This window comes from Pseudomonas sp. MSSRFD41 (assembly GCF_014230245.1).
Taxonomy (GTDB): Bacteria; Pseudomonadota; Gammaproteobacteria; order Pseudomonadales; family Pseudomonadaceae; genus Aquipseudomonas; species Aquipseudomonas piscis.
Window position 1 is genome coordinate 170,374 of the sequence record NZ_JACKZK010000012.1, and the last position, 42,803, is coordinate 213,176.

General features: G+C 62.6%; 42 protein-coding genes and 4 pseudogenes (1 of these 46 running past the window's edge). 30 read left to right on the forward strand and 16 right to left on the reverse strand.

Translation table 11 applies throughout. The annotated features are described in order from the left end of the window. Positions 1–420: the final stretch of a carbohydrate kinase family protein gene (locus H7A76_RS19095; protein WP_185699970.1), read on the forward strand. 519 nt of this gene lie to the left of the window's left edge; only the last 420 of its 939 coding nucleotides appear in the window; its start codon lies off the left edge, out of view; its stop codon occupies positions 418–420. Between the two features lie 152 nt (positions 421–572). On the opposite strand, the gene H7A76_RS19100 is transcribed toward H7A76_RS19095, so the two are convergent. Continuing rightward, entirely contained in the window at positions 573–1,874 is a 1,302-nt protein-coding gene (locus tag H7A76_RS19100; protein ID WP_185699928.1) for an OprD family porin, read from the reverse strand. 75 nt (positions 1,875–1,949) lie between these two features. Between H7A76_RS19100 and H7A76_RS19105 the strand changes: the two genes are divergently transcribed. From H7A76_RS19105 to H7A76_RS19190, 18 genes are all read left to right on the forward strand, one after another. Then, a complete protein-coding gene (locus H7A76_RS19105) occupies positions 1,950–2,249 on the forward strand; it encodes a hypothetical protein (protein WP_185699929.1) in 300 nt (99 codons plus the stop codon). A 276-nt stretch (positions 2,250–2,525) separates the two neighbouring features. Further along, positions 2,526–3,878 carry a UDP-glucose/GDP-mannose dehydrogenase family protein gene (locus H7A76_RS19110; RefSeq protein ID WP_185699930.1) on the forward strand — a complete coding sequence of 451 codons (1,353 nt, stop codon included), beginning with the start codon at positions 2,526–2,528 and terminating at the stop codon, positions 3,876–3,878. After that, positions 3,875–4,891 carry an NAD-dependent epimerase gene (locus tag H7A76_RS19115; RefSeq protein WP_185699931.1) on the forward strand — a complete coding sequence of 339 codons (1,017 nt, stop codon included), beginning with the start codon at positions 3,875–3,877 and terminating at the stop codon, positions 4,889–4,891. The genes H7A76_RS19110 and H7A76_RS19115 overlap by 4 nt, the downstream gene beginning before the upstream one ends. Positions 4,892–4,941: 50 nt before the next feature. After that, on the forward strand, positions 4,942–5,688 hold the full coding sequence (locus H7A76_RS19120) for a sugar transferase (protein WP_185699971.1): 747 nt from the start codon (positions 4,942–4,944) through the stop codon (positions 5,686–5,688). Position 5,689: 1 nt separating this feature from the next. Then, the gene (locus H7A76_RS19125; RefSeq protein ID WP_185699932.1) at positions 5,690–6,334 is read left to right on the forward strand and encodes a CpsD/CapB family tyrosine-protein kinase; all 645 of its coding nucleotides are present in this window, start codon (positions 5,690–5,692) and stop codon (positions 6,332–6,334) included. A 22-nt stretch (positions 6,335–6,356) separates the two neighbouring features. Then, positions 6,357–7,385, forward strand: coding sequence for a polysaccharide biosynthesis/export family protein (locus H7A76_RS19130; protein ID WP_185699933.1), 1,029 nt, complete (start codon positions 6,357–6,359; stop codon positions 7,383–7,385). A gap of 10 nt (positions 7,386–7,395) precedes the next feature. Further along, positions 7,396–8,988, forward strand: coding sequence for a GumC family protein (locus H7A76_RS19135; RefSeq protein ID WP_185699934.1), 1,593 nt, complete (start codon positions 7,396–7,398; stop codon positions 8,986–8,988). Between the two features lie 11 nt (positions 8,989–8,999). Further along, positions 9,000–10,100: a glycosyltransferase family 4 protein gene (locus tag H7A76_RS19140; RefSeq protein ID WP_185699972.1), complete on the forward strand. Its 1,101-nt coding sequence runs from the start codon at positions 9,000–9,002 to the stop codon at positions 10,098–10,100. Then, positions 10,097–11,446 carry an O-antigen ligase family protein gene (locus tag H7A76_RS19145; RefSeq protein WP_185699935.1) on the forward strand — a complete coding sequence of 450 codons (1,350 nt, stop codon included), beginning with the start codon at positions 10,097–10,099 and terminating at the stop codon, positions 11,444–11,446. The genes H7A76_RS19140 and H7A76_RS19145 overlap by 4 nt, the downstream gene beginning before the upstream one ends. Before the next feature lie 107 nt (positions 11,447–11,553). Then, positions 11,554–12,519: a glycosyltransferase family 2 protein gene (locus tag H7A76_RS19150; RefSeq protein ID WP_185699936.1), complete on the forward strand. Its 966-nt coding sequence runs from the start codon at positions 11,554–11,556 to the stop codon at positions 12,517–12,519. Next, positions 12,512–13,648 carry a glycosyltransferase family 2 protein gene (locus H7A76_RS19155; RefSeq protein ID WP_185699937.1) on the forward strand — a complete coding sequence of 379 codons (1,137 nt, stop codon included), beginning with the start codon at positions 12,512–12,514 and terminating at the stop codon, positions 13,646–13,648. The genes H7A76_RS19150 and H7A76_RS19155 overlap by 8 nt, the downstream gene beginning before the upstream one ends. Before the next feature lies 1 nt (position 13,649). Continuing rightward, positions 13,650–14,648 carry a polysaccharide deacetylase family protein gene (locus tag H7A76_RS19160; protein WP_185699938.1) on the forward strand — a complete coding sequence of 333 codons (999 nt, stop codon included), beginning with the start codon at positions 13,650–13,652 and terminating at the stop codon, positions 14,646–14,648. Next, positions 14,645–15,952: a lipopolysaccharide biosynthesis protein gene (locus H7A76_RS19165; RefSeq protein ID WP_185699939.1), complete on the forward strand. Its 1,308-nt coding sequence runs from the start codon at positions 14,645–14,647 to the stop codon at positions 15,950–15,952. Before H7A76_RS19160 ends, H7A76_RS19165 begins: the two co-directional genes overlap by 4 nt. Continuing rightward, positions 15,952–17,874 (forward strand): hypothetical protein, encoded by a 1,923-nt coding sequence (locus tag H7A76_RS19170; protein ID WP_185699940.1) that lies wholly within the window; start codon positions 15,952–15,954, stop codon positions 17,872–17,874. Before H7A76_RS19165 ends, H7A76_RS19170 begins: the two co-directional genes overlap by 1 nt. Further along, positions 17,871–18,572: an N-acetyltransferase gene (locus H7A76_RS19175; protein WP_185699941.1), complete on the forward strand. Its 702-nt coding sequence runs from the start codon at positions 17,871–17,873 to the stop codon at positions 18,570–18,572. Before H7A76_RS19170 ends, H7A76_RS19175 begins: the two co-directional genes overlap by 4 nt. Next, positions 18,569–19,696: a GNAT family N-acetyltransferase gene (locus H7A76_RS19180; RefSeq protein WP_185699942.1), complete on the forward strand. Its 1,128-nt coding sequence runs from the start codon at positions 18,569–18,571 to the stop codon at positions 19,694–19,696. The genes H7A76_RS19175 and H7A76_RS19180 overlap by 4 nt, the downstream gene beginning before the upstream one ends. Continuing rightward, complete coding sequence (locus H7A76_RS19185) at positions 19,693–20,466, forward strand: carbohydrate deacetylase (RefSeq protein ID WP_185699943.1); 774 nt, start codon at positions 19,693–19,695, stop codon at positions 20,464–20,466. The genes H7A76_RS19180 and H7A76_RS19185 overlap by 4 nt, the downstream gene beginning before the upstream one ends. Before the next feature lie 94 nt (positions 20,467–20,560). Then, on the forward strand, positions 20,561–20,935 hold the full coding sequence (locus tag H7A76_RS19190) for a hypothetical protein (RefSeq protein ID WP_185699944.1): 375 nt from the start codon (positions 20,561–20,563) through the stop codon (positions 20,933–20,935). A 28-nt stretch (positions 20,936–20,963) separates the two neighbouring features. Here H7A76_RS19190 and H7A76_RS19195 read toward each other — a convergent pair whose 3' ends face one another. Then, positions 20,964–21,230 carry a DUF1652 domain-containing protein gene (locus H7A76_RS19195; protein ID WP_185699945.1) on the reverse strand — a complete coding sequence of 89 codons (267 nt, stop codon included), beginning with the start codon at positions 21,228–21,230 and terminating at the stop codon, positions 20,964–20,966. A gap of 223 nt (positions 21,231–21,453) precedes the next feature. Between H7A76_RS19195 and H7A76_RS19200 the strand changes: the two genes are divergently transcribed. Next, entirely contained in the window at positions 21,454–21,759 is a 306-nt protein-coding gene (locus H7A76_RS19200) for an NIPSNAP family protein (RefSeq protein WP_185699946.1), read from the forward strand. Positions 21,760–21,801: 42 nt separating this feature from the next. Here H7A76_RS19200 and ilvA read toward each other — a convergent pair. Next, positions 21,802–22,815, reverse strand: a pseudogene (gene ilvA / locus H7A76_RS19205) (threonine ammonia-lyase, biosynthetic); the annotation flags it as partial. A gap of 275 nt (positions 22,816–23,090) precedes the next feature. On the opposite strand from ilvA, the gene H7A76_RS19210 reads away from it, so the two are divergent. Together H7A76_RS19210 and map are read left to right on the forward strand one after the other, a co-directional pair. Continuing rightward, positions 23,091–23,291, forward strand: coding sequence for a ParD-like family protein (locus tag H7A76_RS19210; protein WP_011061386.1), 201 nt, complete (start codon positions 23,091–23,093; stop codon positions 23,289–23,291). Further along, complete coding sequence (map, locus tag H7A76_RS19215; RefSeq protein ID WP_185699947.1) at positions 23,288–24,052, forward strand: type I methionyl aminopeptidase; 765 nt, start codon at positions 23,288–23,290, stop codon at positions 24,050–24,052. Before H7A76_RS19210 ends, map begins: the two co-directional genes overlap by 4 nt. 3 nt (positions 24,053–24,055) lie before the next feature. Here the strand turns inward: map and H7A76_RS19220 are convergent, their stop codons facing one another. Continuing rightward, the gene (locus H7A76_RS19220; protein WP_185699948.1) at positions 24,056–24,997 is read right to left on the reverse strand and encodes a magnesium transporter CorA family protein; all 942 of its coding nucleotides are present in this window, start codon (positions 24,995–24,997) and stop codon (positions 24,056–24,058) included. A gap of 7 nt (positions 24,998–25,004) precedes the next feature. Continuing rightward, the gene (locus H7A76_RS19225) at positions 25,005–26,591 is read right to left on the reverse strand and encodes a RimK family protein (RefSeq protein WP_260498019.1); all 1,587 of its coding nucleotides are present in this window, start codon (positions 26,589–26,591) and stop codon (positions 25,005–25,007) included. Positions 26,592–26,685: 94 nt separating this feature from the next. On the opposite strand from H7A76_RS19225, the gene rimI reads away from it, so the two are divergent. After that, entirely contained in the window at positions 26,686–27,798 is a 1,113-nt protein-coding gene (rimI, locus tag H7A76_RS19230; RefSeq protein WP_185699949.1) for a ribosomal protein S18-alanine N-acetyltransferase, read from the forward strand. Positions 27,799–27,801: 3 nt separating this feature from the next. Here the strand turns inward: rimI and H7A76_RS19235 are convergent, their stop codons facing one another. The 3 genes from H7A76_RS19235 to lpxO all read right to left on the reverse strand — a co-directional run bounded on the left by H7A76_RS19235 (position 27,802) and on the right by lpxO (position 30,491). Beyond that, positions 27,802–28,953, reverse strand: coding sequence for a PQQ-dependent sugar dehydrogenase (locus H7A76_RS19235; protein ID WP_185699950.1), 1,152 nt, complete (start codon positions 28,951–28,953; stop codon positions 27,802–27,804). 77 nt (positions 28,954–29,030) lie between these two features. Next, on the reverse strand, positions 29,031–29,396 hold the full coding sequence (locus H7A76_RS19240; protein WP_185699951.1) for a hypothetical protein: 366 nt from the start codon (positions 29,394–29,396) through the stop codon (positions 29,031–29,033). 195 nt (positions 29,397–29,591) lie between these two features. Next, positions 29,592–30,491 carry a lipid A hydroxylase LpxO gene (lpxO, locus tag H7A76_RS19245; protein ID WP_185699952.1) on the reverse strand — a complete coding sequence of 300 codons (900 nt, stop codon included), beginning with the start codon at positions 30,489–30,491 and terminating at the stop codon, positions 29,592–29,594. Between the two features lie 359 nt (positions 30,492–30,850). Here lpxO and H7A76_RS19250 point away from each other — a divergent pair, with 359 nt between their 5' ends. Beyond that, on the forward strand, positions 30,851–31,558 hold the full coding sequence (locus H7A76_RS19250) for an alpha/beta fold hydrolase (protein WP_185699953.1): 708 nt from the start codon (positions 30,851–30,853) through the stop codon (positions 31,556–31,558). A gap of 380 nt (positions 31,559–31,938) precedes the next feature. Here the strand turns inward: H7A76_RS19250 and H7A76_RS19255 are convergent, their stop codons facing one another. Continuing rightward, the gene (locus H7A76_RS19255; RefSeq protein WP_185699954.1) at positions 31,939–32,229 is read right to left on the reverse strand and encodes a hypothetical protein; all 291 of its coding nucleotides are present in this window, start codon (positions 32,227–32,229) and stop codon (positions 31,939–31,941) included. Between the two features lie 157 nt (positions 32,230–32,386). After that, positions 32,387–33,223: a helix-turn-helix domain-containing protein gene (locus H7A76_RS19260; RefSeq protein WP_221775294.1), complete on the reverse strand. Its 837-nt coding sequence runs from the start codon at positions 33,221–33,223 to the stop codon at positions 32,387–32,389. A 118-nt stretch (positions 33,224–33,341) separates the two neighbouring features. On the opposite strand from H7A76_RS19260, the gene H7A76_RS19265 reads away from it, so the two are divergent. Next, a complete protein-coding gene (locus tag H7A76_RS19265) occupies positions 33,342–33,908 on the forward strand; it encodes a GNAT family N-acetyltransferase (RefSeq protein ID WP_185699955.1) in 567 nt (188 codons plus the stop codon). A gap of 24 nt (positions 33,909–33,932) precedes the next feature. Here H7A76_RS19265 and H7A76_RS19270 read toward each other — a convergent pair whose 3' ends face one another. Beyond that, entirely contained in the window at positions 33,933–34,556 is a 624-nt protein-coding gene (locus H7A76_RS19270; RefSeq protein ID WP_185699956.1) for a hypothetical protein, read from the reverse strand. Positions 34,557–34,726: 170 nt separating this feature from the next. Between H7A76_RS19270 and H7A76_RS19275 the strand changes: the two genes are divergently transcribed. Continuing rightward, positions 34,727–35,038 carry a hypothetical protein gene (locus H7A76_RS19275; protein ID WP_185699957.1) on the forward strand — a complete coding sequence of 104 codons (312 nt, stop codon included), beginning with the start codon at positions 34,727–34,729 and terminating at the stop codon, positions 35,036–35,038. Positions 35,039–35,127: 89 nt separating this feature from the next. Here H7A76_RS19275 and H7A76_RS19280 read toward each other — a convergent pair whose 3' ends face one another. After that, positions 35,128–35,394 carry a GNAT family N-acetyltransferase gene (locus tag H7A76_RS19280; protein ID WP_185699976.1) on the reverse strand — a complete coding sequence of 89 codons (267 nt, stop codon included), beginning with the start codon at positions 35,392–35,394 and terminating at the stop codon, positions 35,128–35,130. 75 nt (positions 35,395–35,469) lie between these two features. Between H7A76_RS19280 and H7A76_RS19285 the strand changes: the two genes are divergently transcribed. Both H7A76_RS19285 and H7A76_RS19290 read left to right on the forward strand, forming a co-directional pair. Further along, entirely contained in the window at positions 35,470–36,198 is a 729-nt protein-coding gene (locus H7A76_RS19285) for an XRE family transcriptional regulator (protein WP_185699958.1), read from the forward strand. A 381-nt stretch (positions 36,199–36,579) separates the two neighbouring features. Continuing rightward, entirely contained in the window at positions 36,580–37,212 is a 633-nt protein-coding gene (locus H7A76_RS19290) for a polysaccharide lyase family 7 protein (RefSeq protein WP_185699959.1), read from the forward strand. A 248-nt stretch (positions 37,213–37,460) separates the two neighbouring features. Here the strand turns inward: H7A76_RS19290 and H7A76_RS19295 are convergent, their stop codons facing one another. The 3 genes from H7A76_RS19295 to H7A76_RS19305 form a co-directional block, all read right to left on the reverse strand. Then, a complete protein-coding gene (locus tag H7A76_RS19295) occupies positions 37,461–37,772 on the reverse strand; it encodes a hypothetical protein (RefSeq protein WP_185699960.1) in 312 nt (103 codons plus the stop codon). An 851-nt stretch (positions 37,773–38,623) separates the two neighbouring features. Continuing rightward, complete coding sequence (locus H7A76_RS19300) at positions 38,624–39,853, reverse strand: benzoate/H(+) symporter BenE family transporter (protein WP_185699961.1); 1,230 nt, start codon at positions 39,851–39,853, stop codon at positions 38,624–38,626. Between the two features lie 217 nt (positions 39,854–40,070). After that, entirely contained in the window at positions 40,071–40,676 is a 606-nt protein-coding gene (locus H7A76_RS19305; protein ID WP_185699962.1) for a glutathione S-transferase family protein, read from the reverse strand. 334 nt (positions 40,677–41,010) lie between these two features. Here H7A76_RS19305 and H7A76_RS19310 point away from each other — a divergent pair. Further along, a pseudogene (locus H7A76_RS19310) lies at positions 41,011–41,289 on the forward strand (winged helix-turn-helix transcriptional regulator); the annotation flags it as partial. 123 nt (positions 41,290–41,412) lie between these two features. On the opposite strand, the pseudogene H7A76_RS32835 reads toward H7A76_RS19310, so the two are convergent. Further along, a pseudogene (locus H7A76_RS32835) lies at positions 41,413–41,598 on the reverse strand (tautomerase family protein); the annotation flags it as partial. Positions 41,599–41,692: 94 nt separating this feature from the next. On the opposite strand from H7A76_RS32835, the pseudogene H7A76_RS32405 reads away from it, so the two are divergent. Then, positions 41,693–42,226 (forward strand): annotated as a pseudogene (locus tag H7A76_RS32405) (tyrosine-type recombinase/integrase); the annotation flags it as partial. Positions 42,227–42,803: the final 577 nt, after the last annotated feature.

Sequence of the window (42,803 nt, forward strand, 5' to 3'; positions counted from 1 at the left end):
CGCCAGCGCATCGATGAACTGGCCGCACAGGCCGACCTGATCAAGGTCAGCGACGAAGACCTCGAGCAGCTGTACCCCGGGCAGGCGCCCGAAGTGCTGATCCGTGGTTGGCTGCAAGGCAGCGCCAAGCTGGTGTTCCTGACCCGTGGCAGCCAGGGCGCGACGGTCTTCAGCCAACAGCATGGCCACTGGTCGGTCGCGACGCCCAAGGTCCAGGTGGCCGATACCGTGGGCGCCGGCGATACCTTCCAGGCAGCGTTGATCGCCTGGCTGACCGAGCAAGGGCTGGACTCGCCCCAGGGTCTTGCGCAGCTGGAGCGCGAGCAGATCGACGCCCTGCTGCGCTTCGCCGTCAACGCCGCGGCCCTGACCTGCACCCGTACCGGGCCGGACTTGCCGTACCGGCACCAGTTGGACTGAACCGCTCCCTGAAGCTGCTGCCACGGGCTGCCTGGCAGATGCTGCTCCTGCCCGCAGTAGATCGAGGCAAGGCCCTGCCGGCCTTCGCGCAGCCTCGCCACGGGCTCGACAGCGGCTACAAGGCGCGGGCTCCCGGGGCCCGCGGCAGAGGATCAGAAGATCGAGAAGTTATAGCTGACGATCAGGCGGGTTTCGTCCATGTCGCGGGCAATCTTCTGGTAGTTGCTGCGATAAGTGGCGTTGCGCAGGCGCAGGCTGACGTCCTTGAAGGTGCCGCTTTGCACCACGTACTTGAGCTCGCTGTCGCGTTCCCATTCACGGCCTTCGCGCAGGCTGCCCGGGACCTTGATGTTGTCGCCGCTGACATAGCGGGTCAGGAAGCTCAGGCCATTGATGCCCACCGCCTTGAAGTCGTAGTCGTAGCGCAGTTGCCAGGAGCGCTCCTGGATCGCGGCGAAGTCGTTGACCTGGACGTAGTTCACCAGGTACGGGTTGCTGCCATCCAGGTACGGCATCGAGTTATCGCCATACATGCGCTGCCAGCCGGCGCTGAACACATGCCCGCCCAGGCCGTAGCCGAGCATGGTGCTCAGGGCCCGATGGTCGATGCTGCCGGCACGGGCGCTGCCGCTGTCGTCACTCTTGATCAGGCGCAGGTCACCCTTGAGCACCCCGGGCCCCAGGGGCTGGTTGGCCACCAGGCCGATGAAGTGCTGGCGATAGATATCCTCGAGCTCGGCGTAATGGTACTGGCCGCTGAGGCGGTCGCTGAACTTGTAGTCCAGGCCGTAGGTGTCGAAGTGATCGGCCGTGGTGTTGCAGGCATAGCGCTTGTTCTTGCAATGCACGCGAATGTCCTGGGAATCGGTGGAATCCCGGGCGGTGTAGCGGTTCAGGCGGGCTGCGGTGAAGGTCAGGTCCCTGACCTCCCTGGAGGTCAATACCGCGCCATTGAACAGGGTGGGCAGCAGGCGCCCGTCGTTGTACTTGAGCAGCGGCAGGTCCGGCAATTGCGCGCCGTATTTGAACACGGTCTGGGACATGCGCACCTTGGCGGTCAGGCCAAGCTTGGCGTACTGGTCGGCCGAGCCCCGAGGGTCATGCCCGCTGGATGGCAGCAGGCCGCTATTGCTGCGATCCGGGCTGGAGTCGAGCTTGATCCCGAGCATGCCCAGGGCATCCAGGCCAAAGCCCACGGTGCCTTCGGTGTAGCCCGATTGCAGGTTGAGAATGAAGCCCTGGGCCGACTCCTCGCGCTTGGATGCGCCCTGCGCGGTCTTGGTGTGGCCATCACGGAAGTCCCGGTTGAAGTAGACCGTGCGCGACTCGAGCTTGGCGCTACTGTCCTCGAGAAAACCGGCGGCGTGCGCCTGCAGGGTAAAACCCGAGCACAGGACGGCAGCTCCGAGGCCCAGGAGCGGGCACGGATTGAGTAGAGGGAAAGGGGGACGCATGAACAGGCTCCAGCAAAAAATCGGTGACGCGAGGTAAAGAAAGACCCAGGGAAAATCCATTCAGCGAATTAAGCCATGCTGACTGAATTGATTGAATCAATGAGAACCCGCAATGATGGCAGATCGCCCAGCCATGCCCTACCCGACTTTAGTCTGACTACCCAGTCTGCCTCCGCCCATTCGCCTGCCCCATGGCGACGCTCCTGGGTCATTCACTTTCAGAAAACTGATCATTTTCGACATTTTTTACCAGGCAACAGCAGCGCCAAAAAAGCTGTCCAAACGCTCAACAATCGCTCCTCGGCCAAGCGGGTTTTAGCAGTAAATGGCCAAAAAGCATCATTTTTGTTTGACAAAACAATACCGTTCGTCTGATTTATTTATCTTTTTGTAAAAAAGAACAAGTATTTGACGTTTTCTATTACGACCATAATCAATGCATTTATCTCCTTGTTTTAAAAGGGTTTAACTATTTTTTCACAAACAAAAAAAACGCTGCGTCATTAATGCAACGCCCAAAAACGTCAATTAAATGTCTTCACCATGTGGTAGTGTCAAAAAAAGCGCGCAATGAAGGCTATAGGCCATACGCTTTTTTCAGAAGGTGAGGCATTCCCTCGCCATACACTCATCATGGACGAGGTCGTTCCCTTGGAAGTCAGCGTTTTTGGTACTGGCTACGTCGGTCTGGTACAAGCCGTCGCCCTGGCTGATGTCGGGCATAACGTGGTCTGTGTCGATATAGACAGCCACAAGATCGCCCAACTGCAACGTTCCATTCCTCCGATTCACGAACCGGGCCTCGCCACTCTGATCGAAGAGAATCAGAAGGCTGGCCGACTGCATTTCACCACCCGCCCCGGCGATGCCGTGAACCATGGGCAAGTGATCTTCATCGCGGTCGGCACCCCCTCCAACGAAGACGGCTCCGCCGACCTGGACCATGTCCTGGCGGTGGCGCGCGAGATCGCCAGCCTGATGTCCAGCGACAAGACCCTGGTGGTCAAGTCCACGGTCCCGGTGGGCACCGCCGACCTGGTGGTCGAAACCGTCGCCGAGCAACTGGCGGACCTGGGCAAGTCCCATTTGCAAGTGCATGTGGTGTCCAACCCCGAGTTCCTCAAGGAAGGCTCGGCGGTAGCCGACTGCATGCGCCCGGACCGGATCATCATCGGTTGCGCCCACGATCTGCCGCGCCACCAGTTGAGCGAGCTGTACGCCCCCTTCAACCACAACCACGACCGCCTGATGTTCATGGACAACCGCAGTGCCGAATTGGTCAAGTACGCGGCCAACGCGATGCTCGCCACTCGCATCAGCTTCATGAACGAAATGGCCAACCTGGCCGAACGCCTCGGGGTCGACATCAACGCCGTGCGCAAGGGCATCGGCGCCGATCCGCGCATCGGCTACCACTTCATCTACCCCGGAGCCGGTTTTGGCGGCTCGTGTTTCCCCAAGGACCTGCGCGCCTTGATCCACACCGCCCAGAGCCATGGCCTGGAACCGCACATGCTCAAGACCGTGCGCGACGTCAACGAAGAGCAGCGTCATGTCCTGTTCCGCAAGCTCAAGGCGCACCTGGGGGACAACCTGCGGGGCAAGGTCATCGCCTTGTGGGGCCTGGCGTTCAAGCCCAATACCGATGACATGCGCGAAGCCACCAGCCGCTACCTGATGGAAGCCTTGTGGCAAGCCGGGGCCAAGGTCCATGCCTTCGATCCCGAGGCCATGACCGAATGCCGGCGCCTGTATGGCTATCGCGATGACCTTCAGCTATGCGCGACCCGCGACGACACCCTGCAGGGTGCCGACGCGCTGGTGATCTGCACCGAATGGAAAGCCTTTCGCGTGGTGGACTTCAAACTGCTGCGCGAGACCCTCAAGGACCGCCTGATCGTCGACGGGCGCAACCTCTACAACCCGCAACAGGCAGCGGATGCCGGGCTGCACTACCTGAGCATCGGCCTGCCCTATCGCGTACCCGGGGCACTTTGCGCATGAATATCCTGATCACCGGGGCCGCCGGTTTCATCGGCGCCCATACCGCACTGCGTTTGCTCAAGGATGGGCACCAGGTCACCGGGCTGGATAATTTCAACGACTACTATGACCCCCGGCTCAAGCACGATCGAGTGCGCTGGGTGGAACGCCAGGTGGGGCACTTTCCCCTGCAACGCCTGGACCTGGCCGACAGCCCGGGCCTGGACCGGCTGTTCGCCGAAGTTCGCCCAGAGGTGGTGATCAACCTCGCCGCCCAGGCCGGGGTGCGTTATTCCCTGGAAAATCCCAAGGCCTACCTGGACAGCAACCTCGGCGGGTTCCTCAACCTGCTGGAGATGTGCCGGCGCTACCCGGTGCAGCACCTGATCTACGCCTCTTCCAGCTCAGTGTACGGCGCCAACCAGCAAACGCCCTACAAGGTCAGCGACAACGTCGATCATCCACTGTCGCTGTACGCGGCCAGCAAAAAGGCCAATGAGCTGATGGCCCACAGCTACGCCCACCTGTTCGGCGTGCCGGCCACCGGCCTGCGCTTCTTCACTGTCTATGGTCCCTGGGGCCGGCCGGACATGTCGCCGATCCTGTTCGCCGACGCCATCAGCCAGGGGCGCCCGCTGAAGCTGTTCAACTACGGCATGCACCAGCGTGACTTCACCTATATCGACGACATCGTCGAGTCCCTGGTACGCCTGCTGGGCAAGCCACCGGCACGTGACCCGCTATGGGACCGCGAGCAGCCGGACCCGTCCACCAGCATGGCGCCCTGGCGCCTGTTCAATATCGGCGGCCAGCGCCCGGTGCAGCTCAAGGAATACGTGACGACCCTGGAGAAACTGCTCGGTCGCACGGCCCGGGTGGAGTACCTGCCCTTGCAGCCCGGCGACGTGCTCAACACCTACGCGGACGTCAGCGCCCTGGAGAACCTCACCGGCTTCGGGCCCCAGGTTCCCCTGGAGGATGGACTGAAGAACTTCGTCCAGTGGTACCAGGACTACTACCGCGGCAGCAATTGAACAGCGCCCCCTTTTTCCGAACCTTTGCAATGGAAGTATTCCCGGTGGATATGGAAAGACCTGTCTCGTCGCCCGCCAGCGCCGCCCCCTCGCCCATAGACCGGCGCAACGACCCGTTCCGGCGCAAGGTCCAGGCCGCCATCGACCTGCAACACCATGGCTGGCTCAGCGGCCGCCAAGGTGGACGGCCCTGGACCCTGTCGCGCACCAAGCGCCTGACCTCGGCCCTGCTGGCCGCGCTGCTGCTGGTGCTGTTGTCGCCGTTGCTGCTGGCGGTGGCCCTGTTGATCAAGCTCACCAGTCCCGGCCCGGTGTTCTTCGTGCAGTTGCGCACCGGCTTTCGTGGCCGGCGTTTCGGCATGTACAAGTTCCGCACCATGGTGGTCAACGCCGAGGCCCTCAAGGACTCGGTGCGCCACTTGAACAAGCACGGCCCGGATTCGGTGGACTTCAAGATCGACCGCGACCCACGGATCACCGGGATCGGCGGTTTCCTGCGTCGTACCAGCCTCGACGAACTGCCGAACCTGATCAACGTGGTGCTCGGCCAGATGCGCATCGTCGGCCCGCGCCCCACTTCGTTCCACGCCCAGACCTACAAGGAACACCACCTGGGGCGCTTGAGCATCTACCCGGGGATCACCGGCCTGTGGCAGGTATCCGGGCGCAGCGACGTGGACTTCGACGGTCGGGTAACCCTCGACATGACCTACATCTTCCAGCAGAGCCCCTGGCTCGACCTGAAGATCCTGATGAAAACCCCTTTCAAGGTCCTCAATGGCCACGGAGCAAGTTGAAATGGCGGCAGCAACCCTTGCCAGTCTGAAGATCCAGCGTCCCAGTGAAAGCAACCTGGCGGTGACCGTGCTCGACCAGGAACTGCGAGTGATCCTGCTCACCGCGGCCAACCACGGCAGCGGCGTGACCAGCAGCAGCCTGAGCATGGCCAGCGAACTGGCGCGCACCAGCCGCGGCCGGGTGCTACTGGTCGATACCAGCCTTTCGGATGACAGCCTGACCCGGCGCCTGGGCCTGGAACAACGCCCGGGCTTCCTCGACCTGGCCCTGGCCGAAACCCCGCCGGCATTCGGCGAATGCATCCAGTCCAGCGCGGAGCTGGATTTCGACCTGCTGCCCCTGGGCCGACGCCAGCAATACAGCGAGCGGCTGACCGCCGACCAGTTGCGCGAACTGCTGCATGCCCTGGCCGGCCAGTACCGCTTCGTGATCGTCGATGGCGATCCGGTGTACAGCAGCGGCGACATCCTCACCTTGAGTACCCAGGTCGATGGCGTGGTGCTGGTGGTGCGCAGCGAGGAAACCCGCTGGGAAGTGGCCCAGGCCGCCGCGCAACGCTTGATCCAGGCCGAGGCGAAGCTGATCGGCAGCGTGTTCAACGCCCGCAAGTACTACATGCCCAAGTGGGTTTACGACCGCCTCTGACCGGCACAAGGACCGTGTAACCATGAACAAGCCAAGACTTTCCCTGCTGAGCCTGTCGCTGCTGCTGGCTCTCGCTGGCTGTGCCGGGCGTGATTCACAGCAGGCACTGCAACAAATGCCGGTGCAGATCCTCAGCGCCCCGGCCGACCAGGCCCAGCTCACCGAGGTCATGCCCATCGAACAGGTGCTGCGGCCCCAGGACGTGCTGGACGTGATCTTCCATATCGGCACCACCAGCCAGCAGCGCTACCGGGTACAACCGGGCGACCAGGTGGACATCAGCTTCCTCTCCGCCCCGGAGCTGGGCGGCAACAAGCTGGTGCTGCCCGACGGCAGCATCGACATGCCCTATATCGGCAACATCCAGGTCGCCGGGTTGTCCGCCGAGCAGGCGCGCCAGGCCCTGCAAGCGCAGTACGCCAAGGTACTGAAGAAACCGCAGATCACTTTCTCGATCTCCCACGCCATGGCCCAGCTGGACAACCTGCGCACCAGCCTGACCAACCCGGCCACCGGCCTGAGCCGCGAGATCGTGGTCGGCTCCGATGGCCGCGCCAGCTTCCCGCTGCTGGGCAGCCTGTCGCTGCAGGGCAAGAGCCTGAGCGAGCTGCAGAGCCTGATCAACCAGCGCTACGCCAAGGAGGTGGGGCAAGTCAGCGTCGACGTGCTGCTCAAGACCACCGCCGCCAACGAGGTGTTCGTCATGGGCGAGGTCGGCCAGCCGGGCGCCTACCCGGTACGCCGGCCGATCTCGGTGCTCGAGGCCCTGACCCTGGCCAAGGGCGCAGGCCCCACCGCACGCCTGGACTCGGTGGTGATCATGCGGCGCAAGGGCAACCAGGTGGAGGCCCGGGTCTACGATGCCGACGCCGCGCTGGACGGCAAGGCGCTGCAGTTCGCCTACCTGCAGCCGGACGACATGCTCTACGTGCCCAAGACCCGCCTGGCCAAGGCCGGTGCACTGAGCAAGCAGCTGGCCGACGTGATCATGTTCCAGGGTGTCGGCTTCAGCTTCGGCTATCGCGTCGACAACAAAGAATCCAAACAATGAGCTTGTCCCGATGACCAAGATCGAAAACTACCTGCACGAGTTCCTCCTCGTGTTCTTCGTCAATCGACGCCTGATCAAGCGGGTATTCCTGGGCTTCGCCCTGCTGGCGCTGCTGATGCCGCTGGTGCTCAAGCAAAGCTTCGAGATCACCGCGGAAGTCATCGTGCAGTCGAAAAAACTGTCGCAGACCGACGCCAATACCGTGCTCACCCCGGACAACGACAAATTCATCCCGCCATCGCTGGCGGACATGGAGACCGAGAGCAACATCCTGCGCTCGCCGACCCTGATCCGCGACACCATCGGCCAGTTGCGCGACGAAGGCCTGTTCGGCGGCAACGAAGGGTTGCTCGCCAGGCTGCTGTTCAACCCCCTGCGCGATGGCGTGATCAATCCCCTGCGCAACCATGTGATCAACCCGGTGCGCGGCTTCTTCGGCCTGGCGGTGGACCCGGTGCGCGATACCAGCCTGGACGCCTTGACCAACCAGGCGGTCAAGGACCTGAAGATCGGCACCCTGCCCGGCTCCAACGTGATCTCCATCGTCTACAGCAGCCCGTCCGCCGCCGAAGGCACGCGCTTCGTCGAGCGCCTCTTGGCCAACTACCTGAAGAACCGCCAGGACCTGCAATCCAACGAACTGCCCGAAGCCTTCTATGAGCAGAAGAAGGCCCAGTACCAGTCGCGCCTGGATGATCTGGAAGGCAAGCGCCAGGCACTGCTGGAAGCGGCCCACGCCTCCGACCCCAAGGAGGAGATCACCTTTCGCCTGAACGCCATCAACACCGAGGAGCAGTCGCTCAACGGCTATCGCGACCAGGCCCTGGAGAACCAGCGTCGCCTCGACTACTTGCAGAAGAGCCTCGCCGCCGCGCGCAAGGCCGGCTTGACCGACTACACCTTCCCCTTCGCCTTCGCCAACACCGTGGACAACGTGGCCTACGAGGACCGCGAGATCAAGCAACTGGGCGAGCAGCTGACCAACCTGGTGGGCCAGTACGGCGTCACCGCCGACACCTACCGGGCCGACAGCGTACCGATGCAGCAACAGCGCGAGCAGATCGTGCGGGCCCGGGCGCAGTTCCTCAAGGTGGTGGACAATCGCGTTCGCGAACGCAGCAGCGAGTTGCAGATCACCCAATCGGTGATCGCCCAGAAGACCACCCGCATCAACGACTACAAGGCCCGTGTGCGCGACCTGCAGGAGGTGCTGAGCAAGCTGCGCCAGCTGGATACCGAGATCGACGCCCTGCACAAGGCGTTCTTCACCTATACCCAGCGCTATGAAGAAAGCCGCGGCGAACGCCTGATCAGCGGCGAACTGTCCAACGCCCGGGTGCTCAGCCAGCCCTACGAGCCTAGCGAAGCGGCCTTTCCCAAGCCGATGCTGATCATTCCCCTGGGCCTGCTCACCGGCCTGCTGCTGGCCATCGCCCTGGGTTATGTCTACGAATTCTTCGACCATCGCTTCAAGCACCCGGCCCAGGTCAACGACCACCTCGGCCTGCCGGTGCTGATGGTGCTCAACGCGATCGAGCCCCCCCAGGTCAACCCCTATCCGCGCTGGACCTGGCGCTGGGCCTGGCATTGGGCCAAGCAGTGAGCAACCTGAACATGGCCGCGCAGCCCATCGTGCACCTGATCCACAGCGGCGGTTTCTACGGTGCCGAACGCATGTTGCTGGATCACTGCCTGGCCACCCCCGGGCAGCACCGGGTGGTGTTCCTCGACGCCCCGCCAGCGCTGTTGCAGCGTTTCACCGAAGCCGGCGTGACCTGCCACAACTGCCACGACCTCAAGGCCTTGCTGGCGCACCTGCGCCAGCAGCCCGGGCTGCTCAACGCGCACAACTTCAAGGCCCAGGTGTTCGCCTGGATCTGTGCCCGGCGCCTGCGCTTGCCATTGGTCCTGACCCAGCATGGCTTCACGCCCAGGAGCCTGAAACAAAAGCTCTATACCTGGACCAGCCTGCGCCTGTGCCGCAGCCGCCAGGTAAGCCGCGTGGCCTGCGTCGCCCAGAGCATCGCCCGCCTGCACCTGGCGGCCGGGGTGGCGCCAGGCAAGCTGCAAGTGATTGCCAACGGCCTGCCGCAACCGCTGCCGGCCCGACCGGCGAGCCACGAGGGGCCGCCCTTGTGTGAAGCCCCGGTGCGTCGTGACGACATGCAGCCCCTGGTGGGTTTCGTCGGCCGCCTGAGCGAGGAAAAGGGCCCGGATCTGTTCCTCGACGCCCTGGTCGCCCTGTGCCGGCAACGCCCACAGCTCAAGGCGGTGCTGCTGGGCGACGGTGAGCAGAACCAGGTCCTGCGCCAGCGCATCGACGCCGAAGGCCTGTCGCTGCGCATCCTGTTGCCGGGTTACCAGCAAGACATGCAACCCTGGCTGCGACGCCTCAATGTCCTGGTGATCAGCTCGCGCACCGAGGGCACGCCGATGATCCTGCTCGAAGCCATGCAAGCCGGCACTCCGGTCGTGGCATTCGCCGTGGGCGGCATTCCCGATGTCCTGCAGCACCGGCACAACGGTCTTTTGGCCAAGCCACTGGACAGTGCCGAGCTGGCCCGGTGCATCGGCGAGCTGCTGGACGATCCGGCCCTGGCGGACACCCTGGCCGAAGCCGCACGCGTCACCCAGCGCGAGCACTACCACTTGCCGACCCTGGCCCGTAGCTGGGACGAACTGTACCGCCAGGCCAGGGAGGCCAACCCAGCATGATCGCCGCCCCTGTTCTCGGCCTGTTCCTGGGCCTGGCCGCCCTGGCCCTGCTGGCCAGCCCCTGGCCATTCCTGGCGCCCCTGGTGGTGGTCGGCCTGGCGGGCCTGGCCGTGCTGTATCGGCGCCCGGGCTGGGGCCTGCTGGGCATCTGCGCCCTGGTGCCGTTCGAAGGCTTGTTCAAGGACAGCGCGTTTTCCGGAGCCAAGCTGCTGGGCGCCTCGCTGATCCTGATCATGCTGTTCAAGTTGCTGTTGCGGCAGGTTCCCGATACCCGCCTGGGCAGCAACCTGTGGCGGGCCCTGGGGCCCTTCCTGCTGTTTCTGCTGCTGAGCTTCATGTACAGCGAGAACCTGGCCGTATCCCTGGACAGCCTGCGAGAACTGGCGGTGGGCCTGGTCCTGTTCTTCGTCACCCTGCTCATCGCCCGGGACACCAACCTGCTGATGCTCTGCCGCTTGCTGGCGGTGAGCGTGGCCATCACTTGCGTGATCGCGCTGGTCTCGGCCAAGTACCAGGTCGGTGGCCGGGCCATCGGCCTGCTGCAGGACGCCAACTATTTTGCCCTGCTGATCGCCATGGCCGTGCCGCTAGCGATCCTCCTGGCCCTGCGCGCGCCCTGCTGGCCGCTACGGCTGTTCTGGATCGTCATTGGCCTGACCCTGATGGCCGGCATGACCAAGACCGACTCGCGCTCCGGATTGCTGGTAGTGCTGTTCACCGTCGCCATCGGTGCCTGGCACTACCGCGACCGACTCAAGGGCCTGCGCCCCAAGCACTTGGGGTTCGCCATGTTCGCCGTGGCGATCGTCGTGCCCCTGGGCATCGCCGCCCTGCCGGCGGACTACGTGGCGCGGATCAAATCCCTGGGCATGCTCAAGTCCGGTGCCCATTCCGAGGACACCTCCCTGGGCCGGCGCACCTCGTACCTGGTGGTGGGCGGGCAGATGATCCGCGACAACCCGCTGCTGGGTTCGGGCCTGGGCACCTTCCCCGTGCACTATGCGCAGACCGGCTTCGCCAGCGGCTTCTCGGAAAACCTCAACGAGCCGGACCTGTACCGCCGCGCCCACAACACCTACCTGGAACTGTTCAGCGAGCTGGGAATACCCGCGGGCCTGAGCTTCGTCGCGCTGATGCTCATGGGCCTGCGCAACTTCGAGCGCGCGCGCCAGGCCTTCCTCGCCCGGGGCGTCCGGGAACAGGCCGACCTCGCCACCCACCTGGGCCTGAGCCTGCTCGCGCTGGCGGTGTTCCTGCTGTTTCTCAGTGCGCCGAACCACAAGTACCTGTGGATCTTCCTCGCCCTGTCCAGCGTGCTGCGCCGCCAAGCCGAGGACGACCAATGAGCCGCTACCGCGGGCCAGAACGCCGCAGGCCCCCGGGCAACGGCGTTCGCCAGGCTCGCCGGCAAGGCGAGCCTGACTTCAACCCCATCCGGCCAAGGGAGGCAAAGATGCACAGGATCAGCGTGATCGTGCCCATGTACAACGAGGCCCGACACATAGGCCGGACCCTGGCCAGCGTGCTGCGCGCGGCCCGGGTGGCGGGTGTCGACTGCGAACTGATCGTGGTCGACAACGGCTCCATCGACCAGGGCCCGCAACAGGCTCGCGAAATGGGCGCCCGGGTACTGCTGTGCCCGGGCCTGAGCATCGGCGCCCTGCGCAATCGTGGGGCCGCGGTCGCCAGTGGCGATTGCCTGGCATTCCTCGATGCCGACATCGAGGTGCCCGAGGATTGGCTGCAACTCTGGCAACTGGCCCAGGGGCAACGGACCGCCGAAGTCTTCGCCCTGGATTGCGCCGCGCCCAGCAGCGCGCCGTGGTTCGCCCGAGCCTGGCAACGGCGTAGCCTGGCCGCCGGGACCCAGGCCCGCCTGCTGCACTGGATGCCCACCCCCAACCTGTGCCTGGAGCGGGCCTGGTTCGAGCGCGTCGGCGGCTTCGACGAGCAACTGCGCACCGGTGAAGACAAGGACTTCGGCCTGCGCCTGCACGCCGCCGGCGCCCGGCAATTGAGCCTGCCCCAGCCCCAGGTGCTGCATTGGGGCTTCGAGGGCAGCTGGCGCGAATGGGCCGCCAAGGAACGCTGGCGCCAGGGCAGCCATGTGCAATTGCTCAAGGCCGGCGGAGCGAGCCCGCGCCTGCTGCGCTTCCCCCTGCTGTGCCTGGCCTGCGCGCTGCTCAGCCTGCTGGCGCTGGGCGCCCTGCTCCTGGGGCGGCCCGACAGCGCCCTGTCGTACCTGGCTGTGGGCGCGCTGGCGCCGCTGGCCCTGGCACTGCGCCAGGGCCTGCGCCAGCGCGATCCGCTGTTCGTCCTGCAGCTCTGGGTGCTGCACTGGGCACGCCTGCACCTGGGGGCCCTGGCCCTGGTGCAGGGTCTGTTCAACCGTTTTGTCGTGAGGCCCGACCGTGGCTAAGACTCTTTTCTGGCTCTGCCTGCTGCTGCCCATCTACGCCTGGATCGGCTACCCGCTGCTGCTGGCCCTGCTCAGCCGCTTCGTGCGGCCAAGGCCGGCGCTGCCCGGCCAGCCACTGTCGGTCAGCGTGATCATCGCCGCCCACAACGAAGGCCCGCACATCGAGCACAAGCTGCGCACCCTGCTGCTCCAGGACTACCCGGCTCCCGACTTGCAGATCATCCTCGCCAGCGACGGCTCCAGCGACGATACCGTAGCCATCGCCCTGGCCGTGCGCGACCCGCGGATCGTGGTCCTGGACTTGCCCCGGGTGGGCAAGGCCGGAGCCTTGAACGCTGCCGTGGAGTTGGCCCGCAACGATATCCTGGTGTTCACCGACGCCGACAACCAATGGTCCGCCGATACCTTGGGCAAGCTCCTGGCCCCCCTGGCCGACCCGCAGGTCGGCGCGTGCGGCGGGCACATGATCATCCCCCGGCCCGGGCACAACCTGAGCCTGGGCGACAGCCTGTACCGCCACTATGAAGCCTGGATACGCCAGGCGGAAAACCGCACCGGCTGCATGGTGTCCGCCGACGGCGCCTTGCTGGCGCTACGCCGGGAGCTGTTCCAGAGCATTCCGGCGGAGGTCAACGATGACTTCTTCATCAGCACCTGCGCCCCGGTGGCGGGCAAGCGCATCGTCTATGTGGAACAAGCCCAGGTCCTGGACCAGGGCGTGGACGAGGCCGGCAAGCAATACCGCCGGCGCCTGCGGGTCACGGTGGGCGGCCTGCAGAGCCTGGCCCAGCGTCGGCAACTGATGAATCCCTGGCGCCATGGTGCCTATGCCATCGCCCTGATCAGCCACAAACTGATTCGCCGCCTGGCGCCGATCTTGCTGCTGCCGCTGCTGCTGGCCAACCTGCTGCTGTGGAACGCCGGGCCCTTCTACAGCCTGTGCCTCATCGCCCAGTTGCTGGGCTACGGCGCTGGCGTGATGGGTCTTCTGGACCGCCACGGCCGCTTGCCCAAGGTGTTTCGCCTGGCCGGTTTCGTCCTGGTGACCCTGGCCGGCATGAGCATGGGCCTCTGGCAATTTCTCCGCGGGCAGCGCTACGCCCTGTGGAACCCACAACAGAATCGCTGACATGACCTTCAAACTAGTCCTCAAGCGCCTGCTGGGCAGCGCCTACCTGCACAGCGCCGGGCGCTCGCGCCTGGGCGAGGCCGGGGCGGTCCTGATGCTGCACCGGGTGCTGGCCGACTCCAACGCCGCGGCCAAGCCCCATCGCGCGCCCCTGTGCGTCGGCCAGGCCCAGTTCGAACAGTTGCTGCGCTGGCTGCGCCGGCATTTCGACTGCGTACCGCTGCAACAGCTGCTGGAGTTGCCTGGTGGCGACCGGCCGCGTGTGGCGCTGACCTTCGACGACGGTTGGCGCGACAACGCCGAAGTGGCCTTTGCGCTGCTGGAACGCTACGAAGTGCCGGCGAGCATCTTCCTGTCCACCGACTTCATCGGCAGCCAGCAGGGCTTCTGGTGGGAGGCGATCGGCGAAACCCTGTGGCAACAGGCCGACGCCGCTGCTGGCCGGCCATTGCTGGAGCGCCTGCGCGAGCTGCAACTGACGCCACCGCTGGAGCTGCTGCAGCCCGGCGCCAGCGATGCCCGCAGCCGCCTGCTCGGCAGCTATTTGCAACGCCTCAAGCGACTGCCCGCGACCACCCTGCAGCAACTGGCCGACACCTGCCCCGCGGGCGCCGCGCCGCACGCCATGGACTGGCCCCAGGTCAAGCGCCTGGAGCGCTCGGGGCTGGTGTCCTTCGGCCCCCACGGCGCCAGCCACGGCATCCTCACCCAGCTCGAGGACGCGGCCCTGCGCACCGACCTGCAACGCTCCCATGACACCCTGCACAAACGCTGCCAGGCGCCGCTGCCAGTCTATTGCTACCCCAATGGCGACCACGATCCCCGGGTGCGGGCCGCCGTATCCGCGCTGGGCTATCGCTACGCCCTGGGCACCCGGTCCGGCCTGATCGAGGCCAGTGGCAACGCCTGGCTGGCCCTGCCACGCATCGACGTCAGCCATGCCAGCGCCGCCCACCCCGGGCTCCTGGCCTGGCGCCTGTGGCAAGGCGCCCGGGCATGAAGCGCGGCGGCTATCTCTGGCACCTGGCCCTGAGCATGGGCACCCGCCTGGCGATGATCGGCCTGCGCCTGCTGCGCAACGTGCTGCTGGCACGCCTCCTGGGCCCGGCGGACCGCGGCCTGTTCGCCCTGCTCAGCACCCTGCCGGACCTGATCGCTGCGCTCACCAGCGGCGGTCTCAACACCGCGGTGGGCTATGAGGCGGCACGCCAGCGGCCCATGGGCCTGTTGCTGACCCAGGTACTGGTGTATGGCTGCCTGCTGGCCAGCCTGCTGACCCTGGCCGGCCTGGCGCTGGTCAATACCCTGGGCAGCCAGTGGGAACTGAGCCTGCAACTGGGCGACCTGGCCTGGCTGTTGTTGCTGGCGGTGCCGCTCACCGTGCTCAAGAGCGGGTTGCTGACCCTGCACAACGCCGACGGCCGGGTCGAAGCCTTCAATGCCTTGCGGCTGCTGGAATCCCTGGTGCCGCTGCTGCTGTTCGTCGGCCTGTGGTGGATCTGGCGCGAGCAACCGCTGGCCGCGGCGCTGGGCGGTTGGCTGGGCGGTACGCTGCTGGTGGTCGTGGTGGGCTGGTGCTGGCTGCGGCGCTGGCACGATGTGCGCCTGCGCTGGCAGACCGGGCAGCAACGCGAGCTGTTGCGCTACAGCGCCCAGAGTCATCCCGGGGTGCTGGCCCAGCAATTGATGCTGCGCTCGGACTACCTGTTCATCGGCGCCCTGCTCGATCCGGCGGCCCTGGGCTGGTATGCCATGGCCAGTGCCGCTGCCGAGCTGCTGTTGATCATTCCCGAGGCGGTGACCACCCCGCTGATGAAACGCCTGTTGCAACAAGGCAGCGGCATCGAGCAACTGACCGCCCTGGCCCTGCGCCTGACCGCCACGGTCATGCTGCTGGCCTGCCTGGGCATGGCGTTGATCGGCCAATGGTTGATCGTGACCTTGTTCGGTGCCGCCTATGCCCCGGCCTACAGCGCCCTCTTGGCATTGCTGCCGGGCCTGTTCGGCCTGTGCTACGCCAGCATCCTGCGCCTGGACCTGCTGGGCAAGCAGCGCCCAGGCAGCCTGTCGCTGCTGATGGGCGGCGGCGCCCTGCTGAACCTGGCGCTCAACGCGCTGCTGATTCCACGGCTGGGCATCGTCGGTGCCGGCCTGGCCTCGTCCATCGCCTACCTGGCGGTGAGCCTGGTGATGCTCGGGCTGTACTGCCGCCTGAGCGGCGTGGCCTGGTATCGCACCCTGATTCTGCTGCCCGCGGACGTGACTTACGTACACCAGCTACTGCGCCCCAAGGAAAAGGCCTGATGAAATCCCATGCCCTGATCGTCCTGCTGCTCGCGGCGCCCTCCCTGCAGGCGGCCCCCATGCAATGGGGCGATATCCGCGATGGCAGCCTGTACCTGCAGGCCAACGTCGCCGATACCCTGCACCTGCGCTGGAGCCCGGCCTGGCAAAGCGACGCCAACCAGGAACAGCTGTACCTGGTCGGCCCCGACGGCCAGCTGCGCCAGCAGGTGGATATCCCGGCCGACCAGGCCTACGGCCAGGACAGCATCCTGCTGCCCGCCGCCAGCGGCGACTACCGGCTGCAAGTGCCCGGCTACAGCTTCCGCAACTTCAGGATCGGCCATGACAGCGCCACCCAGGCCCAGTTCGAGCCCACCAAGGTGCATTTCAGCGCCGACGTACCCGACGGCACCGAGCTGTACTTTCGCGTTGCCGCCGGTGAACGAGCGGTGCTCGCAGGCAAGTACCACGGTGGCGTGAGTGTGTTGCAAGCGGTACGCCTGAGCGACGGGGCCAAGGTCCGACTGGGACTCGAGACCCACGATCAATACCCGCAATTCGACCAGGCCGAACTGCCGGTGGCCGAGCGCGACGAAGTCTGGCGCCTGTCCATGGGCGGCTCCGGCAAGGTCGGCTTCTGGCTCGACGGTACCGCCAACCTGTTCGCCCAGGACCTGCGCCAACTGCACCCCTTGCAATGGACCCCGGGGCACGTGGAACTGAACCTGCACCCACAACTGGCCGGCCCCAGCCCGCGCCTGGGCGTGGCCCTGCCCTACGCGCAACCGCCGCAGTCGACCTTCGAACTGCTGCGAGCCCTGGGCCCCCGGGCCGCCAACTTCTACAGCTTCGTCGACGTGATCAAGGCCGAGCCCGAGCGGGAAATCGCCTTTCGCAGGCTCTACCGCGAGACCTTTGGCGTCGACCGCGATATCACCCTGCTGGCGGGCACCGGGCGCAGGCCGGTACTGGAAGCCAGCCCTGAAACCCTGGCGGGCCTCGACGCCTGGCTGGACGACAGCACACGGTTGGGCAACCAGGGCCTGCATTACCTGGCGTTCGCCGACGAACCCAACCTCAACTATCCGAGCTACGCCGCCTTCGCCGCCTATTTCAGCCAGATGCTGGAACGCACCAAGGCCCATCCCGAGGCCCGGGCCGCCGGGGTGCGCATCGCCATGCCGGTGAGCTCGCGCCTGCTGGATGGGCCGTTCCGGGTTGGCGCTGGGCAACGCCGGGGGATCGACTGGGCACGCCAGCTGCTGGCCGAGCATGGTCCGGACATCGACGCCCTGGCCTGGCACGAATGGATGGTGCGCGACCTGCTGGCCACCCGCCGCTACCGCGCCAGCGTGCGCGCCGCCGCCGACCTGGTGGGCCTGGACGACCAGGGCCGGCCACACAAGGCATTGCTGCTGAGCCAGACCAATATTTCCAGCGGCCCGGACCTGAGCCCCTACCAGCAGGACACGCATTACGCCGGCCTGTGGTGGGCCTCGGTGGTGTTCAACGCGTCCCAGGATGGTTTGCTGGACATGCTCAACTGGTTCCAGGCCGCCGACGAGCCGGAGTATCCCAAGGGCATGCTGGCCCAGCATGGCGCCCGGCACTTCAGCCTCAAGCCGGTGGCCCTGGTCCAGCAGTTCCTCCAGCAGCATTGGCTGCCCCAGGTGCAGGTCCTGGACAACCCGGCCTTCGAGGTCGATGCCCTGGCCCTGCGCGACGGTCCGCGCCATAGCCTGCTGGGCGTGGCCAAGACTGCGCGCCAGCAGACCATCGAAGTCCCCATGCCAACCCACCACTGCCCGCCGGAACCGCAACTGACCTTGCTGGGCGCCGATGGCCAGGCCCGCCCCGCCAACGTGCAGTGCGATTCGGACCGGCTGGTGTTCCAGCTGCCCGGCGAAACCCTGTTTGCCTTGACCTGGACAACCCTATGAGTCGCTTGACCGGCCTATTGGCCAAGATCCGCCGCAAGGGCCTGCGCGGTAGCCTGCGAGTGCTGCGCGAACGCTTCTTCTATTACCACTGGGAGCTTCTGACCCTGGAGCGCTCCCTGGCCCTGCCGGTGCCCTGCCCCATCGACCCTGCACGCTGGCCCCAGGTGCCCATCACCCGGGAGCTGCTGCCAGCCTTCGACAAGTATTTCAAGGCCCAGCTACCGGCCATTCGCGGCCTGCTGGACAAGGGCAGCCGGGGCAGCGCGCACCTGGATCACCAGGGCAACGTGATGATGATGGTGTGGATCAGCGAGCGCGATTACTACGACGACCAGCTGTACCGCTGCTGGATGCGCGTGCCACCGGGCTGCCTGTATCAGTTCGCCGGCGAGTGCGCGCAGCCCTACCGGGGCTCGGGGGTGGTGATCCTGGCGCAGAAACTGCTCTGGGAGGAGTACCGCGAGCGAGGCTTCAAGAGCACCCGGGCCCTGGTCAACGTGCGCAACGAACCAGCGCTGAAGATGCACATGCGCCTGGGCTTCCAGGAAGTCGGCGAATCCCTGCATGTCTACTGCCTGTTTCGTTGCCTGCACTTCCATCACCGCCGCCCCTATCACCAGACCCGCTTGCACCAGCTGCGACGTGGGCGCCTGCTGGATCAGCAAGCCGGCACGAAGATCGACCAGGAGCGGCCATGACTCTGCGCTGGCAATGGTGCAGCGACCTCGCGACGGCGCAGTTCCCCGAGGCCGCCTATGAGCAACTGCGCGCCGCCAACGAGCGCGCCACGCCGTTCAATCGCCTGGGCTGGCTACGCGGCGCCGCCCAGGCCCTGGCCCCGGGCCAGGGGTTGCAGATACTGCTGGGCTGGCAGGAACAGCGCTTGGTGCTGTGCCTGCCATTGGTGGCCGCCCGCGAATCCCGCGGGGGGCTGCCGCTGCGCGTGGTGCGCCACCTTGGGCATCCGCTTTGCGATCGCCTGGCCTTGCTGGTGGCCGACAGCGCCCGGCACGCCATGCCCGAGGCGCTGCGGCAAATCCGTCGGCACCTGCCCCATGACCTGCTGCAACTGCACGAACTGGTAGCGGCCAACGAGCTGTTGGCGCCCTGGCGCCAGGCCAGCAGCTACGCCGAGCACGCGTTGACCTGCCGGGTACCGGAGCACCTGATTGTGCCCGCCGATGCCGAGGAGGCCAGTGGCACCTTGCGCTACGAATTGCGCCGGGCCAGGAAGCGCTGCGCAGAAATCGAGGCGCGGATCATCCGCGTAGCGCCCAAGCCCGAGGGGATCGATGAAATCCTGCAGAGGCTGTGCGAAGTCGAGCAGGCCAGCTGGAAAGGCACCGACGGCCTGGGGATCTTCTCCGGCGGACCACGCCGCCAATGGATGTTCAGCGCCCTGCGCCAGCTGGCCGCCGAAGATTGCGTGCGAATCGTGCTGCTGGAGCACCAGGGACGTTGCATCAGCTATCGCCTGGGCCTGTTGGAACGGGGCCGCCTGTACGACTACAACATCGCCTTCCTGGCCGACTACGCCAACCTGGGCAGCGGTCGCCTGCTGCTGGACGAATGGATCCGCTGGGGCCTGGAGGATGGCTGGCAATGGGTGGACGCCTCGCGGGTCAGCCTCAGCCGCTCCAGCCACCAGTTGCACGAACGCCTGAGCGGCCTGGTGGAACAGCAGCGCTGGAGCTTCTACAGCTGGCGCCCCCTGGGCCTGCTGGCGGGCCTGGGCGAACGCCTCTGGCAACGACTCAAACCTCATCTCAAGGCCTGGCGCGAACGACGTCAGGCCGCCCCCCCTGCGAAGGTGCGCCCATGAAGGACTTCCAGGCCAATGCGCCACGAGTGATCGTCAACGCCGACGACTTCGGCCTCGACCCGGACTACAACCAGCTGACCCTGCGAGCCTTCAAGAGCGGCGTGATCAGCTCCGCCACCTTGATGGCCAACATGCCGGCCTTCGAAGATGCCTGCCAACTGGCCCACCGGCATGAATTGCTGGGGCGCATCGGCCTGCACTTCAACCTGACCTACGGCCCGGCCCTGAGCCAGGCGATCCGCGGGCAACCGCTGTTCTGCGACACCCAGGGCCAGTTCGACCTGAACCTGCCGCGCTCGACCTTGCGCCTGCCGCGACCGGCCGCCGCCGCGGTGCTGCAAGAGCTTCAAGCGCAGTGGGAGCGCTGCCTCGCCCAGGGGCTGCGGCCCAGCCATATCGACTCCCACCAACACGTGCACAACCTGTGGCCGGTGGCGGCGATCGTCGCCCGCTTCGCCGCCCGGCAAGGGGTGCCGGTACGCCTGGCGCGGAATGTCGGGAGCAATATCGGACTCGCCAAATGGCTGTTCAAGACCGCGCTGAACCGGCGCATCCGCGGGTTGTCCGGCGCCAGTGCCGACTCAGTGTGCACGCCCAGGGATCTGCTGGAGGGCTTGCGCCCACGGGGCGTGGTCGAGGTGGTGGCGCACCCGACGCAATTGGCCGATGGCGATTTCGGCGACGACTACCTGCCGGCGCAGCAATCGTTGGAGCGACTGCTGGCCCGGGCGTTGCCCGGATATCGGCGGGTCGCCTACAGCGAGCTCTAGGAGAAACGTTAATGGACTGCGCTGAACGGACGGTTTTCCCAGGCTGCGCGGCGGGCTACCCTTGGCGCCCTTTTTCCTGGTGCAAGGAATCGCCATGTCCTGGTCGTTTCGTCGTCTGTGCAGCCTGACCGCCCTGATCTGCCTGTTGCTGGCCCTGGCCTGGGGGCTCGCCCCCGAACTGCTGCTGGCCCTCTGGGGCCTGGACTACAACCCGGTCGCGGGATTCGTCGCACGGCGCAACGCCTTGCTGTTCCTGGGGCTGGCGGTGATCTTCCAGCAGTTTCGCGACGTGGGCCACAGCCCTGCCCGCCAGGCCCTGGGCAATGGCATGGCGACCAGCTGTTTCGCCCTTGCCGGGCTGGGGACCCTGGAGTGGCTCAATGGCAATGCCGGGCCGGGCATCTTCCTGGCGGTGGGTACGGAATTGCTGCTGGGCCTGGGGTTCGTCCAGGCCCGCAGGCTTCCTTGAACGAGCGCGGTAGCCAGCGGCCCGAAGCTCAGTAATGCACCCGCCTCAGCGGTACGCCATGTCCGGAACCTTGGGCCAGGTCATGGCGCAGCCCGGCGATCAGCTCGTTGATTTCACGACAGCCATTGAGCTGCGCGGCGTCGATGCCGGTAACCAGCAGGTCGACACGATCGGGTTCATGTTCGCCGAACACCTTTACCGTCATCGACAGCTCGGGGCTCAGAGTGCATTGACAGCGCTTGGGCAAGAAGCTGCTTTCGATGATATTGCGCAGCTCCAGGGCAGATAGAAACATGGCGACTCTCTCCGTTGTTCGAGGCGGCCAATCGGCAGGCAGGCTGCCTGCGGACGACGTCCGTGTTCGAGGGTTCCAGGCCCGATCCTGATTGTCCTTACAGACGGGTCCACGCTACAGACTATGCGGCTTTGCCGAGTCTGTTAAATTCGATTTGGCTCTGAGCAGCGGCTTTTTCGAGCCGACTCGATGCCCTTCCCACACGCCACCAGGAGCAGTCGCCTTGATTACCTGCCACGTCAAATATGTGATCGATCCCTATCAACTGGCCGAGTTCGAAGCCTATGCCAAAGCCTGGATCAGCGTGGTGCAGCGCCTGGGCGGCAGCCACCATGGCTACTTCCTGCCCAGCGAGGGTGCCAGCAATATCGCCTATTGCCTGTTCAGTTTTCCCTCCCTGGCGGCCTACGAGGCCTACCGCCAGGAGGCTCTGGGCGATCCGCAAAGCGTGGCGCTGGTGGCCTCGGTGATGGAGAAGAAGTTCATCCTCAGCTACGAGCGCAGCTTCCTGCGTCCCCTGCTCTCCTGAACCCAGGCGGCGTCCGGCTCAGGCCGGCTGCGGCCCATTGCACAGGGCGGCACGCTCGGCCACGTGGCGCAGACTGTCGAAATTGATATTGGCCCCCGAGTCGATGGCCACCAGGGTCTGGCCGCGCACGCCGGTCATGGCCACGTACTGCTTGATCCCGGCCACCGCCAGGGCTCCGGAAGGTTCGGTGATCGAACGGGTGTCGTCGTAGATATCCTTGATGGCCGCGCAGAGCTGGTCATTGCTGACGCTGATCACCTGGTCCACGTGCCGCCGACAGATTTCATAGCCATGTTCGCCGACCTGGGCCACCGCGACCCCGTCGGCGAAGGTGCCCACCGAGGCCAGGGTCACCCGTTCCCCGGCGGCCAACGATTGCTGCAGGCAGTTGGAGTGCTCGGACTCGACGCCGACGATACGGATTTCCGGCCGCAGGTATTTCACATAGGCGGCGATCCCGGCGATCAGCCCACCGCCGCCCACCGGGACGAAGATCGCATCCAGCGGCCCCTGTTGCTGGCGCAGGATTTCCATGGCCACTGTGCCCTGCCCGGCGATCACATGGGGATCGTCGAACGGCGGTACGAAGGTGCGCCCGCTGCGCTCGGCCAGCTCCAGGGCATGGGCCAGGGCGAAGGGAAAGCTGGGGCCGTGCAGCAGCGCGTCACCGCCACGGCTGCGCACCCCCAGGACCTTGAGCTGCGGGGTGGTCTCGGGCATGACGATGGTGGCCTGGATCCCCAGCTCCCGCGCCGCCAGGGCCACGCCCTGGGCATGATTGCCGGCGGAGGCGGTGATCACCCCGCGCTGCTTCTGCTCGCTGCTCAATTGCGCGAGGCGGTTGTAGGCGCCGCGGATCTTGAAGGAAAAGGTCGGTTGCAGGTCCTCGCGCTTGAGCAGGATCTGGTTGCCCAGGTGCTGGGACAACGCCGGCGCCGCCTGCAACGGCGTGCAGATGGCCAGGTCATAGACCGGCGCGGCAAGAATCATCTTCACATAGCGCTCCAGCAGGGCCATGTCGGCACTCGGAGTGGGCGTTGGGCTGGGGCGGCTCATGATGGATCTCCTGGCTGTGTGCGAAGCCCGGGAGACAGAGAGAAAAAACCCGCCTCCAGGGCGGGTTGGGTGCAGTCGTCAGCAAGCCCGCCAATGAGTAATGGCGGTAATAATGCTTGGCTGGGGACGAATGGCGGAAAAAGTCATGGACGCAAAACTAGCGAAATAATCGACCTGTCGCAAGCATCCGGAAAAACAATCGCACCGGCCACTTGAGGTGAAATATACGAAACATATATGATCCGCATATTCCCCCTCAGAGAACCTAGCGCGACATGGGTATCGTCAAGATCTCCGATGAACTGCACGAACAGATCCGCGTGGCCAGCGCCGCCATGGATCGCTCGATCAACGCCCAGGCCGAGTTCTGGATGAAGATCGGCCTGCTGGCCGAGCTCAATCCGCACCTGGCCTACAACGACCTGATCAACAAGCTCTTGTTGAACAAACCCGACCTGCTCAGGGGCCGCGCATGACCCAGGCCCTGATCAAGACCGCCGATCAACTGGCACTGATGCGTGAGTCCGGGCGCCTGCTAGCACAGGTGTTCACCTACCTCGACGGTTTCGTCGGCCCGGGCCTGTCGACCCTGGAGCTGGACGCTGCCGTGGAGCATTTCATCCGCCACCAGCTCAAGGCCCGCCCCGCCAGCAAGGGCCAGTACAACTATCCCTACTGCATCAACACCTCGATCAACGAAGTGGTGTGCCATGGCATGCCCCATCCAGAGGCCGTGCTCAAGGATGGCGACATCGTCAACATCGATATCACCCTGGAGAAGAACGGCTACATCGCCGACTCCAGCAAGATGTACCTGATCGGCAATGTCGGCCCACGGGCCCGGCACTTGGTGGATACCACCTTCCAGGCCATGTGGAACGCCATCCGCCTGGTACGGCCCGGCGCCCGGCTCGGCGATATCGGCCATGCCATCCAGAGCCATGCCCAGGCCAACGGCTACAGCGTGGTCCGTGAATATTGCGGCCACGGCATCGGCCGGCAGATGCATGAAGAACCGCAGATCCTGCACTTCGGCCGGGCCGGCACCGGACTGGAACTGCGCGAGGGCATGACTTTCACCATCGAGCCGATGCTCAACCAGGGCAGCGCCCGGGTTCGCAGTCTCAAGGATGGCTGGACCGTGGTCACCCGCGACCACGGCCTCTCCGCCCAATGGGAACACACCGTGGCGGTGACCCGTGACGGCTTCGAAGTGCTGACCCTGCAACCGCAATAGGCCTCAGCCAGCCCGCTCGCGGCGGCCCCCCAGCCGCCGCAACCCCAGGGCCATGCCAACCGCGGCCAGCAACATCGCCAGCAACAGCAGCGAATAGGACAACCACCAGGGCGTGCCGGCGGTCATCATGCTGAATTCGGACATGCCACCGATGCTGGCGATCAGGTTCAGCGGCAGGAACACCACGTTGATCAGGGTCAGCTTGCGCAACAGCTGGTTGCTGCTGTTGTTCATCAGGTTGCCCCGGGCATCCATCAACCCGGCGAACACCGTGGAATAGATCTCCGCCTGCTTGTAGCACTGGTCGTTCTCGATGATCAGGTCGTCGATCAGGCCGATGGCCTGGCCACAGAAACGCTCCTTGGCGGCGTGGTTGCGCAAGCGGGTCAGGACCGCGCCGTTGCTGCGCAGGGCATTGAGGTAGTGGATCAGGCTTTCGCTGAGGTTGAACATCTGCAGCAGGTGGCGGTTCTCCAGGGTCTGGTTGAACTTCTGTTGCAGCTCGCGGGCCACCAGCTTGATCACCTTCAGGTGCCCCAGGTAGTGATGGATGTTGTTGAGCAGCAAATCCAGCAGCACGTCCTGCGGCGTGTGCAGGTCGTGCCTGGCGCCCAGGCCGTGCAGCGGCGTGTCGTCAGCGGCGATCACCAGCAATCGCTCCGGGGCGAACAGCAAGCCGCAGGAAGATACCTCGAAAGACAGACTGCCAGCGCCGGAATAGTTCTCCGGGCGCTTCCAGATCAGGAACAGGTAATCGGGGTGAAACTCGATGCGCGAGACTTCGTCCGGGTCCAGCGCCGAGTCCAGGGCATGGGCATCGAGCTTGAAAGCGCTGTGCAGCAGGTCGCGCTCGGCCAGGTCCGGATCGCTGAACAGCATGACCTGCGCCTCGAGGCCAGGCACCGGGCACAGGCCGCCATGGCTCAGCCGATAGCTCTGGATCATCGCAACCTCACCAGGCCTGGCCCCGCCGCTTGAGTTCGAGACGACGGACGAATTCCTCCAGCACCAGGCAATACAGGTCGTCCTGCAGGTAGGCATCCTCGATGCCGGCATCGAGGTTGGGATTGTCATTGACCTCGATCACCACCACCTTGTCGCCGGCTTGCTTGAGGTCGACCCCATACAGGCCGTCGCCAATCAGGCTGGCGGTCTTGACCGCCAGTTCCACCACCGCCCGTGGCGCCTCGTGGATCGCCAGGGTCCGGCATTCGCCGTTGATGTCCTGGCCCTTGGCCTTGTGGTTGTAGATCTGCCAATGGCCCTTGGACATGAAGTACTGGCAGGCAAAGATCGGCTTGCGGTTGAGCACGCCGATGCGCCAGTCGTACTCGGTGTAGAAGAACTCCTGGGCCAGCAGCAGGACCGAATGCTCGAACAGTTCGGCGGTGGCTTCCAGCAGCGCCTGCTGGCTCTCGACCTTGATCACCCCCCGGGAGAAACAACCGTCGGGGATCTTCAGCACCAGGGGAAAGCCCAGGCGCTCGCCCACCCGCTCGAAGTCCTGCGGTCGCTCCTTGTACAGGATCTCGGTAGCCGGCATCCCCAGTTGGTGACCCTTGAGCAGGTCGCTGAGGTAGACCTTGTTGGTGCAGCGCAAGATCGAAGCCGGATCGTCCATCACCACCAGCCCTTCGCTCTCGGCCTTCTTGGCGAAGCGGTAGGTGTGATTGTCGACACTGGTGGTTTCGCGGATCAGCAAGGCGTCGTATTCGGCCAGGCGCGTGTAGTCCTTCTTCTCGATCAGCTCCACATCGATCCCCAGCCCCTTGCCGACGCGAATGAAATTCTCCAGCGCCCGGGCATTGGAAGGCGGCAAGGCTTCCTGGGGATCATGGAGGATAGCCAGGTCATAACGGGCCAGGCGCCGGGAGCGCGGAACACGCCAGACCTTGCGACTGAAACTGTCCAGGGAGTTGGCGAACTGATCTTCCTGGTCTTCTCGCAACTTATGCAGGGCGCCGCACTTCACACCCTCGATGTGCCAGCTGTTAGTTCGTTTGAACTCAACTAACAAGATTGGGCATGGAAACAACTCGAATATCTGCCGGGCCAACTCCTGCAGGGGTTCTATATGGGTCCGGCCGAAATACAGAGTCAGGGTAAAGCCTTCGGTATCGCTGTACAGATGATGGCTCAAGGCCTTTTCCAGGGTCTTGTCCAGATCGTCCAGCGCCAGGCCGTAGAGGGCCTTGCGGGTCAGTTCGCTGATGGTCCGAACCGAAGGAATCACCCGGTGACCACGGGCCTCGGCCAGGAGCGAGCAATAATAACCATGCCCCAGGTACTTGTAGCTGCGGCACAGGTTGATGACCTGGACCCGCTTGCCCGGGGTGCTTGCGCAGCTATGTTCCAGGTACTCCTGGGCGGTGAGGATATCTTCACTGGGGAAATACGAGGCCCAGTCTTCCTTGCGCTCGACAATGATGATGACTTGGCTGGAGACTTTATCGATTGCCGACAAATAACTTGTCGAAGTGATTGCCGCCGGCAAACTTTGCCCGGATACTTCTGGCCAATGATTTTGTACCGCTGACATAAAGTTCGATCTCGCTGAAGAAACCTGACCCTTTCTATTAAGCACGAACTTTTTTTGAAGTCTCGTTTCATTACGCAACTTTTACGGCGGTCATATGGATCTTGTCTTTCGCACTGCAACCCCCGACGACCTGGCAGCCCTGGTGGAGTTGGAACAGCAATGTTTTACCAGCGACCGCCTGACCCCGCGCAGCTTCCAATGGATGATCAGCCGCGCCCACGGGCAACTGCTGGTGGCCCAGCACCGCGAGCGGTTGCTGGGTTACGCCCTGGTGCTGTTTCACCGCGGCACCTCCCTGGCGCGCCTGTACTCCATCGCCATCGCTGCCGATGCCCGGGGGCTGGGCCTGGGCAAGCGCCTGCTGCAACGCATCGAGGACTGCGCCCTGGCCCACGACTGCGCCTACCTGCGCCTGGAGGTGCGCAGCGACAACCCCACGGCCATCGCCCTCTACGAACGCCACGGCTATCGACGCTTCGCCAGGCTCCACGACTACTACGAGGACCATGCCGACGCCCTGCGCCTGGAAAAGCGCATCCGCGAGCCTCGGGAGACCCGCAGTATCCGTGTGCCCTACTACCAGCAGACCACCGACTTCACCTGCGGACCGGCCTGCCTACTGATGGCCATGGCCGCGTTGCAACCGGCGCGACCGCTGGAGCGTCGCGAAGAGCTGCAGATCTGGCGCGAAGCGACCACGGTCTTCATGACCGCCGGCCACGGAGGCTGCAGCCCCCAGGGCCTGGCCCTGGCGGCCTGGCGCCGGGGCTTTGGCGTGCGCCTGCAAGTCAACAGCGCCGGGCCGCTGTTTCTCAACGGCGTACGCGACGAGCATAAAAAAGACGTCATGCGCCTGGTCCACGACGAGTTCTGCAAGGCATTGGACGCCAGCGACGTGCAACAGGTGCTCGGCGGGCCGCTGGAGCTGCCGCGCCTGCTGGATGACGGCGGCCAGCCATTGGTGCTGATCAGCAGCTATCGCCTGACCCGCTCCAAGGCGCCCCATTGGGTGATGGTCACCGACTGCGACCAGGATTTCGTCTACCTCCACGACCCCGATGTCGACCATAGCCAGCACCGCCAGGCCATGGATTGCCAGCATCTGCCGGTGAGCCACCGGGAGTTCGACAAGATGTGCAGCTTCGGCAGCAGCAAGCTGCGGGCCGCCGTGGTGCTCTACCCACGCCAGTCCGCCCAGGGTGCTTGAGGCTTACTCCAGGCCGAGCCGGTACAGCACGCCCGAGTCTTCATCGGTGAGGACATACAGATAACCGTCGGGCCCCTGGCGCACGTCGCGGATGCGCGCCTTGAGCTCACCCAACAAACGTTCCTCATGCACGACGCGGTCACCATCGAACTGCAGGCGGATCAGTTGCTGGCTGCTCAGGGCACCGATGAAGGCGTTGTGTTGCCAGGGCTTGAAGCGATCGGCAGTGTAGAAAGCCAAGCCGCTGATGCCCGGCGACTGTTCCCAGACATGCCGCGGCGCGACCGTGCCCGGGGCGGTTTGTCCGCCAGATTCGGGGATCGGCTGGCCCGAATAGTCGATGCCATGGGTTGCCAGGGGCCAGCCATAGTTCTTGCCCCGCTCGATGATGTTCAGCTCGTCACCACCTTTGGGGCCATGCTCGCCTTCCCACAGCGTCCCGCTCCAGGGATTGAGCGCCGCCCCCTGGGGATTACGTTGGCCGTAACTCCAGATTTCCGGACGCACACCGGCCTGGCCAACGAAGGGATTGTCCTCTGGTACCCGGCCATCGGCGTACAGGCGCACGACCTTGCCCTGGAGCTTGTCCAGGTCCTGGGCGGTGGGCCGCACGTTGTTCTCTCCCAAGGTGATGAACAGGTAGCCGTCGTGGTCGAACACCAGCCGCGAGCCGAAGTGGTTGCCGGTGGAGAGCTTCGGTTCCTGGCGGAAGATCACCTGGAAGTCCTTGAGCCCACTGCCATCCTCGGCCAGTCGGCCACGGCCCACCGCGGTGCCGGCAGTGTCGCCCTGGCCACCACCCTCGGCGTAGGACAGGTAGACCAGGCGGTCCTGGACGAAATCCGGCGACAACGCCACATCCAGCAGGCCGCCCTGGCCTCGGGCCCACACCGTCGGTACGCCATTCAAGGGCGCCGAAAGCTTGCCCTCGGGGCTCACCAGGCGCAGGTTGCCCGGTCGTTCGGTGACCAGCATGCCCTGGCGATCCGGCAGGAACGCCAGGGCCCAGGGATGGTCCAGGCCTTGCACCACCGGGGCCAGGCTCAAGGTGCCGTGTTCACTGGCGAATGTCTGCTTCTCGACGGCCAGGGCCGGTGTGGCGTTGGCCAACAGGACGCTGGTGCACAAGGTGGTGAACAGGCTTCTACGCAACATACTGGTTTCCTTCTATGGATCGAGGGGCTTCCCTGGTGGCCGCTGGTACAGCGCTCCCTGGCAAGGCCGTGGGCGTCTCAGCGCCGGTTGCCATTGGCGTCGTAGCTGGGGGCTGGCAAGCGTGGATCGGGGTTGGGCCGTTGTACCCCTCCACGAGGATAGCCGTTGCCGATCCCGCCGTTCTCCAGGGTGGGCGCCGGGCTCGAGGGCACAGTCCCGGGGACGCGTACCGGCGGGTTGGCGGGCTGGGTCCCTTGCATACTGTTGGGATTGGCCCGACGAATCGGGTTGCTGTAGGGATCGTTATTGCCGCTGTTGGGCAGGTTCTGCGCGAGTCGCCAGGTGTCCGCCACCTGGCTGTAGGGTTCCGGGGCGGCCCAGGCGGTGCCGGCGGCCCAGGCCAGGACAAGGAATGCGGCAAGGCCGCGAGCCGGACTGTTCATGGCAGGTCTCCTCGGGAGCGAAGGTATCGGATTCGATTCCACGCTACGCCCGGGGTTCGGCTTTGTTAATCAAATAGTCTTGAGGCAGATGTAACGCCCGGTATCCACGGGAGGATGTGGGCACCGGGAATGGCGGGCCTCCTCAGGGTCGGCGGATGGCTGACCGCTGAAGAGTTCGCATACAGGCGGGGGTCATCAGATATAGATGAACAGCAACAGCAACACGGCGAAGATCGCCCACTTTTCCAGGTAGTAGCGCGCGCGATTGCGTTTTTTCAGCTCTTTGCCCCGCAGGCGGATCTTGTACAACCGGTTGAAGGCCCGATTCAGGCCGCCGGTCTTGTCGCCCGCGTCGTTGGGCGAGCCGGCCGCCGACATCACGGTACGGCTGAACCAGCCATTGAACGCTGCGGCCCAGCGGTATTTCATCGGTCGCTCGACGTCGCAGAACAGGATGATGCGGTTCTGCTCGGTGGTGTTTTCCGCATAGTGGATATAGGTCTCGTCGAACATCACCGCTTCACCGTCGCGCCAGTGGTAGCGTTCGCCGTCGACCTCGATGTAGCAACCCTCGCTGTTGGGCGTGGACAGCCCCAGGTGATAGCGATAGGAACCGGCATAGGGATCGCGATGGCGAACCAGCTTCGAACCGGGGGGCAGTTCGGCGAACATCGCGGCCTTGATCGAGCCGATGCTCTGTACCAGCTCGGTGGTGCGCGGGCACAGCTTCATCGCCGAAGGATGGCTGTCGCCGTACCACTTGAGATAGAAGCGCTTCCAGCCGGTCTTGAAGAACGAGTTGAAACCCACGTCGTTGTACTGGTCGGAGCGCTTGATCTCGCCGGCCTGCAGCAGGCTCTGCCCCTCGGCGCGGATCTCTTCCCAGTGCTCCTTGAGCTTTTCCATTTCCGGGAAGTCCGCCGGGTCCAGGTACGGCCGGTTGGGATGCTTGGAGAACAGGTAGAGGAAGCAGTTGATCGGCGCCAGGAAGGTGGAGTGGTCACTGAGCTGGCGACCCAGTTTGTGGCGCACTCGCCCCCGCAGGTGTACGTATGCAATGGATAGAACGTATACAGCGGCAATGATGAGTTTCACGGAAATCGTCACACGTCAGAAGGGAACATGCTGCGCCTGCACAAACCCGCTGGTCCGGAGGCAAATGGCAGCGTCTGAATTGAAAAAGCGTGACTGGCGATACTCTCCGTCGCCAGTCCGGCTCTCGGCATCTGGCCGTCGGCAGGCATTTTAGCCACAGTTTGTAACCAAGGGTTAATCCAAATTTGTGAAAAGCTGCGGGGGCTTTGTAGCCGCGCTCCGCTATTGCCGCAGGTATTGATGCAGCTCAATGGACAGGCACTTTGCCTCCTCAGCCTCGCGACGGCTGTGTGCGAGGGATGAGACGGCGTATGCTGCGCGCCACTGACTTCCCTCGCCCGGCAAGGATCGCCCGAACCATGCTCCCGCCACGCTTCCCGACGCTGGTACTGCTGCCCGGAATGGACGGCACTGGCCGCCTGTTCGAACCACTGCTCAAGACCCTGGGCCCTGACGTGCCAGTCCAGGTGCTGGACTATCCCGCCAACCTGCCGCTGGATTATCCCGCCCTGCAAGAACGGGTCTGGGAGCAGTTGCCCAAGGATCGGCCCTTCGTACTCCTGGGGGAGTCTTTTTCCGGCCCGGTGGCGGTCGCCCTTGCCGCACGCCAGCCAGCAGGCCTGCTGGGCCTGGTGCTGTGCGCCAGTTTCGTACGTAACCCGCGCCCCGCCTTGAGTCCCCTGATGGGGCTGCTCAAGCTCATCTCCCTGCATCATTTGCCGTCGTGGCCCATGGCGGCACTGCTGCTGGGCAGGCTTTCCACCCCGGGACTGCGTACAGCCCTGGCCGGGGCCATAGCCCAGGTAGCGCCATCGGTGCTGCGGGCGCGCCTGCTGGCCGTGCGTGATGTGGACTGCAGCGCGGCATTGGCCGCATCGCAGTTGCCGCTCATGTACCTGCGCGCCCGCCAGGATCGACTGGTGCCCGCGGCGGCAGCGGCCTTGATCCTGCAGCTGCGCCAGGATGCCCAGGTAATCGAGATCGATGGCCCCCATTGCTTGCTCCAGGCCGCGCCGGCAGAAGCCGCGCGGCCTCTGCGGCATTTCATCCAGGCCTTGCCGGGCTAACCGCACCAGGAGTCGACTTCGGTTCCGCTGAACGCCAATGGTCCAGGGTATGAGCCCGACAGCGATGCCAGGAAGCCCGAAACAGCCCCCGGCAGGCCACCGATGGTAGAGCCCGGGGAACAATGACATCAGCGGGTCGTTGGTGCTCTCCTGCACCAGGGTCCCGTGCATGTTGGCCCGATTGTCCCGCGTATTGATCGAGCAGGTGATGGCCCTGGATCGCTCCCCGGTGGACCTGCCCTTCCCTACGGATCCGCGGAGCGTGCACCGGGCCAGGCTATTGCGTCACCACCCCGTGAGCCAGGCGGCTGGGAGCCAGCGCGCGCACCATAGAGCGGCTGCATGCCCGGACAATGAAAAGACCCACGCGCAGATCGGGCTCATGACCGACAGGATTGGGCGGAGGATCGCTCGAGAAAGGCGGCCTTGAGCATCGCCAGGCACAGCAGGATGATCGCTGTGCCCGCGACAAGGGCCAGGCAACGCCATGGCCAGTCCAGATCCGGGGCAAAACCTGCAATCACCGCAGCAACACCCAGGCCCAGCAGGAGCAGGAAGAGGAAAACGGCAATCAGCCAGGTGCCGAAGAACAGGACGCGCCATGGCCATTTGTTGCGTTTGATCGGTGAAGCGCGTTCGACGCGGGAGGAATGTTCGTGCTGCATATCCATCGCAAGACCAGTTGTTCCATGCAAGGAAACCTGGCCGGACCTTCAGGTTCAGGTCACTCCTCGACCCGGTCCCCAATTGAGAGGGGTGGAGGATCGGGCCGGGAATGAGGGCCGAATGATGCCAAATGAACTTGCCCCCGACAACCGCCAAACTCGCTCAGCCTTTGCGGTATTGGCTCAGGCCCAGGCCGGTATGGCGCTTGAAGTATTTGCCGAGGTAGGACGCATCGGCAAAATTGAGCTCTTCAGCGATCCGCCGCACCGGCTTGCGTGGCTGGGCCAGCTGTTTCTTGATCTCCAGCACCACCTGCCTGTCGATCAGCGTCTTGGGCGCGTCGTTGAAATACCTTCGCGACAGCTGTGCCAGGTAATAGGGGGTCACATGCAACAGGCCAGCATAGAACGCCACCTCGCGCTGCTGCCGACAGTGCAGCGCGATCAACTCCCAGAAGCGCCAGCAAAGCGCTTCCGGCCTGCTGAAGTCATTGCTGGTCACGCTCTGCAAGTCGACTCTTTCGCAAAGCCACAAGAACAGGTTCTGGAAATGGTTGACCAGCATCACTCGCCGATGGTTCGCGACCTGCTCCTGGATGATCGCCGCCTGACGCTCCCAGGCTTGCAAGAAGGCCTGAAATTGTCGATTGGCGCGCAAGAACGGCGAACGACTCAAGAACACGAACAGGCTGTTGGGCAACGCGGCGGCCACCTCTGCCGCGATGGCGCGATTGAGCAGATAGCAGCGACAGGCAAAGTCATCCGATCTGTGCCTGAACCAGGCGATCGAATCCTCGGCGAGAACCAGAAAGTCGTTTTCCGTCACCTTGTACGGCTGGAAATTCACTTCCAGTTCAGCGCTGCCCTGCTGGCACACCAGCACCACCACATAGGCCAAGGCCAGGGGGAGCCCCTGGTCCCCGTCGAACCGGCAGCAGCCGATGAAGAAATCCTCGCAACCGTTCACCGTCAGGTCCGATACCACTGCCCAGGCCTCCAAGTGCGTCTGCTGTTTTGAAAATTACTTTTTTTGCCCCAGCCCATGCATTGCCCCTGTCCTGACGGATTTCCACAATGGCGCTGGGCATTTTGCGCCACAAATTTCAGGAAAACACCTCATGTTGAACACCCAACGCCTTGTCCTGCGGCCCTGGCGGGCCAGCGACGCGTCCAGCCTCTACCAGTACGCCAGCGACCCGCGAGTGGGTCCGATCGCCGGCTGGCCAGTGCATGAAAGCGAAGCGCAGAGTTTGGAAATCATCCAAACGCTATTTTCACGTCCGCACGTCTACGCCGTGACGCGCAAGCATGACGACGTGGCCATCGGCCTGGTGGGATTGCTCGTTGGCCAGGACAGCCATTTCGAGATCGCCGAGAACGAGGCGGAAATCGCCTATTGGATTGGCGTGCCGTTCTGGGGCCAGGGCCTGATTCCGGAAGCGGTCAGGGAACTGATGCGCCACGCCTTCGTCGATCTGGAGCTCGGCGCCCTCTGGTGCGGCTACTTTGCCGGGAACGAACAATCGTTCCGGGCCCAGGCCAAGTGCGGCTTCAAGTACCACCACAGCGAAAGCGGCAAATTCAACCCGTTCATGAACGACTACCGGGACGAACACATCAGCCACATCGGCAAGCAGGAGTGGCTGATGCTCCAGCGGCACAGCTCGCCATCGCTCCCCGGCTGAGGACGTTGCAGGAGTCCAGGCTCGCTACTTGGCGGGCGCATCCCAGCAATCGGCCTTGCGCGAGCAGACATCGTACCGGCGATCCATCAATGCCATGCGATCCAGGTGCGCCTTGGTGGCCGCACGAAAGGACTCATCGCTCTTGATCATGTACTGCGAAGTCCTTTGCGCCATGCGCGCGCCCCACTGGCGCCGGCTCTTGTCATCCAGGGCTTGCGGCCCACTGGCCAGCTTCTGCAGTACACCGTCGTCGACACGGTTCAATTCGTCGCGGTAAGCCGCGACGTACTGGTCTCGGGCCGCATCGTGTTGATGGTTGAGATCGTATTGCATGGCTTCCAGGTTCTGTTTGTATAGCGCCCAGTAAGCCTCGGGCAAGCGCACAGAATCCGCTTTCTTCAGGGCGGCGATACGTGCGTCATTGTTGGTGTCGGCTGCCAGCACCGGCTTGCCCGCGGATACGACGACCGCGTCATTGGCGATGATCCGCTCGATCAAGGCACTCCGGGCAGCGCTCTGGGGCAAGGGTTGGCCCAGAGGTTCGAGCGTCACGGCCTCGGCAGTCACGGAGGCCGGGGGAACGGCGCAACCTGAAACCAGCAGGCAGGTAGATATCAGGGTCAAGACGAAGGCATTGCGAGCGAACATGAGCTCTCCATGAGCAACGAAAACGGGCGCGCGCAGCATACCCAAGATGCCCTGCGAAACTGTACTCGTCGGAAAAAATAATGTCGCTTTGATAGCTATCAGCACCCAACACAAACCCACTGAAGAGAACTGGCATACTTCGCGGCTGAACCACTCAGCGGAATCGCCACATGGATGCACAAGAATTCGTAGCCCTTTGGAAAGCAGAGAAACGCCTGGTCCAGGAAGAGCTCCGCCATGGGACTGGAACCGCCGCCCAACAGTTCAGGGCCCTGGAGCTGGATGAAGGGCAGTCGCAAAAGCTGTGGGAGGCCATGGATACGGCGCTGACCGATATTTTCTACAGCCTGCTGTTGGGCCTCGATGGGGCCGCGGCCATTGGCGGCGAACAGCATGACTATCAACTGCGAGAGGAAGGCGGAAGCCTCATTTCAGGAAGCGGCGAGATCGAGGCTGAAGCCTTCGAGCAGTTCCATTCCTGACGAAAAACCCGGCTGTGCACTGACGATTGCTCAACCTCGGTAATTGATGCATCGAGACGCTGGGCCTTTCACCTGGTTCTTCGTGCGGATCAGCTCGGAGCATCGCGCTGCACCTTGAATACCCGGCTTGGAGGCTGGTCCGACACATCATTCAGTTCACCGCATAGCCGCACGCCAATCTTCTCCAGCACCCGGATCGACGCTCCATGGCCGGGCCTGACCAGCCTGTAGACCTCCGGCGGGCCCAGTGGCTTGAATGCGTGTTCCAGCGCAGCGAGTCCCAATTGGGTGGCATAGCCCCTGCCCCAAGCTTCGACCGCGGAGCGCGATCCCAGGTTGATATGCTGCTCGGACAGGTACCTGAGAGGCCGTCCATCGAATTATAGGAAAACCGATTTGCCACATATGGGAGACCCCGTAATACTCCCGCCATGGAATTCAAAGATCGCCTCAAGACCGCCCGCCGCCACGCCAAGCTCAATCAAACTGAACTGGCTGCACGCGCAGGTATCACACAGACCTCGATCTCCGATCTGGAGCGAGGAAAGTCCAAGGCCACGGCCTTCGTGGCGCAAATTGCCTCTGCCTGTGGCATATCCGCGCTGTGGCTGGCCGAAGGTGATGGCCAGATGCTGGTTGCCGACCGGGAGAGTCCCGTAACGCGGGCACCGAAGATCGAACTGGACGCTATCGAGACTTGGGACGAAGACACTCCCCTTGCTGACAATGAGGTCTATGTCCCCTTCCTCCGGGAAGTGGAACTGGCTGCCGGTTCCGGACGTTTCGTGATCGAGGCCAGCACCACCGCCCACCTGCGCTTCTTCAAGAAGGACCTGCGTCAGAACGGCGTGCAGTTCAGCCATGCAAGATGCGTATCGGTGAGCGGGAACAGCATGATCCCGGTACTGCGTGATGGCGCCACGGTTGGCGTTAACTGTGCCAGGCATACGCTGAAGGATGTGGTCGACGGCGAGATGTATGCCCTCGATCACAACGGCCAGTTGCGAGTAAAACAGCTCTACCGCCTGCCTGGCGGCTTGCGCCTGCGTAGCTTCAACCGGGAAGAACACCCTGATGAAGACTATGGCTTCACCGAGATCCAGGAACAGCAAATCTCGATCCTGGGCCATGTGTTCTGGTGGGCGATGTACTCGCGCTGATACCTGCTGTTTTGTAATCCCTCCAGGCGTTTGACCAACGTCATCCCCCCAGCTTCTTGTGAGCCCGTCATAGGCGGGTTTCTTTGCACGACAAAATATAGGAATACCCATTTACAACGAATACAGGTTTGCCTATATTCGATCCGTGCCGATTCACCCTCGGCCCGATAGCGAAGGCTGCGTCGCTCTTGAACAAGGCGCGCCACATCGGATCGTCAACGGCTAGCTGGGGATCGCCCCGGCCATGTCCGGAGAGCTAGGGAAAGGCATGGAAGGAAGTCACGCGAAGCTCACGTATTTCTGGCCAATGGCTTGTTCGGCACTCACGCAGCACCTGCAAAGAACTGCGAGTTTTCATATCCAAGGACCATAAGGAAAAGCATGAATAATTTCGGCAGCATCATCGCCCACGGCACCCTCTACCTCTATCCGGAGCGTCCGCCACAGAATCTGTTCTGGATCGACCAGAACGGCCACACCAATTACTGGTGTTCGGTCCAAGGCGGCACCTCGGGAACCTCCAAGACCCCGCGCACTGAGAGTCGCCAGACCCTCCCTGACTCCTCTGTCTCGTTCAACTGGCCGCGCGGCAGCGCCAGGCACGCCATGAGCGGCCGAGTCCGCGTGGAGGCCGCTCCATCCAGTGGCAAAGTCATCGTCGGGCAGATCCATGCCCTCAACGCTCCCAATCCGTTCCTGATGGTGATCTGGTGGGACGGCTTCGTACGGATCGAGACCCGTAGCACACCGGGAGGCCTGGCCAAGACTCTGTTGAAGAAGCCTGTCACGCTGGGCCAGGCGTTCGACTACCACGTTGAGGTCGATGCCCACGGCGAACTGAGCGCTTCTCTCGACACCCTCAGCGCCAACATGACAGTCGGCAAGTCCTGGGATAAATACCCGTTCTACTTCAAGGCGGGCTCTTATGTGATCGACAACGAAGGGCCGGCAACCGAAGGCGGCTGGGTGGTTTACGAGTCCTTTGACGTATACAACGGCGCGCTGCAAGGCTGACGACCACAGCCTCAAAACGCCGCAAGTGCAGGATGCCCGCAAGTTCGAATGGAGAACTGCCCCAGACCAGGACATCAGTCTGTGGCCAATACCATTCGTAGCGACTCTTGCAATCACCTCCCGAGGCGAGAAGTTCAGCCTGACCAAGCAGGCCGCTTGAACTTCCCGTCCCTAGAAAGTCTGGAAACCCGTTTACAGACATAGAAAACCCAGCACATTGCTGGGTTTTTCCACAATCAGTTTTCCGGTTAAACCAAGTACATCTCCAACGAGGCAGCGTTTCCAGCCAGTTGCGTACCTACGCCATAAGCTGCATTGATTACCCTGCATACCGATTTGCGGCGAGCCAGATTTTCAACTTTCGGATCGGTAACCAAATCATCGAAATAGGTGATCAGGCTGTCGTCTGTTAGAAGATTGGCCCCCTTGAGCCTCGCCGTCATATTCTTTATTTGAGTTTTAGCGGACTTGCCTGAAATCGAACATGCCTTGTGGTCGACCGCAAGCAGGAACAGCTCTTCAATTTTTTGGAGGTCATGATTTCCCAAGTTCGTAAGCATAAAAGCCATCCGTGACTAGTGGTTCGGTCAGATTGACAATCCAGCTCGCTCATGTACCAGCGGCTCCAAAGTCTTGTGCCGCTTCAGAATAAGGGATGCAGGGTTACAATCAAGCGGCTGCTCTTCACATCGCTCCATCGCTACGAAACAATTTAGCCCGCCTTGAAAGCGGACGCCGGTACCACGCACGCTGAACAGATCACAGGGACAGAGAGGCAGACGACGTTGATCAGGATTACCCGTCGCCTAAGCATACCGGAGTGATGGAGCTCACCGAGTTGACACCTAGCCTTAGAGATATCGAGACTTCGATCCTTGCACTCGTCGCACTTTACTGCACCGGTATCGGTGTAGCGTTTGCCGGTGGCTTGCTGCCGATGAACGACAAAGGGGGACCCGCTGGCATTACCAGCGGTGAGTCTTTTGTCGTGGCCAGGACTCAGTTAGTCAAACAAGGTTGGCAACCGACACTGATGCATACCTCTGATGCTTATGAATACAGTGGCGTGGAACGGGAGCTGGTTGCACACAAGTTTTTCGAGGTCGACACCTGCTCCCTCGATAGTTCGCGCTGCATCTTGTTCTACTCAAACAAAGGCACTTGCCTGCGTGTCGACACTATCGGCGAGCACCTAAATGACATGAGGATTACGCGATGGGCAGATGAGTGCCCTAACATGCCTACGGAGCCAGGTACAGCAACCAACACGCGCCCATGACTGTTTGCAGAGTGCTCGTACGCTTGCTACCTCGTTTTAGGAAATCGATGTTGCTCATTCGCTAGCAACGCCCTCCCCCGGCAAACCGATTACGCAAACGCCGGAACCTCAGGTTTCGCAGAGTGCAAGTGATTATTCCAACTCTTCTTCCGGCTTTACTGATTTGCGATCGAACAGACTTGGAAGGGAGATCTTGAGTCTAGGACAGGCATGCAGTAGCAACATAGCCAGAGCACCTGCCAGCATGCCCCAGAAGGCGGATCCGATACCCAGCATCGTGATCCCGGATGCAGTGGCCAGAAATGTAACGAGTGCGGGCTCGCGGTATTTTTCACTCTGCAATGCCGTGGCCAGGCCATTGCCAATAGTACCGATCAGCGCTAGGCCAGCAGTGGCCAGTATCAGTTCTTGCGGGAAAGCAGCAAAGAGTGCAGCAACGGTCGCGCCGAATATCCCGACGACCAAGTAAAAAAAACCTGCAGCTACAGCAGCAATGTAGCGCTTCTTTTTGTCCTCATGCGCTTCTCTGCCGGAGCAAATGGCCGCGGTGATAGTCGCTAGATTCAACGCATAAGCGCCAAATGGGGCAAGCACAACGGTAACGATGCCGATCCAGCCAATCAGTGGAGAGCTTGGGGTTTCATACCCGGCTGCACGCAAAACCGTTAAGCCCGGGAGGTTTTGCGACACCATGGTCACAGCAAACAGGGGTAGTGCCACACCGACCATTGTCTTCAGGCTGAATACTGGGACGAAAAATTCAGGCAAAGCCAGATTCAGCTCTATACCTTTGAAGTTCAACATGTCCTTCGAGGCTGCGAGGCAGATTCCAACAACAAGAGGGATCACGACGGCATATCGAGACATAAGACGCCTTGCCAGCAGATAAGCCACCAGCATTGGAAATACCAACGCGAACTGGGAGTTCATTGCAGCAAAAGCATCAAGGCCAAAGCGTAATAGAATGCCGGCCAGCATGCCCGCGGCAATCTCGACAGGAATGCGCTTGACGACCCGCTCGAACCCCCCGCTAAAACCACAAACGGCAGTGAGAACGCCGCAGACGATGAACGCCCCAGTGGCTTCCTGTAAAGATACTCCTGCACTAGCGCTTATCAGTATGGCTGCGCCAGACGTCGACCAGGCAATGGCTATTGGCGCTTTGAAACGTAAGGACAGAGCTATGCCAGCGCCCCCCATGCCAATACAAAGAGCCAGCATCCATGAACCCACCTGCGCAGGCGTTGCCCCCAAGGATTGAGCAGCCTGGAAGACCAAGACAGCCGAGCTGGTGAATCCGACCAGGACAGTCACAAATCCAGCGTTAATGGTCGATAGGGATAGATCTTTGAAAAAGCTCATGCAATGTCCTGTGTGAAGCCGCCGGCAACTTCAACGCTCTCCCGGTCCGAGAGACGGAAATTTTTGATACGGCCATCAAGTCGATCGACCGACCGATACAATATTCATATTGCCCCACCCGATCATGTCGACTGAGTTCAGTTGGTTGCGCAATTGAAACTGACCTTGAACGCGGAAAGCACTACACAAGCTAATGCTTTCCGATTCAGCGCGACATTTATGCAGAGGCAGCAGTTTCTTCTTGAATTGCTTTAATGAATGCAGGATGAGCGTTAACCGCTGCAATCATATTGCGCACTTTTTCGCTCATGACAATGTCGACCGGGAAGTATTTACCCCAGCCCGCATAAACAGCCAGCATCATGTCCACAACCGAAATTTTTGCACCAAACAGATAAGATTCGTTCTTCAACTGACGCTCGACTGCTTGCCAGAGACTATTGATCGCCTCACTAGCCGCGTTCAGTGCCTGCTGTTTGACTGGACCGTCGGCCAGGGTCTTACCGATGAAAAACAAGCGACCATACGCAGGGTGCATAGTTGCGTTGGCAAACATGACCCATTCAACGAAGCAGGCTTTTTCCAGGCCGCTTTCAGGCAACATGCTATTTTTGTGCTTCTCGAGAAGATAAAGGATGATGGCGGCACCCTCGCGAATAACTTGTCCGTTATCAATAAGAATCGGCACCATTCCACGGGAGTCAAGCTTGTCAAAGTCAACCACCTTGCTACGGTCAATTACTTCGACGTCTTGCTTCAGCTCATTGAGCAATGCGTGGATGGCCAACGAACAGGCGCCGGGCATGTAATATAGCTTATACATAGATATTCCCTTATTTTAAGCGAACTAATACTTCATGAATGAAAGTGGAAAGATATGCCACCCCGCTCCGTTTAACTTGTAGAAACCGTGGGGGCTCTTGCCAACTGAACTTGATTGGTATTTCCAAATTTTTGCGTATGGATTAAAGTTCCACTTGACGAATTTTAGACGCCTTCGGTTTCCTTTGTATACCGAGATCCAGCCGTTTTTAAGAATAAGCGGTTACCAGGTGGTAACCATGTTTTCGAGGATGTCAGTCATGCTTCAGAGACGTCGCAATCACGTTAAGCCGCCGCCCGAAGGCTGCCCGCTAAGTGTATGTTTGGCCATCATCGGCGGGGCCTGGACCCCGAACATAATTTGGTATTTGAGCCGACAGCCCCGGCGTTTCACGGAGTTGAGGGGAGATATCCCTGAAATATCAGCCAAAGTTCTCAGCGCGCGCCTGAAGAAGCTCGAAACGGACGGCGTTGTCATCCGCCAAGTACTATCTACCTCCCCGCCCAGCGTCGAGTACAGCCTCTCGCTCCACGGCCAGGAACTGATGCCGGCAATTGAAGCAATCGCAAACGTTGGCCATCGACTGAAGGAACTGGGGATGGCCCAGGGCTAGTGGGCGCACGGACAAATGTCCAAAGCATCTTTGCGGTCAATTTGAGGAGCAGCGGGGGCAGCCAGCAAATGCCCCAGAAAACCATTCAAGGGCCATCTCTGATGTGATCAGCGCTACTGCTTCCTACCTGAAACACCCATTGATGCCTACCGTATACACCCTGCGTGTTCTTGTTAACGGTTTCCAGCGTGTTGCGTCGGGTACGCTCACTCGAAGATTCACCAGCCTCCCCCAGTTGTCGAGGTTGACCTCATTGATCACAACGAAGGTCAGGGCCGGTTCTTTGTCCAGAATGTCTTTTAGCAACTGGGTTACGCCGGTTACGGGCTACCCACGATCATAGATCGTAGCGAAGCTTGTCGAATCCCTTCTGGTAACGATCGGTGGGAGTCTCGAGTTCTTCGTTTCAGAGGTCGCGGCACTGCGCTGGGATGCTGTTGGCCTAGTGAAGCGCCAGGTTCATGCGCCGCTCTATGGCAGTGGCCGTAATCGAAGAACGCATCAAAACAAAAAAGAACCGATACGTGCTGCTCAATGATCGAGCGCTACACGCCCTGGAGTTCGCTGAGCGGTATGTTGACCGCCGGAAATCAGGGAGCGGATCCCTCAAGGACTTCCCTACGTCTTTCCTCCTTCCAAGATTAGCCAGCACATAAGGCAGACCTCAGATCCTCACAAGCAATGGGGTCCAGCACTTGATCGGCTAAACGTCCGATATCGACCGCCGTACAACTGCCGTCATACTTATGCGACAATATGCATAATATCTGGCATGAACCCCGCCTTTATTGCTCAACAGCTTGGACACAGCGTCCAAATGCTGCTCTCGACCTATGCCCGGTGGCTCAACTCCAGCGGCGATTGGGGCGAAATGGAAAAGCTCCTAAATGCCCCAGGAATGGCCCAAGCGCAAAATACGCGGCTCGCAAACCCTTGATAGGTAAAGTAATTGATCTCCACAGCTAACATCACCATGCAGTTCTAAGGGGGTATTTGGCGGTTGCAGGGGGTTGATTTCATTGGACAAAACCACCGTCGAACACCCCTCTAAACGGCCGTATTGGTATCAAAATTGGTATCAAGCGCATCCCTCCTCCGGCGTCCTGCCGACCGATCACAAAAACTCAAACCACTGTATATGCATACATGCATAAGATGGTAATATTTGAGAGCCACCTGCAGAAGAGCAGTTCTGCGGGAGGTATTGGGCGCCTCTAGGGCGCCCAATTTCGTTCTACTGAAGAACCTCCTGCCCGACTCGATATAGGAATGCAGGTGTCCCCGTGTTGTTCACCGTCCTGATCCGCACATAGTAGCCCGCGGGTACGAAACCTCTAACGCTTACTGCCCCCTTCTGTACGCTCTGCAGCGCGATGGCAAGAGTTACGACCTGGCTGCATGGCGACACGTCGACGCTTTGCACCGATGTTGTAAAACCAGCATCGGCTGCAATGTCTAGGAACACATCGCCGTCCTGGCCACTCCCGATCGACGACGTGACTGTGCATTGCACA

Excerpts from the sequence above, each read along its gene's own strand:
- H7A76_RS19100 (WP_185699928.1), bottom strand. The coding sequence starts at position 1,874 with ATGCGTCCCCCTTTCCCTCTACTCAATCCGTGCCCGCTCCTGGGCCTC.
- H7A76_RS19105 (WP_185699929.1), top strand. The coding sequence starts at position 1,950 with ATGCTGACTGAATTGATTGAATCAATGAGAACCCGCAATGATGGCAGA.
- H7A76_RS19115 (WP_185699931.1), top strand. The coding sequence starts at position 3,875 with ATGAATATCCTGATCACCGGGGCCGCCGGTTTCATCGGCGCCCATACC.
- H7A76_RS19120 (WP_185699971.1), top strand. The coding sequence starts at position 4,942 with ATGGAAAGACCTGTCTCGTCGCCCGCCAGCGCCGCCCCCTCGCCCATA.
- H7A76_RS19125 (WP_185699932.1), top strand. The coding sequence starts at position 5,690 with ATGGCGGCAGCAACCCTTGCCAGTCTGAAGATCCAGCGTCCCAGTGAA.
- H7A76_RS19130 (WP_185699933.1), top strand. The coding sequence starts at position 6,357 with ATGAACAAGCCAAGACTTTCCCTGCTGAGCCTGTCGCTGCTGCTGGCT.
- H7A76_RS19135 (WP_185699934.1), top strand. The coding sequence starts at position 7,396 with ATGACCAAGATCGAAAACTACCTGCACGAGTTCCTCCTCGTGTTCTTC.
- H7A76_RS19140 (WP_185699972.1), top strand. The coding sequence starts at position 9,000 with ATGGCCGCGCAGCCCATCGTGCACCTGATCCACAGCGGCGGTTTCTAC.
- H7A76_RS19145 (WP_185699935.1), top strand. The coding sequence starts at position 10,097 with ATGATCGCCGCCCCTGTTCTCGGCCTGTTCCTGGGCCTGGCCGCCCTG.
- H7A76_RS19150 (WP_185699936.1), top strand. The coding sequence starts at position 11,554 with ATGCACAGGATCAGCGTGATCGTGCCCATGTACAACGAGGCCCGACAC.
- H7A76_RS19160 (WP_185699938.1), top strand. The coding sequence starts at position 13,650 with ATGACCTTCAAACTAGTCCTCAAGCGCCTGCTGGGCAGCGCCTACCTG.
- H7A76_RS19165 (WP_185699939.1), top strand. The coding sequence starts at position 14,645 with ATGAAGCGCGGCGGCTATCTCTGGCACCTGGCCCTGAGCATGGGCACC.
- H7A76_RS19170 (WP_185699940.1), top strand. The coding sequence starts at position 15,952 with ATGAAATCCCATGCCCTGATCGTCCTGCTGCTCGCGGCGCCCTCCCTG.
- H7A76_RS19175 (WP_185699941.1), top strand. The coding sequence starts at position 17,871 with ATGAGTCGCTTGACCGGCCTATTGGCCAAGATCCGCCGCAAGGGCCTG.
- H7A76_RS19180 (WP_185699942.1), top strand. The coding sequence starts at position 18,569 with ATGACTCTGCGCTGGCAATGGTGCAGCGACCTCGCGACGGCGCAGTTC.
- H7A76_RS19185 (WP_185699943.1), top strand. The coding sequence starts at position 19,693 with ATGAAGGACTTCCAGGCCAATGCGCCACGAGTGATCGTCAACGCCGAC.
- H7A76_RS19190 (WP_185699944.1), top strand. The coding sequence starts at position 20,561 with ATGTCCTGGTCGTTTCGTCGTCTGTGCAGCCTGACCGCCCTGATCTGC.
- H7A76_RS19195 (WP_185699945.1), bottom strand. The coding sequence starts at position 21,230 with ATGTTTCTATCTGCCCTGGAGCTGCGCAATATCATCGAAAGCAGCTTC.
- H7A76_RS19210 (WP_011061386.1), top strand. The coding sequence starts at position 23,091 with ATGGGTATCGTCAAGATCTCCGATGAACTGCACGAACAGATCCGCGTG.
- map (WP_185699947.1), top strand. The coding sequence starts at position 23,288 with ATGACCCAGGCCCTGATCAAGACCGCCGATCAACTGGCACTGATGCGT.
- H7A76_RS19220 (WP_185699948.1), bottom strand. The coding sequence starts at position 24,997 with ATGATCCAGAGCTATCGGCTGAGCCATGGCGGCCTGTGCCCGGTGCCT.
- H7A76_RS19225 (WP_260498019.1), bottom strand. The coding sequence starts at position 26,591 with ATGTCAGCGGTACAAAATCATTGGCCAGAAGTATCCGGGCAAAGTTTG.
- rimI (WP_185699949.1), top strand. The coding sequence starts at position 26,686 with ATGGATCTTGTCTTTCGCACTGCAACCCCCGACGACCTGGCAGCCCTG.
- H7A76_RS19235 (WP_185699950.1), bottom strand. The coding sequence starts at position 28,953 with ATGTTGCGTAGAAGCCTGTTCACCACCTTGTGCACCAGCGTCCTGTTG.
- H7A76_RS19240 (WP_185699951.1), bottom strand. The coding sequence starts at position 29,396 with ATGAACAGTCCGGCTCGCGGCCTTGCCGCATTCCTTGTCCTGGCCTGG.
- H7A76_RS19250 (WP_185699953.1), top strand. The coding sequence starts at position 30,851 with ATGCTCCCGCCACGCTTCCCGACGCTGGTACTGCTGCCCGGAATGGAC.
- H7A76_RS19255 (WP_185699954.1), bottom strand. The coding sequence starts at position 32,229 with ATGGATATGCAGCACGAACATTCCTCCCGCGTCGAACGCGCTTCACCG.
- H7A76_RS19265 (WP_185699955.1), top strand. The coding sequence starts at position 33,342 with ATGTTGAACACCCAACGCCTTGTCCTGCGGCCCTGGCGGGCCAGCGAC.
- H7A76_RS19270 (WP_185699956.1), bottom strand. The coding sequence starts at position 34,556 with ATGTTCGCTCGCAATGCCTTCGTCTTGACCCTGATATCTACCTGCCTG.
- H7A76_RS19275 (WP_185699957.1), top strand. The coding sequence starts at position 34,727 with ATGGATGCACAAGAATTCGTAGCCCTTTGGAAAGCAGAGAAACGCCTG.
- H7A76_RS19285 (WP_185699958.1), top strand. The coding sequence starts at position 35,470 with ATGGAATTCAAAGATCGCCTCAAGACCGCCCGCCGCCACGCCAAGCTC.
- H7A76_RS19290 (WP_185699959.1), top strand. The coding sequence starts at position 36,580 with ATGAATAATTTCGGCAGCATCATCGCCCACGGCACCCTCTACCTCTAT.
- H7A76_RS19295 (WP_185699960.1), bottom strand. The coding sequence starts at position 37,772 with ATGCTTACGAACTTGGGAAATCATGACCTCCAAAAAATTGAAGAGCTG.
- H7A76_RS19300 (WP_185699961.1), bottom strand. The coding sequence starts at position 39,853 with ATGAGCTTTTTCAAAGATCTATCCCTATCGACCATTAACGCTGGATTT.
- H7A76_RS19305 (WP_185699962.1), bottom strand. The coding sequence starts at position 40,676 with ATGTATAAGCTATATTACATGCCCGGCGCCTGTTCGTTGGCCATCCAC.